The sequence below is a fragment of the Thalassospira sp. MCCC 1A03138 genome, assembly GCF_002115785.1.
GTDB lineage: Bacteria > Pseudomonadota > Alphaproteobacteria > Rhodospirillales > Thalassospiraceae > Thalassospira.
This window is the reverse complement of sequence record NZ_JFJY01000012.1, coordinates 1-57,006: the sequence shown is the minus strand read 5'-3', so window position 1 is coordinate 57,006 and position 57,006 is coordinate 1. Positions and strand designations below refer to the sequence as shown.

At 53.3% G+C, this 57,006-nt stretch carries 59 protein-coding genes (1 of these 59 only partly in view); 12 read left to right on the top strand and 47 right to left on the bottom strand.

Annotated elements, in window-relative coordinates:
* The 12 genes from TH468_RS21785 to TH468_RS19435 form a co-directional block, all read right to left on the bottom strand.
* A protein-coding gene (locus tag TH468_RS21785) for a zincin-like metallopeptidase domain-containing protein (RefSeq protein ID WP_065702093.1) crosses the window boundary here: on the bottom strand, positions 1–684 show its 5' end (the start). 2,412 nt of this gene lie to the left of the window's left edge; 684 of the gene's 3,096 nt are visible here — the first part of the coding sequence; it begins with the start codon at positions 682–684; the stop codon falls past the left edge of the window.
* Positions 677–916: a hypothetical protein gene (locus tag TH468_RS19480; RefSeq protein WP_065702092.1), complete on the bottom strand. Its 240-nt coding sequence runs from the start codon at positions 914–916 to the stop codon at positions 677–679. Before TH468_RS19480 ends, TH468_RS21785 begins: the two co-directional genes overlap by 8 nt.
* Complete coding sequence (locus TH468_RS19475; RefSeq protein WP_065702091.1) at positions 903–2,762, bottom strand: type IV secretory system conjugative DNA transfer family protein; 1,860 nt, start codon at positions 2,760–2,762, stop codon at positions 903–905. Before TH468_RS19475 ends, TH468_RS19480 begins: the two co-directional genes overlap by 14 nt.
* Entirely contained in the window at positions 2,759–3,775 is a 1,017-nt protein-coding gene (locus TH468_RS19470) for an ATPase, T2SS/T4P/T4SS family (RefSeq protein WP_082822691.1), read from the bottom strand. Before TH468_RS19470 ends, TH468_RS19475 begins: the two co-directional genes overlap by 4 nt.
* Complete coding sequence (locus tag TH468_RS19465; protein WP_063096150.1) at positions 3,772–6,039, bottom strand: hypothetical protein; 2,268 nt, start codon at positions 6,037–6,039, stop codon at positions 3,772–3,774. The genes TH468_RS19470 and TH468_RS19465 overlap by 4 nt, the downstream gene beginning before the upstream one ends.
* Positions 6,040–6,043: 4 nt before the next feature.
* Positions 6,044–7,147 carry a TrbI/VirB10 family protein gene (locus TH468_RS19460; RefSeq protein ID WP_063096152.1) on the bottom strand — a complete coding sequence of 368 codons (1,104 nt, stop codon included), beginning with the start codon at positions 7,145–7,147 and terminating at the stop codon, positions 6,044–6,046.
* Between the two features lie 4 nt (positions 7,148–7,151).
* Positions 7,152–8,270 carry a TrbG/VirB9 family P-type conjugative transfer protein gene (locus tag TH468_RS19455; RefSeq protein ID WP_063096154.1) on the bottom strand — a complete coding sequence of 373 codons (1,119 nt, stop codon included), beginning with the start codon at positions 8,268–8,270 and terminating at the stop codon, positions 7,152–7,154.
* Between the two features lie 65 nt (positions 8,271–8,335).
* The gene (locus TH468_RS19450) at positions 8,336–9,121 is read right to left on the bottom strand and encodes a type IV secretion system protein (protein WP_063096157.1); all 786 of its coding nucleotides are present in this window, start codon (positions 9,119–9,121) and stop codon (positions 8,336–8,338) included.
* Positions 9,109–9,282, bottom strand: coding sequence for a lipoprotein (locus tag TH468_RS21780; protein ID WP_156488006.1), 174 nt, complete (start codon positions 9,280–9,282; stop codon positions 9,109–9,111). Before TH468_RS21780 ends, TH468_RS19450 begins: the two co-directional genes overlap by 13 nt.
* Positions 9,279–9,668 (bottom strand): hypothetical protein, encoded by a 390-nt coding sequence (locus tag TH468_RS19445; protein ID WP_063096159.1) that lies wholly within the window; start codon positions 9,666–9,668, stop codon positions 9,279–9,281. Before TH468_RS19445 ends, TH468_RS21780 begins: the two co-directional genes overlap by 4 nt.
* Positions 9,668–9,985 carry a hypothetical protein gene (locus TH468_RS19440; protein ID WP_063096161.1) on the bottom strand — a complete coding sequence of 106 codons (318 nt, stop codon included), beginning with the start codon at positions 9,983–9,985 and terminating at the stop codon, positions 9,668–9,670. The genes TH468_RS19445 and TH468_RS19440 overlap by 1 nt, the downstream gene beginning before the upstream one ends.
* Positions 9,978–11,222 (bottom strand): hypothetical protein, encoded by a 1,245-nt coding sequence (locus TH468_RS19435; RefSeq protein WP_065702089.1) that lies wholly within the window; start codon positions 11,220–11,222, stop codon positions 9,978–9,980. The genes TH468_RS19440 and TH468_RS19435 overlap by 8 nt, the downstream gene beginning before the upstream one ends.
* Position 11,223: 1 nt before the next feature.
* On the opposite strand from TH468_RS19435, the gene TH468_RS19430 reads away from it, so the two are divergent.
* Positions 11,224–11,997 (top strand): hypothetical protein, encoded by a 774-nt coding sequence (locus tag TH468_RS19430; RefSeq protein ID WP_065702088.1) that lies wholly within the window; start codon positions 11,224–11,226, stop codon positions 11,995–11,997.
* Positions 11,998–12,029: 32 nt separating this feature from the next.
* On the opposite strand, the gene TH468_RS19425 is transcribed toward TH468_RS19430, so the two are convergent.
* The 17 genes from TH468_RS19425 to TH468_RS19340 all read right to left on the bottom strand — a co-directional run bounded on the left by TH468_RS19425 (position 12,030) and on the right by TH468_RS19340 (position 28,519).
* Complete coding sequence (locus tag TH468_RS19425; RefSeq protein WP_071239501.1) at positions 12,030–12,959, bottom strand: hypothetical protein; 930 nt, start codon at positions 12,957–12,959, stop codon at positions 12,030–12,032.
* A complete protein-coding gene (locus TH468_RS19420; protein ID WP_223305181.1) occupies positions 12,941–15,292 on the bottom strand; it encodes a VirB4 family type IV secretion system protein in 2,352 nt (783 codons plus the stop codon). Before TH468_RS19420 ends, TH468_RS19425 begins: the two co-directional genes overlap by 19 nt.
* Before the next feature lie 357 nt (positions 15,293–15,649).
* Positions 15,650–15,994, bottom strand: coding sequence for a hypothetical protein (locus tag TH468_RS19410; RefSeq protein WP_063114504.1), 345 nt, complete (start codon positions 15,992–15,994; stop codon positions 15,650–15,652).
* Positions 15,995–16,024: 30 nt separating this feature from the next.
* On the bottom strand, positions 16,025–16,462 hold the full coding sequence (locus TH468_RS19405) for a hypothetical protein (RefSeq protein ID WP_063114503.1): 438 nt from the start codon (positions 16,460–16,462) through the stop codon (positions 16,025–16,027).
* Positions 16,462–17,208, bottom strand: a complete 747-nt coding sequence (locus TH468_RS19400) for a conjugal transfer protein TraL (protein WP_065702082.1) — start codon at positions 17,206–17,208, stop codon at positions 16,462–16,464. The genes TH468_RS19405 and TH468_RS19400 overlap by 1 nt, the downstream gene beginning before the upstream one ends.
* Positions 17,195–17,428, bottom strand: coding sequence for a helix-turn-helix transcriptional regulator (locus TH468_RS19395; protein WP_065702081.1), 234 nt, complete (start codon positions 17,426–17,428; stop codon positions 17,195–17,197). Before TH468_RS19395 ends, TH468_RS19400 begins: the two co-directional genes overlap by 14 nt.
* Positions 17,425–18,114: a hypothetical protein gene (locus TH468_RS19390; protein WP_065702080.1), complete on the bottom strand. Its 690-nt coding sequence runs from the start codon at positions 18,112–18,114 to the stop codon at positions 17,425–17,427. The genes TH468_RS19395 and TH468_RS19390 overlap by 4 nt, the downstream gene beginning before the upstream one ends.
* Positions 18,114–18,443: a hypothetical protein gene (locus TH468_RS19385; RefSeq protein ID WP_065702079.1), complete on the bottom strand. Its 330-nt coding sequence runs from the start codon at positions 18,441–18,443 to the stop codon at positions 18,114–18,116. Before TH468_RS19385 ends, TH468_RS19390 begins: the two co-directional genes overlap by 1 nt.
* Positions 18,444–18,613: 170 nt before the next feature.
* Positions 18,614–18,988 carry a hypothetical protein gene (locus TH468_RS19380; RefSeq protein WP_065702078.1) on the bottom strand — a complete coding sequence of 125 codons (375 nt, stop codon included), beginning with the start codon at positions 18,986–18,988 and terminating at the stop codon, positions 18,614–18,616.
* A 433-nt stretch (positions 18,989–19,421) separates the two neighbouring features.
* Entirely contained in the window at positions 19,422–20,477 is a 1,056-nt protein-coding gene (locus TH468_RS19375; protein WP_085646172.1) for an AbrB family transcriptional regulator, read from the bottom strand.
* Positions 20,474–21,496 carry an ABC transporter ATP-binding protein gene (locus tag TH468_RS19370; protein ID WP_085646171.1) on the bottom strand — a complete coding sequence of 341 codons (1,023 nt, stop codon included), beginning with the start codon at positions 21,494–21,496 and terminating at the stop codon, positions 20,474–20,476. Before TH468_RS19370 ends, TH468_RS19375 begins: the two co-directional genes overlap by 4 nt.
* Positions 21,493–22,467 carry an ABC transporter ATP-binding protein gene (locus TH468_RS19365; protein WP_085646170.1) on the bottom strand — a complete coding sequence of 325 codons (975 nt, stop codon included), beginning with the start codon at positions 22,465–22,467 and terminating at the stop codon, positions 21,493–21,495. The genes TH468_RS19370 and TH468_RS19365 overlap by 4 nt, the downstream gene beginning before the upstream one ends.
* Positions 22,464–23,399, bottom strand: a complete 936-nt coding sequence (locus TH468_RS19360) for an ABC transporter permease (protein ID WP_085646169.1) — start codon at positions 23,397–23,399, stop codon at positions 22,464–22,466. Before TH468_RS19360 ends, TH468_RS19365 begins: the two co-directional genes overlap by 4 nt.
* A gap of 6 nt (positions 23,400–23,405) precedes the next feature.
* Positions 23,406–24,380: an ABC transporter permease gene (locus tag TH468_RS19355; RefSeq protein ID WP_085646168.1), complete on the bottom strand. Its 975-nt coding sequence runs from the start codon at positions 24,378–24,380 to the stop codon at positions 23,406–23,408.
* Positions 24,381–24,383: 3 nt separating this feature from the next.
* Positions 24,384–26,012, bottom strand: coding sequence for a gamma-glutamyltransferase (ggt, locus tag TH468_RS19350; protein ID WP_085646167.1), 1,629 nt, complete (start codon positions 26,010–26,012; stop codon positions 24,384–24,386).
* A complete protein-coding gene (locus TH468_RS19345; protein ID WP_085646166.1) occupies positions 26,009–26,860 on the bottom strand; it encodes a hydrolase in 852 nt (283 codons plus the stop codon). The genes ggt and TH468_RS19345 overlap by 4 nt, the downstream gene beginning before the upstream one ends.
* A gap of 66 nt (positions 26,861–26,926) precedes the next feature.
* Complete coding sequence (locus tag TH468_RS19340; protein WP_210402272.1) at positions 26,927–28,519, bottom strand: ABC transporter substrate-binding protein; 1,593 nt, start codon at positions 28,517–28,519, stop codon at positions 26,927–26,929.
* Between the two features lie 181 nt (positions 28,520–28,700).
* Here TH468_RS19340 and TH468_RS19335 point away from each other — a divergent pair, with 181 nt between their 5' ends.
* On the top strand, positions 28,701–29,468 hold the full coding sequence (locus TH468_RS19335) for an IclR family transcriptional regulator (protein WP_085646182.1): 768 nt from the start codon (positions 28,701–28,703) through the stop codon (positions 29,466–29,468).
* Positions 29,469–29,575: 107 nt separating this feature from the next.
* Here TH468_RS19335 and xylB read toward each other — a convergent pair whose 3' ends face one another.
* From xylB to TH468_RS19295, 8 genes are all read right to left on the bottom strand, one after another.
* Positions 29,576–31,036 (bottom strand): xylulokinase, encoded by a 1,461-nt coding sequence (gene xylB / locus TH468_RS19330; protein ID WP_085646164.1) that lies wholly within the window; start codon positions 31,034–31,036, stop codon positions 29,576–29,578.
* Positions 31,037–31,100: 64 nt separating this feature from the next.
* On the bottom strand, positions 31,101–31,790 hold the full coding sequence (locus TH468_RS19325; RefSeq protein ID WP_085646163.1) for an HAD family phosphatase: 690 nt from the start codon (positions 31,788–31,790) through the stop codon (positions 31,101–31,103).
* A gap of 9 nt (positions 31,791–31,799) precedes the next feature.
* Positions 31,800–32,861 (bottom strand): ABC transporter ATP-binding protein, encoded by a 1,062-nt coding sequence (locus TH468_RS19320; protein WP_085646162.1) that lies wholly within the window; start codon positions 32,859–32,861, stop codon positions 31,800–31,802.
* 11 nt (positions 32,862–32,872) lie between these two features.
* Positions 32,873–33,925, bottom strand: coding sequence for an NAD(P)-dependent alcohol dehydrogenase (locus tag TH468_RS19315; protein ID WP_085646161.1), 1,053 nt, complete (start codon positions 33,923–33,925; stop codon positions 32,873–32,875).
* Positions 33,926–33,929: 4 nt separating this feature from the next.
* Positions 33,930–34,187, bottom strand: coding sequence for a DUF2160 family membrane protein (locus tag TH468_RS19310; RefSeq protein WP_085646160.1), 258 nt, complete (start codon positions 34,185–34,187; stop codon positions 33,930–33,932).
* A gap of 4 nt (positions 34,188–34,191) precedes the next feature.
* A complete protein-coding gene (locus TH468_RS19305) occupies positions 34,192–35,028 on the bottom strand; it encodes a carbohydrate ABC transporter permease (protein ID WP_085646159.1) in 837 nt (278 codons plus the stop codon).
* Between the two features lie 9 nt (positions 35,029–35,037).
* Complete coding sequence (locus TH468_RS19300; RefSeq protein WP_037991661.1) at positions 35,038–35,916, bottom strand: carbohydrate ABC transporter permease; 879 nt, start codon at positions 35,914–35,916, stop codon at positions 35,038–35,040.
* A gap of 118 nt (positions 35,917–36,034) precedes the next feature.
* Positions 36,035–37,468, bottom strand: a complete 1,434-nt coding sequence (locus tag TH468_RS19295; protein WP_085646181.1) for an extracellular solute-binding protein — start codon at positions 37,466–37,468, stop codon at positions 36,035–36,037.
* A gap of 210 nt (positions 37,469–37,678) precedes the next feature.
* Here TH468_RS19295 and TH468_RS19290 point away from each other — a divergent pair, with 210 nt between their 5' ends.
* The 3 genes from TH468_RS19290 (at position 37,679) to TH468_RS19280 (ending at position 40,223) form a co-directional block, all read left to right on the top strand.
* Entirely contained in the window at positions 37,679–38,635 is a 957-nt protein-coding gene (locus tag TH468_RS19290; protein WP_085646158.1) for a sugar-binding transcriptional regulator, read from the top strand.
* A 98-nt stretch (positions 38,636–38,733) separates the two neighbouring features.
* The gene (locus TH468_RS19285; RefSeq protein ID WP_085646157.1) at positions 38,734–39,465 is read left to right on the top strand and encodes an SDR family oxidoreductase; all 732 of its coding nucleotides are present in this window, start codon (positions 38,734–38,736) and stop codon (positions 39,463–39,465) included.
* 29 nt (positions 39,466–39,494) lie between these two features.
* Complete coding sequence (locus tag TH468_RS19280; protein ID WP_085646156.1) at positions 39,495–40,223, top strand: SDR family oxidoreductase; 729 nt, start codon at positions 39,495–39,497, stop codon at positions 40,221–40,223.
* A 120-nt stretch (positions 40,224–40,343) separates the two neighbouring features.
* Here TH468_RS19280 and TH468_RS19275 read toward each other — a convergent pair whose 3' ends face one another.
* The 9 genes from TH468_RS19275 to TH468_RS19235 all read right to left on the bottom strand — a co-directional run bounded on the left by TH468_RS19275 (position 40,344) and on the right by TH468_RS19235 (position 48,590).
* Positions 40,344–40,688 carry a RidA family protein gene (locus tag TH468_RS19275; protein WP_085646155.1) on the bottom strand — a complete coding sequence of 115 codons (345 nt, stop codon included), beginning with the start codon at positions 40,686–40,688 and terminating at the stop codon, positions 40,344–40,346.
* 19 nt (positions 40,689–40,707) lie between these two features.
* The gene (locus TH468_RS19270; RefSeq protein WP_085646154.1) at positions 40,708–41,832 is read right to left on the bottom strand and encodes an FAD-binding oxidoreductase; all 1,125 of its coding nucleotides are present in this window, start codon (positions 41,830–41,832) and stop codon (positions 40,708–40,710) included.
* A gap of 12 nt (positions 41,833–41,844) precedes the next feature.
* A complete protein-coding gene (locus tag TH468_RS19265; RefSeq protein WP_085646153.1) occupies positions 41,845–43,233 on the bottom strand; it encodes an NAD(P)/FAD-dependent oxidoreductase in 1,389 nt (462 codons plus the stop codon).
* Positions 43,230–43,529 carry a (2Fe-2S)-binding protein gene (locus TH468_RS19260; protein WP_085646152.1) on the bottom strand — a complete coding sequence of 100 codons (300 nt, stop codon included), beginning with the start codon at positions 43,527–43,529 and terminating at the stop codon, positions 43,230–43,232. Before TH468_RS19260 ends, TH468_RS19265 begins: the two co-directional genes overlap by 4 nt.
* Positions 43,522–44,628, bottom strand: coding sequence for an FAD-binding oxidoreductase (locus TH468_RS19255; RefSeq protein ID WP_085646151.1), 1,107 nt, complete (start codon positions 44,626–44,628; stop codon positions 43,522–43,524). The genes TH468_RS19260 and TH468_RS19255 overlap by 8 nt, the downstream gene beginning before the upstream one ends.
* Positions 44,625–45,422: an ABC transporter permease gene (locus TH468_RS19250; protein ID WP_085646150.1), complete on the bottom strand. Its 798-nt coding sequence runs from the start codon at positions 45,420–45,422 to the stop codon at positions 44,625–44,627. The genes TH468_RS19255 and TH468_RS19250 overlap by 4 nt, the downstream gene beginning before the upstream one ends.
* A complete protein-coding gene (locus TH468_RS19245) occupies positions 45,419–46,279 on the bottom strand; it encodes an ABC transporter permease (protein ID WP_085646149.1) in 861 nt (286 codons plus the stop codon). Before TH468_RS19245 ends, TH468_RS19250 begins: the two co-directional genes overlap by 4 nt.
* The gene (locus TH468_RS19240) at positions 46,279–47,343 is read right to left on the bottom strand and encodes an ABC transporter ATP-binding protein (protein ID WP_085646148.1); all 1,065 of its coding nucleotides are present in this window, start codon (positions 47,341–47,343) and stop codon (positions 46,279–46,281) included. Before TH468_RS19240 ends, TH468_RS19245 begins: the two co-directional genes overlap by 1 nt.
* Positions 47,344–47,420: 77 nt before the next feature.
* Positions 47,421–48,590, bottom strand: coding sequence for an ABC transporter substrate-binding protein (locus TH468_RS19235; RefSeq protein WP_246832389.1), 1,170 nt, complete (start codon positions 48,588–48,590; stop codon positions 47,421–47,423).
* On the opposite strand from TH468_RS19235, the gene TH468_RS19230 reads away from it, so the two are divergent.
* Positions 48,574–49,497: a LysR substrate-binding domain-containing protein gene (locus TH468_RS19230; protein WP_085646147.1), complete on the top strand. Its 924-nt coding sequence runs from the start codon at positions 48,574–48,576 to the stop codon at positions 49,495–49,497. The genes TH468_RS19235 and TH468_RS19230 overlap by 17 nt on opposite strands.
* A gap of 89 nt (positions 49,498–49,586) precedes the next feature.
* On the opposite strand, the gene TH468_RS19225 is transcribed toward TH468_RS19230, so the two are convergent.
* Positions 49,587–50,345: a GntR family transcriptional regulator gene (locus TH468_RS19225; protein ID WP_210402271.1), complete on the bottom strand. Its 759-nt coding sequence runs from the start codon at positions 50,343–50,345 to the stop codon at positions 49,587–49,589.
* A gap of 315 nt (positions 50,346–50,660) precedes the next feature.
* Here TH468_RS19225 and TH468_RS19220 point away from each other — a divergent pair, with 315 nt between their 5' ends.
* The 6 genes from TH468_RS19220 (at position 50,661) to araD1 (ending at position 56,946) form a co-directional block, all read left to right on the top strand.
* Positions 50,661–51,659: a TRAP transporter substrate-binding protein gene (locus TH468_RS19220; protein WP_085646146.1), complete on the top strand. Its 999-nt coding sequence runs from the start codon at positions 50,661–50,663 to the stop codon at positions 51,657–51,659.
* Positions 51,660–51,730: 71 nt separating this feature from the next.
* Entirely contained in the window at positions 51,731–52,285 is a 555-nt protein-coding gene (locus tag TH468_RS19215; protein WP_085646145.1) for a TRAP transporter small permease, read from the top strand.
* Positions 52,282–53,568, top strand: coding sequence for a TRAP transporter large permease (locus tag TH468_RS19210; protein WP_246832388.1), 1,287 nt, complete (start codon positions 52,282–52,284; stop codon positions 53,566–53,568). The genes TH468_RS19215 and TH468_RS19210 overlap by 4 nt, the downstream gene beginning before the upstream one ends.
* Complete coding sequence (locus TH468_RS19205) at positions 53,565–54,587, top strand: 4-hydroxythreonine-4-phosphate dehydrogenase PdxA (RefSeq protein ID WP_210402270.1); 1,023 nt, start codon at positions 53,565–53,567, stop codon at positions 54,585–54,587. Before TH468_RS19210 ends, TH468_RS19205 begins: the two co-directional genes overlap by 4 nt.
* A gap of 188 nt (positions 54,588–54,775) precedes the next feature.
* Positions 54,776–55,948 carry an L-rhamnonate dehydratase gene (locus TH468_RS19200; protein ID WP_085646176.1) on the top strand — a complete coding sequence of 391 codons (1,173 nt, stop codon included), beginning with the start codon at positions 54,776–54,778 and terminating at the stop codon, positions 55,946–55,948.
* A gap of 11 nt (positions 55,949–55,959) precedes the next feature.
* A complete protein-coding gene (gene araD1 / locus TH468_RS19195) occupies positions 55,960–56,946 on the top strand; it encodes an AraD1 family protein (RefSeq protein WP_085646175.1) in 987 nt (328 codons plus the stop codon).
* Positions 56,947–57,006 lie beyond the last annotated feature (60 nt).

Here is a 57,006-nt window from a genome sequence, read left to right as displayed (position 1 = left end):
GGCATAGGTTTCAGACCCGAACGGCCCGAACTCCCGGGCCATGCGAGATTGATGGCCCGTCGAATGTCCGCCTTCATGTAACGCTGTGGCGTAATATTCGTACTGCCCCTTGAACCAGCCTTTAGGCGGCATGTGGATTTCATCGCTACCTGGTTGATAAAAGGCGCGATCTCGCTGATCATGGTGGATCGGCACTCCCAACTGAGAAAGTGCCTGTTCGGCCCGTTCCACCGGGTTGAAATCGGGTTCCATGCCGACATAGGGAGCCAAACCATCAATCTGCGTGCCATTGAAAACGACAGCGTGAAAGACCTTCGGTCGATCCAACTTGAATTCGCGATACCGTTGTTTGCCCTCAGGATCGAGAACAGGATTGCCAGCATCATCTTTAATCGGCTGGCGCTCAGACCACTGCCAGTATTCGATCTGAGTACCTTTCTCCCCTTTACGCACCTGATAGCCATTGGCTTGTGCCTGGCGATATGTCACCCAACGCGGATCTGCATAACCACGAGATTCAAGCCAGATCTGATTGATGCCGCGATAGGCTTTGCCGGTGGAGGGATTAAAGGAAGGCTCGCGGACTTTCCCGGGTTCCCATGGCTTTTGCCAGGGGGCTGTACCGCGTTCCATTTGTTCAATAAGGGATTCAACGACCTGATCGCGAAAGTTCGGTTTAGCCATGACCCTTTACCTCCTCGATCGCAGTTGGATCTTCGCCGTCGAAATGGCTGTCGAGGGCATCGTCAAGGGACAGCGCCTGTTCATTGATCGCACCCATCGCTTCGGCGACATCCGGATCGACAGAAACCGGGCCTAGACCGCTTGCGGCCGAAACCGCGAGGGATGCGAGCTTGAGAAATTCGTTGTCGGTCACACGGGCATTTGCGCCCGTATTTTGTTCAGGCTGCTTCATGGGATTTCTCCATCATTGGCGAACTGTTCTGATTGACGGGATGTGGATGCATTTCAGGGGGCGGCATCTGCGAACGCCGGTTCAGCTCTTTATCAAGGAAATAAAGGCTCTGTGTTCCGTGGATTGGCGGCGAGCCGGCCACGAAAATAAGCGCATCACCTGGACGAGGCTTTTTGCCCTCCGTATCGATTACCGGCAGGCGCATGCATTCATCAGGTGTCAGGAGCGGACGGGACGTTTCCTGGATGTTGTCGGAGTTCGACCCGACAAACTGTCCGGACTTTCCGGATTGCGAACGACGTTTCTGAACGATTGTCGCCCGGCCGGTCATTTCCGAGATCAGCTTCGCTGTTTCCAGCTTGTTCGGGGTGAAGGCAATCCGCACCTTGGAGTTTGCCATCAGGGATTCATCCTTGCCGTAGCATTTATGAAGCTGCTCGACATTCTGGAAGATCATGTATGCCCGGATGCCGTAGCCAGCCATGAAGGCCAAGGACTCTTCGAGGATTTCCATCTTTCCCCATGCGGCCAGCTCGTCGAGCATGAGAAGCAATGGATGCTTGAAGCTGGCCGCAAGACTTTCTGTTTGGCGACGCAGGAAGAGGTTCAACATGATCCGGATCAATGGGCGCAAACGGTCTTTGTCGGACGGACTGACAACCAGAAAGAGTGCCATCGGCCGGTCGCCATTCATCAGATCGGAAAGCCGGAAATCGCTTACGGCGGTGTTTCTCGCAACGATCGGATCGGCAAAAACCGTCAACTGCGTTTTAGCGTTGGAATGAACGCCTGAACGTTCTTGCGGAGCCTTGATCGCCATGCTGTTTGCGCCACGACGGACTTCCTTGTTCACGTGCGCGAGGCCGTGGTCGTAATCGGCCATCGCTTCGAGGATCTTCACAAAGTTGTCCTGGGCCGACATCTGATCGTCGGGAGCTTCTTCAGAAGCCCCTTCGCGGGCGGCTTCAATCGCATCGACCGGTGGTTTCACTGTCGAAATACCGGAAAGAAACGTGTTCACATCGTCAAAACAGGCGATGCGTTTTTCTTCCTTTTTGATCTTATAGAGAACATGCAGAAGGACGACCGAGAGCCAGCCAAAGCCCTCTTCGCGCCAGTAGTTACCGGCCATGCCTTTGCCGTCCGGATCAATGATCATCGCTGCGATATTCTGGCAATCCGCAATATCGCGTTCCGTCTCAATGCGGACTTCTGCCAGAGGATTGAATCTTGACGATCCGCTGATTGCGGCCGGTTCGAACTTCTCCACACGGATGCCGAAGAACTTCAGCCATCCGGAGGTTTTCATGAAGTTCTCGCCTTTGATGTCCAGGGTAAGGCTGGAATGCACCCAGGTGAGCAGGGTGGCGATAATCAGCGAGACGCCTTTACCGGTACGGGTCGCTGCCCAAACCAGAACATGTTCGGGGCCCTTATGTCGGAGGACGCGGATCTTGCCGCGCCAGTTGCGAACCGCCCCGACAATGACGGAATCACCGTCTTTGCGAAACAGGCGGGCTTTGCGGATGTCCTTCATGGTCGCCCATCTGGCCGAGCCATGCAGTTCGTTTCCTCTACGCGAGCCGGCAACGGTATCGTTTCTGGCCTTGGACATGAGAACGCCAACTACGATCATCAGCAGCACGCCGCCGACGGCCGTATAAAATGCCGGATAGAGCATTTCTTTAGGCAAACCGGCCGGGTGAATAGCTGCAGCTCCGAGCCATTTCCACCATGCCGGGTTTCTTGGGTCGAAACCGACCTCGAAATGCCAGAGGCCGATAACGCCGGCAATCATGCCAAGAAGGATGACGACAAGGATAAAGTGACCGAGGCGCTGGCTCATGCCGCCCTCCCGTCTTTGAGGATGAAATTGTCGTTTCGCGGCTGCCAGATATCGGTAATGCGCCGGAAGCCGTCCTTATCGCGTTTGATCTGGACAACCAGATCAACCATTTCCGTCAGGAATTCGGGGATACGATCCATCTTCATACCGGCCCAGGCGATGTTCTGATCGAACTTCCGGTGGATCGCGTGTTTGGGATTGGTCGAATGGATCGTGAAGCTGACACCGGTTGCGCCGGCATTGAGTGTTCCGAGAACGGCAAAGGCATTTTTGGTGCTGATTTCCCCGAACGGGACACGATCCGGGGTAATGCGGTTGACGTGATCGAACAGAACACGCCAGTCAACCATGCCACTATTGCTATCGCTTTCACGCGCTGCGAGCAGGCCGTTGCCGTCCCAGAAACGATCGAGGAACAGTTCCATCGTGTCCTCAAGCGCAATAACGCGGACATAATCCTCTACTGACGACAGCAAAAGATTGAGCAGGGTGGTTTTGCCGGTATTGGTGCCTCCAGAAATGGCGATGTTCCATCCCTTAATCATCGCTTCGATCAGCAGATCCTTGATCTCGCTTTCGCACTTGATATTTAAGCGCTCCATGGCGTCATCAAGGAAATCGCGATTTCCTTTCCGGGTTGCCGCGATCAACTGTTCCCATGTCGGTGTGAAGGGGTGTTTACAGCGAATTGCGAGGCTCAGGCCTGATCGGACGGAGGGTCCGACCAGGCATTCAAAGCGATGCCCTTCATCGAGTGCGGTTGAAAGGATCGGGTTGGTATCGGCATTGAAATTAAGTCCGCGCCCATTCGAGAGACTTTTGCACAGCTTCTCGATGGCGGACTGCGTCAGTTCCGGATCATCGATCAGCTGCTTACCTTCACCGCGCCGGTCGACGACAATCTTGCCCGGCCCATTGAGCCGGACTTCGATCGTTCTAGGGTCGTCATAGTATTTCGCGAGCGGTGCGACGATGCGCTTGTAGATCGGATTGATTGGAAAGATGGCGTTCACCGGACCCACCCCCATCCATTTCGGCAGGCCATTTTTAGAGTGTTGTTGTGAGGCGGGTAAGACCAGTTATGGCTGCCAAGGGAGAGGTAGCGCCAATAGCCCCTTTGTCCGGAAGGAGGGCCTGCAATCGCTGCGTAAGAGTTTGGACTTGCTTGACAGGTGGCTGTCGCAGTGTCGCCAATCTGCGTGCCATCTTCACGCACCAGCTTCTTTGTGCCAACAGCACTTGACCAAGTGCAGTGATTCGACGCCGCCTGAGTCCATGGACTATCATCACTTCCCTGAGTGCCGCCTGCAATACTTATCCCGCAGTAGTTTGTGTTCGTGTATACGCCGGGATTTTGCCAGTACCATTGAGTTACATCACTCCAGGTGACCTCAAGATTACACTTGTCTCCAAGATTTAAAGGCGTTGCGTCACCTACAATGACTTTATGGGTTGTATCGTCCGGACGTTTATAGGTCTCGACTTCGTCACGCTCGTCGAAGCGGGTACATTCTTCGTAGAATGTTTCACCATTTACTGCGGGACCTTTGCCTACATAGGAGTAGGGGATCTGGGGATCACCGGGCAAGACCTGCGAGGTCAGCACGTTGTATCGACCAGTCAGGGTCTCTACGCCCTCAATATAAACCGTGACGAGGCGATATGCGAAAAGCTTGTCGTCATGTCGCTGATAGCCCGTGATTTCCTGCTGATGCAAATAGATAACACCGTTATCCTGGCACTCCGTCACCGGTTCCTGTTTGCCATCAAGCAGATAATAGAAACGTTCTTGGCCGATGCTCTGGCTGGCGCTGATATTGTGCGTCCATTTGGACGGATCCTCGCAGCCTGCCGTGGTTGACTGGATATCCTTGGCAGAAGTGTCCGGCGTGCAAGGCGTGCGATACAGTTCGAAGCCGTTGACATTGATCATCACCCGGCTTTGCAGCGTTACCTTACCGGTGTCTCGATTGATGATCGGTTCGCAGACCTGATCGCCATTGGCAGTCTTGTAAATCGTGCTGTGCGGATATTCTTCGTCGTTATCTTGGCAGGAGGTGTCCCAATCCTGACCATCCAGCGTGTAGATATATTTCGAACGGCCATAGGACTTGTTTGCTAAGAAGTCATCGCGAATGTCGCAGCCTTCGGTGGTTTCGACCAACGGCACAGGCTCTACTTCAATTGAAGCTGCACAATCGGCAACCGGAACGACTTTGCCGTTATGGTTGGTGTAAACCAGCTTGCCTTGCGGCACAGCCTGAAGGTTGACGTAATCGAGATAGACATTGCAGGCATTGCGATCTTCAACAATGTCATAGATTTTTTCAGCGTCCGGCTGGCAGTCCCCGATTTCCTTACGATTGCCGCCGCCGTCCGTGTAATAATACATGAACTGCGCGGTCGCTTTCATCGTCTCGGTATTTTCGTCGTAAGGGCAAACGGCGTAAGATTGGTTGATCTTGAACCGCTCTGAACCATCGGCGCACTCACCGTATTCTGGTGTGCCGTCAGTCGTCGTTACGACGCGGGTTTGCTGGATCGCCTGAAGCTGGTCGAGATCTGTGCGGATCTTGCATCCATCCGTCGTGATGTTCGAGCTGATGACGGGTTCCTTGCCGACATCCAACGCGCTAGGAGTGCTGTATCCAGAAGCATCCGGATTGGAACCGGCATTGCTGCCGACACTGCCTGAAGACGCGCCAACACCGGAATCAGCAATCTCTTCCTCTTTTTCCTCCTTTTCTTCCTCTTCCTGCAGGGATGCGAGGCGTTCGAGAGCTGCTTTGAGTTCCGCCTGATTACCCTCAACCGAAATTGGCAAGGAGGGATCAAGCGAGGGCTGTTCAATATCGAACTGCGCAACAAAGTTGTCGGAGTTGAGTGCCTCGACACGACTGTTCTTCTCGACACTCGAAAGCACCAGCTGACCGATCTTCATATCGTCAACTGAAACAAACCGTGCATAGGCGTTCGCAGTTACGCCTTCAGTAAGGTTTTTGGAAACACCTGGAACATCGACAAGCCCGAGATCAAGCGCGACCGGTTCATTTTCCGGAAGTTCCGTGACCTGTTTGGTTCTGGTGATGATTTTCACCTTTTGAACCAGGGCATCCATGTCGCTGCCGGCTTCATTGGTCCCGGGCTGATCGACAGGGGTGGCGACTGCAACTGCAGTTTCCGAATTGTTGTCATCAATCGACTGCGCCACCTGTGCGGATGCCGGCAGAACCAGACATGACGACAACAAAAGCAAAGCTAACAATTTGCTTTTCATGACGTTACTCCACTTCTTGGATGTACCAGTCCGTTGCCGGACGGATTTGAAGGCGTGTGCCTTGGGGAATGGTGATGATCGGTTTGAGATCGAGGCTTTTCTCAAGCATGTCGGCAGTGATCTCACCGAACTTGTTGGAGAGTTCTTCGGATGCTTTTTCGGCGGCCGCGGTCGCGACTTCTCCATCGGCATCTTCTGTTTTTGTGCTTGCGGCGGCATATCGGACAGCCGTGGAAATACCGGTCAAAAGGAAGGCATTTCCGTAACGCTGCCAAAACCTGTTATCGACTTCGCCAGCGACACCAAGCCAGCCCTGCTGGTTTGTCACGTTTGAGCCGATATTGAGGATTTCCGCCCGATGACCTGCCATCAGGATACGTTCGCAGTTAATGCCGATCTGGCTGCTGCCCATATCTTCCGGTGCCATGAAGGTGCAGACCAGCCGTGAGCCTTTGGGAACAAGGTTCATGCGGCCGTGATAGCCGAAGACATCGCGTGTGGTTTGCAGAATGACCGATCCCGGTTCACCGGCACCAACCTGTGTATTGATACCGGTTTCCAACTGAACGGGAATGTATCGATCCTGAGTAATTTTCCGGGTGTTATCCACGGGCAGGGTCGAGGTTTTGCGGGCTCCGCCATAATCTTCAGGGGGCGTATCGAGCTTTTTGAGATCGAGCGGATCAGGCGCAGGAGCGGGTATTTCAGGCATTTTGCCAACGAGCGGACTGCTTGATGATCCTGTATCTGTCCAGGCCGCAAATGTTGGGACATTGCCGGCATAAACTGGCCGTGCCCATGCTGCCTCCAACGCCAGCCGATAGGGATCGGGTGCGGGTGGAGCAGGAGCGGCAACCGGTTCAGGTTCGGGCTCCGGTTCCGGAGCAGGCGGCGGGGCCGGTGGAGCAGGCGGTGCTTCCTGCCGTATGATAACAGGAGGAAAGCGCGGCGCTGCCGGTTCCGGGGCTGGTGGCGGCGGTGCAGGCAATGCCCACGCGCTTTCGTCATCTGGTGGTAATGTTGGTGCCGGCACAGTATCTACCGGTTCGGCACAGGCTCCGCCAAAGGTCAGTCCGACAATGAGGGCGATATCGCAAAAGGCGCTCATGCCTTTATGCCCCCATATATTCAATGCACATGAATTTGAACCCGCTCTTGAGCGTGATCAGTTTCTGTGTGCTTTCAACGATGAAGGTCTGGCCCTGGACACGTGTGTTGACCAGTTCGTCAAATTCATCGACCACCACATAGGCCGTCGGTAGTTCCAGATCCTTCCACTTGTCGCCGAACTTGATGTAAGTGAATTCATCGTCTCTGAAGACCGTAACCGGTTCCAGTTCCTCATCGCCCCAGAGATTGTATTGCCCCCATCCGCGAAGATTGTCTGGATTGAACTTGGCTTCGGCAACAAAGTCGCCTTCAGGCGTTCCCGGGTTGGTGTTGACGAGCCCATCAATGGCATCTTCGACCTGAGACGAAGCGGGCAGATCCATCTTCGGAACTGAAGCAGTATTTTTACCATACTTATTTGGTACTTTTTCGGTATCTGTGTCGTTTCCCATCGGCACTTCGAGCGGTGTGTCGATTTGCACCGATCCGGCGATCCTGACGACAAGATCGGGAATGTTGTGGGAGTTCACGCCTTCGGCACGGAGATAGAACGGATAAACCCGGCCGGATTGTCCATAGACGACAAGCGACGTGTCATATCCATAGCTTGCGGGTCTGACGGCAAGCCTTCTGTCACCCCGGCGCTCGATGGACCAGCTCACTTTATCGCCGATATCGGTGCGGTCGATTTTCTCGCCACGCGGCAATTCAAGGATAGTGACGACATATTCGCGGGTGCGAACCTTATAGGTGCAGTCCTCGCACAGATCCGTCACATAGACGGCATCGCCATCTTCGGCATAATCCCATGCTTCCTGAACTTGCCCTGATGTGCGCGGCCGGATCAAAGGACCGAAATTGCCTTCAGCCTGATCCCGAGCCTGATCCACGATTGATTGCGGGACCGGCATCGCACGCTGGCCTGTTTGAGAAACGTTATTGCTGCCTGCTGTCGTCGTGCCGACGTTACTCTCAGAGAAAGGTGCCTGATTTGGCATTGGCGGCCGACCGGATGGCGTTTGCGCACTGGCCGAATGAATGACAAACAGAACGACATACCCGAGAAAGAGCAGGGTACCGATGACATGAATGGTGATACGGAGGGCTTTCGGGAGCCTCATGGAACATCCCCTTAATGCTTCTGAGTTGCCTGAAAAATCGGGTTTGCGACGGGTGGATACGTTCATCATGAACTCCCCCTGGTTCGCAAAATCATGTCCGTGACAGTGACCCCGAAAGGATTGATGTACTTGTTTTCGAGCGTGACGGTTTTGGGGCTTGTGACCATCGAGAGGTATGCCCGCAAATGAACTGGCTCGCCGATCTGGCGGCCGTCTCGTCGGTCAATGCGCGTGAAGTCGATCGCAAACTTGTAATCGCCTGTCAGGCTTGCGACCTTGTTTGAGCTTTCGATGATGATTTCCCGATCAAGCCCGTCTTTGATGGCATCGGCGATTTTCCCGCTTTTGATCCATTCATCATGGAAATTTTGCCATTCGGAACGCTCTGTCATGCGGGAGATTTCCTGCATGCGCTCTTTCTGTGTAACCGGATCGATCTCAAGGCGGGCTTTGACATACCGCCGTGCCTTGCCTTCCAGCTCCACGTCAAAGGCATTGACGTCTTCGACAACCGGCTTGATCTGGAAGCGAACAACGTCTTCGTTCGCCGGAATGATCCAGAACGGTACCTTTTCCTTAAGAGGGACCATTTCGGCGATAACGCTCACCAGAACGACGATCGATGCCAGCTGCGCGATATTCATGCCGGCCGACATCCGAAGCATCCAGGCAAGCCGCCTGTGCGCTGCCTGAAATGAAAACGGATCGGAAGCGACGGCCATTCCGTGCCGGCCATTGGTGGCAGGAATGATCTGGCCCGCTTTCTTGTCGGCTACCTGGTTGTTTTTCTGTTCGAGATATGCGGCCCTTCTGTCGCGTATATTCTCAAGCAGCTTGCCTAACCAACCCATTCAAAGCCTCCGCTGTTGAAAGGGATCGGTTCGCAAACGCAGGGGCTTTTTTTCATTTCATCGGTGCCGGTGCCCTCTTTGGGCATCTCGACTTCTTTGCCGGTGACAGCACAGCCGGTGAGGAGAACGACAGCGGAAAAAACAATGATCAGACGTTTCATTTGCTTTCTCCTTCGATAGAGGGGAAAGCAGATCGAGCTACAGCTATTTTTTCGGGGTGCTTCGAGGCTTTAGCTGAAAAAGGAAATCTGCCAAAGATGGCGGCAAATGTGCCAGTATACATGACCCATAAACCGGTCAGAATGGGCGCAAACTTGAGAGCTCCACTCTGTAAGGCCTCTGGCGTGGCTGCTGCCAAAATCTCGAAGGCGGAGATAGCTTCATTCGGTGTGAAACAGATCAAAAACAGAAAACCGCCACCGATGAAGAAACAGATAAATACCAGATAGGAGGTACCCATCCTCAAAATAAAACCCAGACAATGCGCGATTTCGGGGAGGATGGAATGACGCACATTTTTGAGCAGAGCTTTCTTATCCAAATTCATCATTTGGCACCTATGTCGTTGGTTTTGTCAGGGGATGAGGCGACGCCGGATTTCCCGGGCAGGATCGCAAGAAGAAATCGAATGCCGGTCCAGATGCAGGCCGCAAAGAACAGGAGAAGAAGCGCCTGCCTCGTGAGTTGCGCCTGATCGCGAATTTCAAGTTTGAAGAAGGCTTTGAAGAAATTCAGTGTCGCTTCCGGCTCCGCCAAGAGGCTCAAAAGCGCCAGATAAATCAGGATCAAGCCCAAACGCTTCAAACTGGAATGAAGGGATTTCGCCAGCTGCGATGCCAAGGCGAAAAGGTCGGTCTTATCCACGGTCTACCCCTCCTCTGCGAAGGGCATCCATGTATTTCCCCATGTCGCCCATCGACGAAACATTGCGCAAATCACCGAAGAAAGATGATTTGGCGTCGCCCATCATGTTCGGATTGTTCCGGCTGGCCTGCATCGCGTCGGACCAGTTGCTTGCGCCACCCTCAAGCTTGTCTGTGAATTTCATTGCGGCCTGAGCTGCAGGCGGCAGAAACGGTTTGACCTTTTTGGCAAGGCCGAATGCAGCGCCCATTGTTCCGCCGACAATCGCGGCGGCTGCAGTGTTGGTGAATTGCGATTGTGCGATTGAGTTGGCGATCGCCGTGGCTTCGGTGACGAAAATGATCCCCATGTATCCGACCAGCACAGCGGTAAAGCCCGCGCTAGTGAAAAAGGTTCCCATTGTGATGCCATCGACTTTGGACATGTCGATCACTGAAACCGAGAACAGGCAAAAACCGATCGCGATCGTAGCGCCATAGAGCACCATGCCGGCCGCCATCAGAGCTTTGAGACTTGCCCAGACCATGCCCCGCGCCCAGCCAAAACCAACGGCAAGCAATAGGAACGGGGACATTCCGGACAAAACCATCACCCGGAAAAGTGTGACCAGAACCTGACTGAGATAGACAAGGATCAGAATGAGCCAGACCAGCATGATCAAGAGCCCCGCGAGCGGTCCTGTCAGATTGCCCAGCGAGAAGGACATATAGATTTCCTTGCCCATATCCATGACAGCAAGGAAACCGTTTTCGGTCGCATACAGGAGGCGAACAATCCCGAGATATTCGTCGCCAACTTCCTTATCGTTTTCAGTTTTATATGTCTGGATAACCTTGCTGGCTGCATTTGGTGAAGTCAGCTTAAAGAGGGAGGTATTGTTACCTTCGCCCTTTAAGGGGATCGAACTATCGCCACCCGTATTCCGAGCTGCATCCATGACCAGAGACGATGCACCACTGATGGTATTGATACCGGTTTTATAAACCTGCGTTACCACTCCAGACTGGCCTGCAAGTAAACCGCCTGCTAGAATCACAAAGAACAACTCATGACCGAAATTGATCAGATCGAGCTTGCCCATGACGATTTTCAGACCGGATATCGAAACCCATAAACCGGTGACAGCCGCAAAGATCACAAGCATTGAGGGGTTCAGTGCTTCGGCCAAGCCGATCACGAACATTTCGGAGTTCTGGGCGAAAGTCAGGGCGATTGTGCAGGTCGGACAACTATCCATTTTGGCCCTCCTGATTTTGGGAGGAGGAGCAGCAAATGCGGGTCCCCTGCCGCTTGACGAGAGATCGAGACCGAATGGTCCTGACCGGTTTTTTGACTATGATCGGGCTGTTGGGTTCTGGACCGAAGTTGAGACTCTGCCTGCCTTGGAAAAGGCTTGGGAACGTTGCGAAAACAATGAAGCTTTCGCGTACTGGAATAATGTCTGGTTGATTGAGCGTGGGAGACACCAGTCCTGGGTGCTGAAAAAGCGTGCCAATGGACAAGAAGCTGTTTGGACGGCTTGGGAGAAGCGCCATGCCAACTTTGTGTATGACTACGTTCTCGAACACTACGATCCAGAAGGTATGGCGCTGGTCAAAGGTGATCTTGAGACCGTAAAATATTGTCACGATCTTCTTCGCACCTATGAAACTTGGCATTACACATACAAAGCAGCAAAGAGAAACCCTGCTCACGGAGCCGGAGTTTATGAATACGAATACAGCAACATTTCCGAACCGTTTAACGATTGGGATCGTCACTGCTTTCACATGAGAGGGCCTAAAGGCATTAACAAAGACGAATGTAACGATCTGCCCGACTGGCGCACACCGGAAGAGGTTGCAAAATATGATGCAGGGTTGGTGAACAACCAGATCGCCAGAGCGAAAACGGCACGGCAAACCGAGGAACAGCGTGCGACAAGCCGCAAAGTGGTCGAGGATTATCTCGCAAGCCACGGTGACAGCCTGTCGGAAGCTGACCGTGACGCACTCAAGGCCGCCATCGAATAAATGCAGTGAACCCGTTTTGATCGGAAGGGGCATCATTCTTCTGACCCTTCCGGTTCGTTGCCTGCTGCATTCTCGCCACCGGACATCGCTTCGTCCCATGTCGCATGCTGTGGCATGAATTTCATCAGCATGGCCGCCTGAATGCGCAGAAGCTGTGCGTTTTGCTGCTGGATGGCGGTCTGCTGGCGACTTTGATGCAGCAAGATCTTGTTCATCGTCGCAATGCGCTCGTTTACGTCTTCTGCAGCTTCGGCCTGAGCTTCCAGTTCGTCGGCGGTTTTCTGGTTATCCTCTACCTGGGCAATGACCTGATCGGATTGAGCCAATCCGGTATTGATGGCTTCAAAGACAACCGCGTTCTGGCGCTGGATAACCTGTTCGCGCGCAGTATCGCGGGCACGGATATAGGCCCTGTTTGCTTCAGGTGAAGCATCGGGATTTTTCCAGTCTGCCGGACCACTGCCGCCCCAACTTCCGCCATCGGGTACAGACCAGTCTTCAGGGCCGTTCCCTTCATCGAAAGTCCAGCTATCCGGGTCGTTGGGATCGAACCAAAGGGCTTCGCGATAAAAGGCACGACGGGCGCAAATGCTCTCCCAATCAAGCTCGTCGAGGCTCAAGCCGGGCATCAGGCCACTCAGATCCGGAAGGAGGCACCTGGCATCTTTGGAAATCTGTTGGGCAAGTCGGGCAAGGTTGACAATCGGCATGGTGACACGCCCCATCTTGCCGATCGCATTTACCTGGTCCTGAGCCGTTCGCGACAGCTTGCCCAGGATCTCCGTTTGCTCCATTAACTGATCAAGCTGCTTCTGCAGGCTGTTGAACTGTTCGGTGAGCTTGGCAAAGGACGTCGCGTCGAAAACCGGATATGTCGCAAGTGCCACGGATGGCACAAATATCAAGGTTACAGCAACGACCAGAGACTGAAGGTGGGAGCGGGTTAAAGGTGGCTTGGCCATGCATCCCCCCATTTCTGTTTGAGAGCCGCAAGCTCGGCATTGGCCTGTGGGCCGCTCTTGTAAAATCGGCGGGACTTGCCGAGTGGCGTCAGATCCACATCTGCGATGACGCTTTCCTCGTATCCCGTGGTCTCGTCGCGTTTGATAATCAGGACACGCCTGTCATTTTTCCTGCGGCTACGTGTGCGACCCTGAACAAAGAGCATTTGCTCGGCGTTCAAGTTGAAGGGACGCAAGCTTTCTTCCGTGACCTTCGAATTCGGGAAGAAGATGAAAACGGCCGTGTTTTCAATAATTGCTTCGTAACCCTCGGACTTTGTGAGGGCTGCCGGGTCCTGGAAGATCATGCCGCAAATACCGCCAAGCTTACGGTATTCACGCCACATCACCTCACTTAGGTTTCTGAAGCCGAGGTTTTGGCGCAGTCTGGCCGCTTCCTCGATGGTCATCACAAACCCGTCATCCCGGCCGGCAACCGACTTTGCAATCGCTTGGGAAATGTGCGCCACAACCGGCCCGCCAAGGGACGGATCGGCCAAAGCCTCGTTCATGTTGAGGCCGACCATGTGGGACTGGTTCAGAACACCACCGAGGCTGTCCCGAGGAGCGTTGAAAATATGACTGCGAAGGCCCTTGTTGCCCTTGTCGTCAACAACCCATTGGGCAAAAGCTTCGCGTAGGGCCGAACGACGGGCGAATGCGTAAGGGTAGATGGCATTGATCGTTCGTTCAGGCGGCTCAAGCTCAAAGGTCAATTCAACGGCATGATCAAGATCTCGGATGTCTTCCTTGTCGAGATCGATACCTGCAATCGACTTGAGAATAAGCCTTATACGTTCCCTGTTTCCGGGGGTGTCTTCGCCGACATCCAGCGGGTTCAGAGCAAGGCCGTCATAGGCCTGATAAAGCCCACCCATTGCCTCAATCATATATCTAGAACCTTCCTGTGAATCGAACAGGTAGGAACGGACATTCGGGAACTTTGCCAGCCCGCCAAGCAGATGCATCATCAGAGTGGATTTGCCACTGCCGGCCGGAGCAAAAACCAGAAAGTTGCCGAGCGTGAGCGGCTTGTTCACGACATGGAACTGGAATGCATAGGTTTGGCCGCTAGGGGTGGCAAACCAGCGAACGGGGGCAGGGCCAAGCGGGCTTTCCAGCATACCGGTTGCGGAATGCGGGAAGGCCCATATCGCTGCAATATTCTGATCGCGAAGATCAAGACTTGCCATCATCCGCCCGCCCGGGGGCAGCAAGCCACCCTTACCCGGTTTGGGCAGGCGGAAGAACCAGCAGGCAGGCGCACCGGCTGTCTGGATGGAATAACCGATACGCTGATCACCGAGAATGACGGCAATTTGTTGGATCAGAAGATCGAGCGCTTCTGCCGTTTCGGCGCGTGCAATAATACAGAATTGCGAGGCAAACAGTCCGACATTGCCCGACGCGAGATACTTGAGAAGGGCGTCTGTTTCCTTCGCTGCCGCCGGGTTACCGAACCACGTGCTTTCTTCAGATTTTTGCCGACGCTTGAAAAACATTGTGGCCTGATCGCGTCCCCAGGGCTCGCAGACCTGACTGATTTCAATGTCACCCTCCAAGGTCAGGATTTCTCCCATGAACCGGGCAGAGATCTGTTCGGGCCAATGGGTGACCGTGATGATCTTCTGGAATTTTTGCTGCGGAACATTCGTCGTTATTGTGCCGCTAATTTTGTCAAACGAGATATCGGAGGCGGGTAAACCTCCCGATATATTGCGGCTGGCAGACGGCAGGTCGTGCCGGTATTCCCCGCAGACCAGACCGTTCAGGAAACCGGTCAGCGGGCAGGCTTCGTCATTAGTTTCGGCTTTGCGCAGAACCGAAGGACGATAGGGGGCGAGCAATGCATCTATCTTTTCTTCGGCTTCACTAAGCGGGCGCATTTCCGAAGCAGAGAGCATCAGGTACCAGTCGATAAAATAACTGGCCTTGAACCGTTCGGCCTCAGCTGTTCCGATCTCGTCTAAAACAGCGTTGGGCCATGTTGCCTGATTGCTAATTTGGCGCTGGCGTTTGACGCCAATGAAGCGGATAGCAACACCGGTTTTGCCGAGCTCCATAATCAGATCAGAACGACCATGCATCATCGTGTTCTGCTCGACATCAATCCGAGCGTCGTAGCTGGTGCCTTCGATGTGCCATACCCGCGAAACGGAACCGTCCTTGTTCCGGATGGTCACATCGTCAATCTGATCGATGCAATCGAGTTCAAGCTCATCCTGTAACCAGTCTTGCTGCAGGTCGCCGAGCATCAGTTTGCGGGCAGCCGGTACGGCAAGACCAGCACCCATCAAAGATATCATTCCGGTGGAGATTACCTCGGGTCAAATCATTCTGACTGACCTCCGGCAGACAGGATAGAGAGTTTCCCTTTGCGTTTGACCCAGTATCGCGGGGCAAGAAGAAGCTGCTTGTCAAAGAATGGATCGTTACGATAACGACGAACGAGAATAAGCCAGCTGCCAACGATCCCGATTGCTCCACATGGGATTGCAAGCACCAGAGATCGGGCGATCAAGGGTATTACAAGTGCTGAAACTCCAAACGTGGCCGAGACGAAGAGCAACCTTAAAGGAAGGCCTGCGATGGTCATTTCGTGCTGAATGTGGGTCTGGACGAGGCTTGCGGCTTTCATTGCTACCTCGCGACTATTCGATGAATGATAGAAGACCGTCGGCCATCAAAGGGCCGGCGACTGCGATAATTCCGCCAATCACGCGGATAAATGCTTGTTTGGGGTCCATTTGACCTGTGAGTGCCCCCCAGCCGCCCCAAAACATTAGGCCCAAGCCGAGCATTACAGCGACAATCGCCCCGACACCTTCTGAAATCAGGTTCAGCCCGTCGACGATCCAGCTGTACCACTTCTTGTCGGAGCCACCTGCGCCACCCTCACCACCAAGATCGACGCCTTGGGCGAGAGCCTGTTCTGCAAGCATGATGGAGAGCAGAACATTGCTGGTGACAGCTCCGATGAATGATTTGATTTTCATTAGATCCTCGTCTGTATTTGAATTCGTCAATTAGCGAGCGGCCGCAAAAAGCAGACCGACGTTGAAAACGACGGCAATCAGGTTCACGGCAGTGATTATCGATAGGTACAGAAGGTTTTTCCTGAACTTGCCCGTAGCGCGATCCGCCTGACGGGCGGCCTCGTTCATGGCTTCAACACGCTCGCGAACGACATCGCCAATTGCCTCATTTTTGAAGGTCTTGATCGAAATATCGACATCGCGCGTGAAGGTGTCGGCAGCGGCTTGTACTGCTTCGGCCAGAGCTCGACGTTCCCGTTCGTTATACCGCTCTTGCTGATCAAGCCCGACACGCAGCATTGTGAAAACCAGCAGGATCGGATCGTCTTCTCCGACCGTGACCCCATGCTGCTTCCACAGAAATGTGCGAAGTTCATCGATTGTCTCGATGCTATTTGGAAGCGGCGGCATATCGTCGAGAGCAGACATCAGAGCATCGCCTCTTCCATGATGTTGAAGAGGGTGCCCCACGTTGTTCTGAGGCGCTGCTTTTGCATGATCTTGAAGTCAGGAGACGCAATAGCTTCCTCGAAAGACAACCGCGCCTGTGTCATCTGTTTGATGTCAAAGCCGTAGGTGGATTGGCGGAGTTCGGGAAGCCGGACTAGACTGTGGTAACGGTCCTTGTTTTTCTTAAAGAGGGCCGTTTGTTCGAAGCCTTCGGGCTCCATACCCGGGCGGTTTCTTTCCACCCGGCCGTAGACGAATTCATTGATCCAGACGACTACGGCAACGTCAGGAAGGTGAACCAGCACCTCCGCCAGTCCCCGTAACGTGTCATCCAGTGCTTGCCCGCCCACCAGCACACAATGCAGCCGGACTTCGTGACCGGCTTCACGCAACATTGAAAGAACCTGTGATTCCAGAAGGTAGGATAGAAGCGGCAGGAATGTGCTGGCACCATTATCGATATTGGCGGCAGCGTTTTCGGGAAGTGCTACGATGTCTTCGATCAAATAATCGAAATAGCGCGGGTTGATTTCGTCGTCCCGATCGCCAAGCTTTACAGCTTTCACCGGAAAGGCTTTATAACCGGCAAGCGTCTGATTGACCGGGTCAGTATCGAAACCCTGAGCCTCAATCTGGCGCTTGGCGTAATACTGCATCAACAGGCTGTTGATGAAGGACTTGCCGACGCCACCCTTGCCCTGAAGAGTGATGTTAATCAACGCCATCAGCGATAACTCCGTCTGAAATGATGATTTTGATACCGAGCGAACTGGCGAGTTTGAAAAGCTTCGCACCTTCAAGTTCCCCGGTACCGTTTTCGAAATTGCGATAGGTTCTTTCAGACACACCAATCAGGCTGGCGGTCTTGATCTGAGACATGCCAAGCGCTTTGCGCTGTTCATGGATACGACGATGGAAAGCGAGATAATCGGCTTGCCAGTTCATTCGACCTCCATCGGCCGAACCGGCTCTACCAGTCTTTCGAACTGATCAATTGGTAACGGGAGATCGGGGAGATCGAACTCTTCAATCTCTCCGTATGCCGGAAACGATATCTGGGGAGGCGTTTCAACAAGCACACTTTCGACCAACCACTGGGCGAGAAGCACACCAATAAAACTTCCAAGAACACAGCCGATAAAACGTGTAAGGAAGGGCGGCCAGCCAGTTTCGCCAGCAGGCAATCTCGGGGCGCTTATTTCTGCACCGGAGTGTTCGGGGTTCTCATGCGGCCAAGGTTGTTCAATCTTGCCTGACGCGAAAGCTGCCAAATGAACATTCGCTTGTGCAAGTTCCTCAAGAAGCTGAAGCAGCAGCCCAAGAGCCCACCCATCACGAATTCGGTCGTCTGCTATCTTCTCCCATTCATCCGGGCAGAATGGGTAATTCAGCGATACATGAAGGTAAGCCAGTGAACGTGCCAGAGCGTCACGCTGTTCTTCATTAAGATCAAGCGTTTCGCCACCGATAACGAATTGCAGACCGATATCTCTTGCGCTCTCGGCAAGGCGGTGAAGCGTTCGTTTGGTGATGTTGAACTGGTGAAATTGAGAAATCGCCGATATCAGGGCAGGATCGACAATGTCGACAGCTATCCGGTGTTCGGCATTCGCACTGCTTTGAGAGGTCATCAATTTGCACCCGCCCCTGACTCTTGGTCATCTTCAAAGGCTGGTGAAGATTGAACTTTCTTTCCCGTCGTTTCCGCATAGTCGCAGACTAGGCTGTCAGTGCGAGGATCCAACGTGAGTTCGTCAGATTGCAGGACAAGCGGCTTCTTTCGCTGAACCGTGATGACGCGGCACGTGATCAGACCGGCAGGCAATTGCGGATTGGGCTCAAACATCAATCCGTTGCGACCAGACGGCCATTTTTCAACATCATATACCAGCCACCCTGCAAACGCAGATGGGCTCCCCAATATGACTGCGAACAATCCTGCTACGACTAGGCGTTTCATTGACTTCCCCTAAATTTCTGTCCTTGACGCCTTAGGCCCGACCCGGTCTTCAAACCGGGTAACGGGCGGAGGCGTTGGGGCGTTTATGGCTCACCAGACCGCACCCGAAGCACGGAGGTGATTGACTTGACGGGAAGGCGGATCGTTGCCGCAGGAGGTAACCATTCTGGTCATTGCTCGGCCTCATTCGGTTGTGGATCGTCGTCCCAAATTTGCATGCGCCCTGTCTCAACCCGGCCTTCAATGGCGGATGTATCGGAGGCCTTGCCCGAGACAGGGGGAGCACTTTGCAAAACAGCCACAGCCGTATGAGCAGGCAATTGCCTGACTGCGTTGCTGGCATTGATGAGGGGAGGTTCGGGAGACGTGCTGGACGAAAGGGTGTCGAACCAGGAATAGAAGGATCGCTGGGACATGGTGATGCGACCTGCTGAACGCAGATCGAGGTAAATCCGGTTTCTGGATTTACCTTTCAGATGCTCATCGAAAATCTCATCGCATAGGGCGATGAACTCGATTTTTGCCTGTCCCCAAGTGGCGACCATCTACTACCCCATCAGGTCATTAACGACTTGACAAGGAAGAGAAAGATATGATCCCAATCTATCACGGGTTAGCGATCTAATCGCTCTATTGAGCTAAAATCTGCAAATCCCGTGGAAGTGAATCGAACATCGGCGATTGCCCCCGCAACCAACATTAAAAAAGCCTGCCCTCGTGGCGGGCTTTTTTAATGTCTGGTAGGTGGGAGCGGTCATTTTGAGCCTCTTGTTCAAACCAAGCAAAGCATCGCTTTGCGCAGGTTCAGCGTAGCGCAATGCGCGTAGCTAAATCCTCTCCTCGCAACCACTTCTGTAATAAATCGCTTCTTTGCGAGATATAACAGAGCTCTAGATAAAACACCCCGTCCAGCTTTCGCTGAGCGGGTGTTTGAGTTTAAAGACAATTTTTGTCAGACAGTTTTGATCCGTCTGATTGTCAGTCGCGTGACGTATGAAAACGTGCGACGAACGATGCCCCCAAAACAACCATTGCGATGCGGCTGATGTGACACAGTGTGACAAATGAAACTTCCAGATTGAGCGCCAAAGCAACCAGGCTCATTTCGGCCAAGCCGCCGGGGGAGAAGGCAAGGAAGATTCCTTCTATTGGTATGTCCAGGACATATTGCAGGGCAAAAGCCATGCAAAGCGCAACCACCAGCAAAATAAGTGTCGAGCCGGCCGAGGTCAGCAATATGCGTAGAATATAGCGTGGTGCGGTCCCGACAAAGCGGCAGCCAACAGTTGTTCCAAGCACGATCTGGGCGATAGCAATCACCGCCGAGGGAACGATGAATGCCGTTATATTCATCCAATGGAGGATGGCGCTCGCAAGCATCGGGCCGATCAGATAAGGGGCGGGCAGACGCATCAGTCGGCCGAGAAGTACTCCTGCAGCTATTGCAAAAACAAACCATGCCGCATCTATTGCGACAAGACCATCAAGCGGACGATATGCTGCAGCGCGTGTACCGGCATCAATGCCGGTTACAAGTGAGAGAAGAGGCGGCAGGCTGAAAACGACCAGAAAAATCCGGGAGGAATGCATCAATGCAATGGTGCGTTCATTCCCGCCGCGTTCGGCACCAAGCAAGACCATATCAATCAATCCGCCGGGCATGGCGGAAAAGTACCCTGTTACCGGATCAAGTTTTACGATCCGCACAAGGTAAAAATAACAAAGTGTCGCCGCGATCAGTAGATAGATGGCAAGTCCGATCAATGCTGGCCACCAATGCACAATTCCCGCCACGGCATCCGGTCCAAACTGGGTGCCCAGCATGGCGCCAATGATTGCAGACATCGGCGGCCTTGCACGTCGGGATCCCGCGATCGGTAATCGCAATATTGCCGCAAGTCCACACGCTGTCATGGAGCCAAGCATCCATGACAGCGGTAGTCCAAGCCAGGTGAAAAGACCGCCTCCTATGGTTCCGATTGCCAGCGCAAATGCAAAAGCGCTGTTGCTTTGCCATAGGGTTTTCGGGCTCATGCTGCCACGTCGTTCAAATGACAGGCCGAATAGTGATGCGGTGCAATTTCCTTTCGTTTTGGGATCTCGGTGCGGCAACGTTCCGTTGCAAAGGGACAGCGTGGATGAAAATGACATCCCGGTGGAGGATTGATCGGACTTGGCAATTCGCCCTTGATTGCTTCGAATTTCCGTTTTCCGGGTCTGATGCGTGGGACTTCAGCCAGAAGTGCCTGTGTATAAGGATGATTTGGTTTTGCGAAGACCTCTTCAACCGGGGCTTCTTCAACCACACGCCCGAGATACATGATGGCGACCCGATCTGAAATATGCTCGACAACACCAAGGTCATGGCTGACAAACAGATAGGTCAAATCAAGCTGTTCCCGAAGATCCATAAACAGGTTTAGAATTTGCGCCTGAATGGATACGTCGAGTGCCGCCACGCTTTCGTCGCATACAAGAAAGTCGGGGCGTACGGCAAGTGCGCGGGCAATGTTGACCCTGGCGCGCTGTCCGCCGGAAAACTGGTGAGGCAGGCGTCGTTTCATGTCCGGATCGAAGCCTGCTTTTTGCAGGTATTCGTCAACATAGGCGGCCCGGCTGCCTTTGATCATGCCATGAATGGCTGGCGCTTCTGATACCAGCGTTTCGATATTCATGCGCGGGTTAAGTGCGGCCATCGGGTTTTGGAAAATCATTTGTGCCGCCAGATCCGCGTCACGCAATGCACGACCATTTAACTTTGATCGGTCAGTCCCTTTCCAAAGTACGGATCCTGATGACGGTTGAAGAATGTTGGCAGCAATCCGTCCGAGCGTGGATTTTCCGCAGCCGCTTTCACCAACCAGACCCAGAACCTCGCCACGGCGAATGACCAAATCGACTTCGTCAAGAGCGTGAACTACGGGTGGCGGTTTTGCCGCCCCCAGAGCAATCGATATTCTTGTGGCGATATCCGGTTTTGAACCGAAATGGCGTGAAACCTTGCGGATTTCGAGAAGGGGGGACTCGTTTTGAGGGGTATTAGGGAGGCTCATGCGAGTTTCTCCTCGAACGGATGGAAGCAGCGATGATAGTCCAGCTCATTACCAAATTGTCCCGGACGGACCCGGCAGGCGTCGGTTGCACGTTCGCAACGGGTGCGGAATGTGCATCCTTCGGGCATGCGTGAGAGGCTTGGCGTGACGCCGGGAATCTGCGCAAGGCGAGTGCCTCGGCTGTTTTCGGATGGTACTGAACGTATCAAGCCGCGGGTATATGGGTGATGCGGTGCTTCAAGGACTGTGGTGATGTCACCGGATTCGACAATCCGACCGCCATACATGACGGCAATCCGGTCAGCCAGACCCGATACGATAGCCAGGTCATGGGTGATCCAGATGACTGCAGTTCCCTGTTCTTCCGTCAATTTCTGAAACTCGGAAATGATCTGGGCCTGAATCGTTACGTCAAGTGCGGTTGTCGGTTCGTCGGCAATGATCAGATCCGGGCGATGCAAAAGGGCAATCGCAATGGCGACACGTTGTCGCATCCCGCCGGAAAATTCGTGCGGGTAGGCATCGAGACGTTCTTCGGGGCTAGGAATGCCCACCATCCCCAACGCATCGCGGGCGCGTATCCGGGCCTGCGATGGAGAGACTTTCTCGTGCGCATGGATCGCTTCGGTCATTTGTGTGCCAATCCGCAACACCGGATTTAGCGTCATCATCGGATCCTGAAACACCATGGCAATTCTGCGTCCCCGCAGGCTGCGCATCTGTTCATAGGATTGTGTGGCCAAGTCTTCGCCGTCAAAAAGAATCTGACCTGAGCTTACCTTGCCGGGCTTGTCTACCAGCCCCATGATCGAGAAGCCTGTAACGCTTTTCCCGGAGCCGCTTTCGCCCACCAATCCAAGGACTTCTCCGCGGTTTAGCTTAAAAGAGACTTCGTCAACTGCGCGCAGGCCCTGTTTTCCGCCAATGGGAAATTCGGTGACCAGATCGCGAACATCAAGTAATGGTTTCATCGGGCATTCCTCGGATTGAGAACATCGCGCAGACGGTCACCAACAAGGTTGATGGAAACGATTGTGATCAGCAGCGCAATACCTGGGAAAAAGCTGATCCAGTACAGACCGGAAAGAAGATACTGATAGCCGTTCGAGATCAGCATTCCGAGCGAGGGTTGGGTGACGGATGCCCCAAGTCCAAGGAACGAAAGGGTTGCTTCCAGACCAATGGCGCGTGCAACCTGCATCGTTGCAATCACAATGATCGGTGCGAGACAATTTGGCAGAAGGTGACGCAGCAAAATGCGGTAGCCCGGAATCCTCAGGCAGCGCGCGGCTTCGATGAATTCCTTTTCACGCTCCACCAAGGCGGTGCCACGTGCCGTGCGTGCGTACGTTGCCCATTCGGCAATGATTATCGCAATGACGACGTTGGTTACCCCGTTCCCAAGGATGGCAAGGATCATCAGGGCCATCAGGATAGTTGGAAATGATAGCTGCAAATCCACCAGACGCATCGTCAGCGTTTCTATGCGTCCACCAGAATAGGCGGCGAGCAAACCAGCGGTCGTGCCGATAACTGCAGCGACCAGTGCGGACGCAATTCCGACAATAAGTGAGGTGCGCAAGCCATACATGATACCCGATAGGATGTCGCGGCCCTGGCCGTCTGTGCCCAGATAATATGGTACACCTGCAAAACTTTCCGAACCTGGCGCCAGACGACTGTCAAGAATGTCGAGCTGCATAAGGTCGTAGGGATTCTGCGGAGACAAAAGAGGTGCAAAAATTGCCACGAAAATAACAGCACTCAGACCGATCGTTCCGATCAACGCAGTGGGAGACGAAAGGAAGCGGATGATGGCAGGGCCTATCTTTCTGGGAGGTGGTGCATCGGCGAGCGATGCCGGGTTGTCAACGCCTGTGGTGTCGGCAAGTTTGGCATCCATCACGGATTATCCTTTTCCTTCGAGCCGGACGCGAGGGTCCAGCAGCGTATAGCAGATGTCGATAATGAAGTTCAGCGTCACAAACAGGATCACCATCATCATCAGGTAAGCGACGATCACGGGGCGATCGAGAAGATTGATGCTGTCTATGATGAGCTTGCCCATTCCCGGCCAGCCATAAATGCTTTCTGTCACGACAGAGAATGCAATTAGTGACCCGAATTCCAGACCAATGATTGTCACGACCGGGATCATCAGATTCTTGAGGATATGCACAAGAATGATCCGGGATTGACTCAGGCCCTTGGCGCGCGCGAATTTGACAAAATCCTGCATGATGACTTCCTGCACGCCGGCGCGTGTCAGGCGAAGGATGAGGGAGGTCTTGAATAGCGCCAGATTCAATGCCGGAAGAAGCAGGTGCGAAATACCGTCGGAAGTCAGGAATGACCATGGCGTACCAAACAGCATTGCGGTTTCCCCGCGTCCATTTGAAGGCAGCCATCCGAGTTGAACTGCAAATAGCAATATAAACATCAGGCCGACCCAGAATGTCGGGAGCGAAAAGCCCAGAATTGAACCCGTCATGATCAGGCGCGACGAAATTCGTTCCGGATAGAGCCCTGCATAAAGTCCGAGAGGTAGACCAACAACAATGGCAATAACCATTGCGCAAAGTGCGAGTTCAAGCGTTGCGGGCAGTCGTTCAAGAATGACCTCCAGCGCGGGACGCTTGTAGACAAAGCTGTCGCCAAAATCTCCCTGCATCAGCCCCTTTATGAAGCTCAGATACTGGCTCCATAAAGGCTGGTCGAGACCCAGATGCTTGATGACCAGTGCTCTTTCTGCCTGATTGAGATCCGGGTTGATAAGGATATCGACCGGATTGCCGATTACGTTGATACCAATAAAAACAATCAGCGTCATCGCGAAGATGACAAAGGCTGCCTGTATCATGCGCCGGATTAAGGAGGTGACCATATCCTAGCTCCTTTTTGGGGCTTTAATGCTGATCGCCATTCCATCACGCTGCGGATCTGCTGCACCAGCCGATTGCCCATCCTTCACCTGAATGCCGTGTAATGCTGCAAAAGCATAAGCCTGTGGAGAACGTACAACGGTATAGCCGTCATTGCGCAGGTCGCTTGCGACCGAATGTCGAGTTCTGTTGGATATGTCTATCGAATTGGAGACACCGACGATACGGGGAGCCGAGACGGCTTCATGAATATCCATTTTGAAATCGATCATGTTCATGATGCCTTGGGCTACGCTTGGGGCGATGTAACTGCCGCCAGGGGCGCCAATTACAATCGACGGGCTTTCGCCATCAAAGACAATTGTTGGTGCCGCGGAACTTGCGCGACGTTTGCGCGGTGCAATCGAAGCTGCCCGGCCCGGGCGTGGGTCAAAGCGCCCCATCAATCCATTATACATGAAACCCAGCCCATCCGTGATTGCACCGGAAGGACTGCCAAGGGAATGGGTCATGGCAACAGCGTTGCCTTCCGCGTCGATGACGGAGATGTGGGTTGTGTCACGCTGCGACAGGTCCAGGCGCTCGACATTGGCCCGTTCGCCGCGGCGAATGGATTCCGCCAGTTTTGCCGCATGCTCCTTTGACAGAAGCTGTTTGACGGGAACATGAACATATTCGGGATCGCCCATATGCATGTCCTTGTCGATTGTCATTCGCTTCATCGCCTCGAAGAGCGTGCGGATATGTTCTGCCGAACCGTGCGTCATGGCGCCAACGTCGAAGTTTTCCATAATATGGAGCAACTCGATCATCGGAAAACCGGAACCGGGAGGAGGGCTTGATGCAATCCTGTGGCCGCGATAGCTGCCCCATACGGGGGCTGCTTTTGAGACGGAATATTGTGCGAGATCATCCAGACCTATCAGTCCGCCATTTTGGGCGAAATCCGTTGCAATCTGTTCTGCGATTTCACCGTGATAGAAAATGTCCGAGTTGCCGCTTTCGGCAATTCTGCGCAATGTCTGCCCAAGATCCGGGTTGCGCAGAATGTCTCCTACACCGCGTACACTACCATCATTGTGGAAATAGATGCGCCTGCCTGTTTCGGAAAAGCGAAGCTTGTCGAGTGTGTTGACCTGCCCGTCACTGGTTTGATCCTTGGTCCAGTACCAGTGCATGTGAGGGCGGATCATAAAGCCTTCTTCTGCATGGCGGATCGCAGGCTTGATAAGATCGCCCCACTCCCATGTGCCGTAATCACGCAATGCTGTTTCATAGCCTTTGAGAGATCCGGGAGTACAACAGGCAAGGTATCCAATTTCAGAAATATTGTCCTCGAGTATGAACCCGAACCCGTCGCGGCTTTGGCCCAGCAGCTTGTTCAGCCACATATCCGGTGTGGATGCTGCGGGGGCAAGGGCATAGAATTCCAGCATTTCGTGAATGCCACGTTTGGGCATGTAAACCTGCATGGAACCAAAGCCACCAATCCCTGACATCTGTGGGTCGACGACGCCCTGAACGAAAGCACAGGCAAGGGCAGCATCAATCGCGTTCCCGCCGCGTTCGAGAACTTCTGCTCCGGCTTCTACGGCTTCGGGTTGTGGCGCGACAATTGTGGCATTGCGGCTCATGCACGTTTCTCCTTGAGGCGTTCGGCAAGAAAGGCCTTCACATGACCCAGTACTTTTAATCGGTCATGGGCAACGCCGGGAACTTCATCAAACGTTACATTAACCCCGGCGCTTTCAAACGAAGCCTTCAGGCTCCGAAGGCGTTCCGGACGGGTGTTTCCGGCATCGTTTGCGCCTTCCATCCAGTATTTCGATCCTGGTTCGTGCATGATTTCCCAGTTTTCAAGATCGACACTACCGACAACCATTTGCACCGGTACGCGTGCAAGGGCTTCGGCGTCGAACGGTCGACCGAATTTTTCCTGAAGGTCTCGCACGCCAACCCACCAGTCGCGATCGGGATCTAGCAGCGTGACGGAACCGGGGGCACCGATACAGGCAGCCCAAAGGTTTTCGGGACGCAGGATGGCGAAGCGATGGGTGAAATGTCCGCCGCCAGAGAAGCCGAACATGGCGAAACGGGACCAGTCCTGCTGATACTTTTCAGCCATTTCCGCGACCATCGAGAGAACGATTTCGTCATAACGGATATCGCCTTCGATCATGTATTTGTAACCAGATCGTGCGCCATCGCCACGGACATTCATTGGAAAGATCGGACACAGAATAGCGCAATCATGATACAGGCCGAACTCGGCAAATCCGTCCCGGAATTCAATGGCTGATGTGCGACCGGTACCGTGAACTGCCACCAGAAGGTCAACTTTACGGCCCGTGGCAGCAGCAGGCGGAACATATAGCAGCATATGAAAACGGGGATCGGCTTTGGACGCAAAAATAGCCGTTTCACCATAGTCATACACGGCGCGCGCGCGTGCAGCAGCACCGCTCGTTCCAAGTTCTTGCATTTTTATCTCCGTGGGAAATCGTCTTGGGGACTTCCGGGGGTGTGAATTCACCCCCGGGGTCTCGCTTTATTCCGACTTTGCGGAATTATGCACTTCATAGGCCAGCGTGTATTTATCGCCACGCGGCTTGTAGATGATATTGGATTTTGCGCCCATGACCACGTTCTCGTAGTGCATCGGGAGCAACCAGTTATTGTTGAAGACCAGTTTTGAAACTTCCTTCAAAAGCGGCTCGCGTGCTGCTTCTTCCAAAGTTGATGTGGCTTCATCAAGCAAAGCATTAACTTCCGGGATATTGATACCGCTGCCGTTATAACGCCCGGTACCTTTTTCGGCATCGCGACCGGCAACGATGGCGAGAGCTGGATTGGATACTTCGCCCGTATTTACGCCCCATGATCCCAGGAACAGCGAATATTCACCGTCCGAGTATTTGTTGGAATAAACCGACCACGGCAGGACTTCGACCTTGGTGTCAATGCCGATGCGCGAGAACATCTGGCCGGCTGCCTGCAGGACTTCGCTGTCATTGACATAGCGGCCAGACGGGCCGTGAATGGTCATGGCAAAGCCGTCCGGATAGCCCGCATCGGCCAGCAACTTGCGTGCGCCTTCCGGGTCATAGGCGACTTTTTCAACTTCTTCAGAATGACCGAAAAAGCCTTTGGCAACAAACTGATCTGCAACCGTTCCGTTTTTGCGCATTACGCGATCAACAATCGCATCACGATTGATCGCCATAAGAAGCGCTTTGCGAACGCGCTCGTCCTTGAACGGATTGGTGCCCAGTGCCGAGCCATCTTTCGCTGTTACGAACGGTGTCTGATCGCGAGCGACGTCCATGCCAAGATATACAAGACGGGTTGATTGTCCGCGAATGATGTGCATGCCATCACTGCTTTCTACACGATCTACGCCTTCCGCGGGCAAAGCTTCAATCAGGTCCAGGTCACCGGCAAGCAAAGATGCCAGACGACCGCCATTGTCGGGAACCATCCGGATGGTGACATGCGACCATTCTGAAGGGCCCGCAAAATAGTCGTCATTGCGGTCCAGCTCGATCCGATCCCCAGGGGTATAAGAAACAAACTTGAAGGGACCGGTGCCTGTTGCCGCTTTTCCGTTTTCGAAATCGGCGACAGTGGCATCTGCATAGTCAGAGCTGATGATGCGGATACGGCTTAGCGAGTTCAGGATCATCGGATCTGCAACAGTGGTCTCGACGATGACAGCATTTGGGCCATCTGCTGTCACTTCTGCAATATTGCGGGTGTAAGAGGCAAAGGCCTTGCTTTCCTTGTCTCGGGCACGGAGCAATGAAGCCACAACGTCTTCGGAGTCAAATGTTGAACCGTCATGGAATTTGACGCCTTCACGAAGCTTGAAACGCCAGTGGGTGCTGTCAAGCACCTCCCATGAGGTCGCAAGCTGCGGTTTGTTTTCGGCCGACCCGCCGCGATTGATAAGGCTGTCAAAGATATTGCGGCTTGTGGCGTTGTTGGGGGAGTTTGAATCTTCGTGTGGATCAAGCGAGGTGATGACGGCGGCCATCCCGATAGACAGGGTGGTATCTTCTTGTGCAATGGCTGGAACAGCCGAGGTTGCAAAAAGTAAAATTGCCGAGCCCGTTAAGGCACGTCGTGTCAGTGAATAAAGCACTAGGTGGCTCCCTGATTGGCTGGAGTTCGATGGGTATTTTATTTTTATTTGCGATACGTTCGAGAGAGGATCTCGTGGGGGCATGATGAAAAACGAATTTGTGGTGTGTCAAATTTATTTTATTTGAGTTTCGCTCTGCGATACATAAAGTATGGCTTCGGTTTGTCAGGGAGGTGGATTGATGGGAAATGAAAATTATAAAGTAGAATCAGTTAGTAAGGCGTTCGATCTTTTAATGGCTGTTGCTCGTGATCCGCATTCTGGAGTGACCGATTTAGCGAAAAAAACCGGCTTAACAAAATCCAGAGCATTCCGTTTGTTGCATACAATGGAACAGCGTCAGGTGGTAATTCGGGATCAGGATAACGGTTATCAGCTTGGAAATTCGATGTTGGTACTCGGAATCACGGCAAGTTCGCAAATCGATCTGGTTAAACTGGCGAACCCCATTCTTGAGGAGTTATGCCAGCGGGTGAACGAGACCGTGCAGCTAAGAATACTTGATGGCAACGAAGCTCTTTGCATCGCGAAATGCGAGCCGTCCCGTGATCTGCGTGTTCATGCGGTGGTGGGGCGCCGCCGTCCGCTTTATGCCGGGTCGCCAAAGGCGCTTTTGGCCTTTCAACCCCGAGAAACGATTGAAAGATGTGTGCCGGCAAAGCCAGAGAAATTTACGACCAACTCTTTGGGGACACGTGGCGCTATCCTTGCTGAACTATCGAAAATTCAACAGCAGCGTTATTGTCTCAGCAGGGGCGAGGTAAGCGATCAATTGGTCTCGATTGCAGCACCTGTATTCGCTATGGACGGATCGGCAATTGCAGCCCTGAACGTTGCGGCACCTGCGTTCCGAACGCATGATTCCGAACTTGAACATATAATCCGTCTGGTAACGTCTTCAGCAGAGCGACTGTCAGCAGGATTGGGGTGGCAGAAGGGGCGGATTTAAGGTGAGGTTCTTGGCGGGGTGTTAAAGGGCAGATGATAACTTTACGAAAGTAATATTCCCAAAATGAACCCCGTTTTCGAAAAATCCTCTGTCGCGTTCAAACCGCGTTATGATTGTTGCTGGCAGGCTTTTATGAGCGGATAGGCCTTTCGGAAGTTTTGATAGGCAGCGTCGAATGCAGATCGCAAACTTTCATTCGGATCAATGGTTTCATGCACTTCCGGGATGGACATGATCCTGTCAGCAGTGGCACCGGTTGCGGCAGCGATGCCAAGCCTTGCTGCACCCAGAGCCGCACCAAATTCGCCACTTTTGGGAAGAGCCAGGGGAACGCCGAGGACGGTGGCTATCAGCTCTATCCAGTAGCGAGATGCGGAGCCTCCTCCTATGGCAATGAGTTGCTTGAGTCTGGCGTTGGTTGCAGTCAGTGCCTCAAAACTGTCGCGTAAGCCAAAAGCAACTCCTTCAAGCACGGCACGCGTAAGATCTTCGCGGCTCGTTTCGGTTGCTAGACCAGTGAAGCTGCCACGGATCTCTGCATCATTATGTGGCGTTCTTTCCCCTGCCAGATAAGGGAGATAGTGGACAGTCCCGGGTTTTCTGAGATTGCCATCGAGTTTTGCAGTTAGCTCTGTTGGCTTTTGACCGGTAATCCGTGCAAGCCAGTTCAGACTATCTGTTGCCGAGAGCATAACGCCCATCTGGTACCATCGTCCAGGGATGGCATGACAGAATGTATGCAACGCAGTTTCTGGTGCCGGATGATAGCCGTCGCGTGCTGATAGCAACACACCAGATGTGCCAAGCGAGACAAATCCCTCTCCTTCATTCTGCGCGCCAATGCCACAGGCTGCTGCTGCATTATCACCCGCACCACCGGCAACCGAAACCGGCCCACCAATACCCCATTTGTCCAAAAGAGCCGGCCGCAGGCGACCGGCTTCGTCCGTGCCTTCGACAAGGCGGGGCATCTGATCTTGGCGCATGTTTCCGGCAGAAAGCAACGTGTTCGACCATGTCCGATTACCCACATCAAGCCATGAGGTGCCCGCGCTATCCGACATGTCCGCAACATATTCCCCGGTCAGGTAATAGTTAAGATAAGCAGCAGGCAGAAGAACCTTTGCGGTTTTTGCACAAATATCGGGTTCGTTTTCCCGCACCCATTCAAGTTTGGGCGCGGTAAACCCCGGAAAGACGATATTGCCTGAAATGGCACGAAACGGTTCTTTGGCATCAAGGCGCGCGGCCTGGGTATGAGAGCGCGTGTCATTCCACAGAATACAGGGGCGCAAGACCCGTCCGCTGTTATCCAGAAGTGTCGCTCCATGCATATGGCCAGCTACGCCAATGCCCCGCAGTGCGGCAAACTGCGGAAAATTATCACGCAGTTCGGCAATGGAATCTTCCAGTGCTGCAATCCAGTCGGAAGGATTTTGTTCAGACCAACCCGGGTGCGGATGGCTGGCGTGATAGTTGCGTTCCGCCGAGCCTATCGGCACACCACCGTCGTCAATCAACAGTAGACGGATACCGGAGGTCCCGAGGTCAATTCCAAGAAAAGTCATCCCAAAGCCTTCTGTGAAAATTGAAGCGGTTATTCTTTACCGATAGCACGCAACCATGTTGATGTTACGCAGGCCTGTCCAAAATTGCATCTCCAACCTCCTGAAGGCTTTCAAAGATTTTTGATGCACCGGCGGATTTAAGCAGTTGGGTTTGATGTGGGCGAATGTCGTGCAAATGCGTTCCACCTACAAAACCTATCGCTCTCATTCCGGCTGAGATAGCTCCTTTTACGCCATGCGGAGAGTCTTCAATAACAACACAATCTTTGGGATCGGTTGCAATGCCCTCTGCGGCAAGCAGGAATAAGTCAGGCGCGGGTTTGCCATTGGCGACCTGCTCGGCACTGTATGCGGTGCCAAGGAAATGCGAGGCAAGACCCGATATTTCAAGAGTTGCCGCCATTCGTCGCAAGGAGCTGCCGGTTGCCAGTGCCGTTTTCATCCCCGCATTTGAAAGCCGATTCAACAACCTTTCCGCATTCTCAATCTGTTGGAGGCGCGTTTGATACTCTGTTAGCAGGCGCGTTTCGACCCGGTCGATAAAATCGTCCGGGCAGGCCTGGCCGAGACGTTCGGAGACATGCCTGCAAATGTCTTGGATGGAAACCCCCAGAAACCGGTCACGGATATCATTAACCGTAATGCCATCAATTCCGAGGCGGCGCATTTCGGTTGCGATGACCTCAAGCGACAGGGGTTCGCTATCGACCAGACAACCGTCAAGGTCGAAAATTACTGCGGCAGGTGAATTCATCGGGCTCCCCTATATCCGCAGTTCAGTATCGCGGTCGAACAGATGCACGTTGACCGGATCAATCACATAATGAAGTTCGGAGCCGGGGCGGGCAGAAATACGCTGTTTGACGAGGGCGTCAATGAGGTCACCGTTTGATTTCGCAACGATCTGGGTTTCAGAACCTGTTGGTTCAACGACCACGACATTCATTGCAATGCCCTTGTCGCCAATATCGATATGTTCAGGACGAATGCCGTAGGTCACTGATTTGCCCGTTGGTGCGGTGGTAGGTGGTATTGGCAGGATCAGACCGTTATCGGATTCAAAGCGTTTTGTGCCGTTGTGTTCCGTTATCTTGCCATGAACGAAATTCATCGAGGGTGAGCCGATGAAGCCGGCAACAAAAACGTTAATCGGATTGTCATACAGATCCAACGGAGAACCAATCTGCTCGACCCGGCCATCACGCATGACGACGATTTTGTCAGCCATGGTCATTGCTTCGATCTGATCATGGGTGACATAGACAATCGTTGTGCCAAGACGCTGATGCAGTTCCTTGATCTCAACGCGCATGGTCACGCGCAGTTTGGCATCCAGGTTTGAAAGCGGCTCGTCAAACAAGAAGACTTGCGGATCTCGTACGATGGCGCGGCCCATGGCGACACGTTGGCGCTGGCCGCCGGAAAGCTGCTTGGGATAGCGGTCAAGAAGATGGGCAAGGTCGAGAATTTCGGCGGCGTTGGTGACCTTTTGCTTTATCTCGCTTTCCGGTCGTTTCGCCATCTTGAGCGGGAAGCCGATATTTTCATACACCGTTTTGTGGGGATAAAGTGCATAGCTTTGGAACACCATTGCAATATCGCGTTCTTTCGGCAGAACATCATTCACGATCCGTCCGCCAATCGAAATGGTGCCTTCGCTGATTTCCTCTAGCCCGGCAAGCATGCGCAACAGTGTTGATTTGCCACAACCAGACGGCCCCACCAGGACGACAAACTCGCCATCCTTGATGTCGACATTCACCCCGTGCATGACCTGAACATTGGCGTAGCGTTTGATTACGTTTTCTATTTTTACGTCGGCCATAAGGCTTCTCCCTATTGCGGCAATTCGATCTGTAATTTGACATCCGCCGGTGGGGCGGATGCTGCGATCTCGAATGCGCGCACGCTGTCTTCGAATGCGAATGTTCTGGTGATTAGGGGTTTTACGTCGATTGCGCCGGAACTCAGCATGGCAACACAACGCGGAAAGACATGGGCATAACGGAAAATATTCTCGATCCGGGCTTCCCGGATCATCGCTGCCCCTGCATCATAGCTGATCGGATCAGGCTGACCGCCAATCATGACGACACACCCACCCGGGCAAAGGGGTTCAAAAACTCCGGCGGCAGCTTTGGGCGAGCCGGTGGCTTCAAACACGATATCGGCCCCCCAGCCATCGGTGTCGCGTTTGATCACCTCGGGGATGTTTTGGGATTTGACATCAATTGGGATGATCGCCGCACTTAGGGATGCTGCTATTTCAAGCTTTTTTTCGGCAAGGTCGGCGACATACACCCGGGCACAGCCACCGGCCAATGCCGACAATGCCGTGACCAGTCCGATGGGGCCAGCCCCGATGACCACCGCGATATCGCCCGGTTTGATCCGGGCTTTGGTGGCGGCGTGGACACCCACTGCAAGCGGTTCGACCATGGCGGCCTCGGCAAAGGATACATTGTCGGGAAGCTTGAAGGTAAAGGCTTCGGGGTGCACACAGGTCGGGCGCAAAATCCCGTGTACCGGCGGGGTTGCCCAAAAGCGTACAGCCGGATCAACATTATACATGCCAAGGCGGGTTGCCTTGCTGTTGGGGTCGGGGACACCCGGCTCCATACAGACCCGGTCGCCAACGGACAGCGTTGTGACATCGCTTCCGGTTTCGATCACGGTGCCGGATGCTTCGTGCCCCAGGATCATTGGCGCATTGACCACAAATGGACCAATCCGGCCATGGGTGTAGTAATGTACATCCGATCCGCAAATGCCGACTGTATGCATCTTGATGCGCACGTCGCGTGGGCCAAGGACCTCTTCCGCACGGTCAATGGCAGGAAAATCGCGCAGGGTGATGTCGTCTTTTTTTTCCAGAACCAACGATTTCATGGCGTTATCCTTTCCTGACGATAAAGACAGCAAGAGCAAGGGCAATGGCATTCGAAATCCAGATGGACAGACCCATTGGCTCCAGGAAGCGGAACCAGAACAGGGACATTGCCACCCAGATCACGACCGAGATAAAGCATCGGTCAAAGGCATTGGTTTCGATTGGCAGAAAGCCCTGCCGTTCTTCCGGGGTCTTGGTTTTTTCGGTGTCGTCTTCAGTCAGCGAGGCTGTATCAAGCTGTGTCGCGTGTTGTTTGGTCATGGTGTTATCCTTTCACCGCGCCAAAGGTCAGACCGGCGACAATGTGTTTTTGAACCAGACCGAACACGATCAGGGCCGGGATCAGGGTGAAGACTGAAATCGTGGCCATGATTCCCCATTCGGTCCCGGTGGTCGTGACATATTCCGAGAGGCCGGTGGTCAGGGTACGGGCATCGAAATTGGTAAGTGTCGCGGCCAGCAGATACTCGTTCCAGGCAAACACCCAGGTCAGGATCAGGGTCACGGCAAGCCCGGGCCGACAAAGCGGAAAAACGATTTCGGTAATAACTTTCCATGGGCTTGCACCATCGACATAGGCGGCTTCATCCAGTTCACGCGGGATGGCGTCAATCGTCGGGCGCAGGGTCCAGATCGCAAATGGCAGGTTAAAGGTGCAATAGACCAGAATCATGCCTATCCGGGTATCAAGTAACGTGAAATCGCCAATCCGGTAAACCTGTGTCATCAACAGGAAAAGCGGCAACAGGAACACTGCGGGAGGTGCCATACGGTTGGTGATCGTCCAGAAAAAGATGGATTCCTTAGCGCGGAGATTGAAACGCGATAGCGCATAGCAGGTAAAGAAACCAAGCACTGTGCACAGCACGGCATTCCCGGTCGAAATCACCAGTGAATTGACCATGTAGCTTCGGATCAACCGATTGCCGAGAACCTCGACATAGTTCCCCCAATAGGGATTGCTGACAAGGATGTCCGGTGTGCTGAAAAGCTGAACCGCGGGTTTGACCGAAATGACAAACAGCCAATAGATCGGAAACAGGGTCAGAAGGCTGATCAATATCCAGAAAAGCGTTGTCAGTAGTGGGTTGCGCTTTTTCATCGTCTTGTCCTATCCCTTCCGGTTCTTGCGTGGGGCGAGCATGCTGACATAGAGCAGCCAGCAAACCACGATGGTCAGATACAGCACGATCACCGAAATGGTAGAGCCATAGCCGTAATTGGTCTTGGGGAAGACTTCCTTGAAGATATGCACGCCAAGGAAACGGGTGGACGATCCCGGACCACCCCCGGTTAGCATCCAGACTTCATCGACCGTGCGCAGGGCATCCATCAGGCGAATGAAAACGGTTGCGACCAGAGCCGGTGTGATCATCGGAAGGGTAATGTGCCAGAATGTCTGAGCTTTGTTTGCCCCGTCGATCTGGGCCTGTTCAAACGGATCACGCGGCAGCGACACCAGTGCCGCGATCAGGGTCAGGGTGACAAGTGGCGTCCAGTGCCAGATATCCATGATGACGATGGTCAGGAAGGCCGCGGGGGCGGATGTCCCGATATTCATCGTGATCCCGAACCATTCATCCAGATAATGGGGGATGATCCCGATGGATGGTGTGGTCATCAGTTTCCAGACCGACCCGACAATGATCGGTGCCATGATGAGTGGCAGTGTATGGATTGTGCGAAAAATCGACTTTCCGGGGAATTCCCGCATAAAGGCCTGGGCCAGCAGGTAACCGATCACCAGTTCAGAGAGAACGGCAAAGATGACAAAGGCAACTGTCACACCCAGCGAATTCAGAAATGCGCTGTCAAAGACGATACGCCGGAAATTCTCCGCGCCGTTGAAAATCATTTCGGGGGACGCCGCAAATGGATTCCATTGATGGAACGAGACGAAAACGACATACAGGAACGGCAAAACGCCGAAGAAAAACAGGATCACCAGCGTAGGGGCCAGGAGGATCCAACCAAGCTTGTTGGATTGCATCGTCAACTCCCTGGAAAAAGATGCAGTGTGGCGGTCATGATCTGAGAAGATGGATCATGCCTTGGTATGGTCGCTGCCCGGATGGACAGCGACCAAGAAAGGTTTTGGGTGACGGACTTTACTTGCGATAGCCAAGATCGGTCAGTTCGGCTTCGGCCTTTGCTGCCATCTGATCAAGTCCCTCGTCCGGGCCAAGGTCGCCCGTCAGGATTTGATACAGGATCGGTGCAGTAGCTTCGCGAACCTGTGCATGGAACGGATATGCCGGGGCGCCGGCAAACAGATATCCCTTGTCACGCAAGAGGTCATAATATCCGCCAAGTTCTTTGTTCATGGCCTGGACTTTGGGATCGTCATAGGTCGATTTGTTGGTCACACGTGGTGCGGCAACCGCCCAGTCCGGCTGAACTTCGTCCTGACCGATATATTGCAGGAACAGCATCGCGGCTTTCTGGTTTTTTGACGTTGCTGGAATGCCAAAGGCCCCCCCATCGTAATAACCGATATATCCTTTGCCGCCTTCGACTTCCTCAAGAATTCCGTCTTCCATCGGGGGCAGGGCGACACCCACTTTTCCAACCACAAGCGATTTGGATTCATCGGCTGCGATCCAGCCGGCGTTTTCACCATAGACCAGACCTTGGGCAACACGACCCGCACCGAATGTGGTGCCGACTTCCGTCCAGGTCGAAGCATTGCTTTCAGGCGGGGCTATGTCGCGCATGCTCAGCCACCACTTCATGGCTTCCTTGGCTTCGGGGCTGTTCATTGAGCCGCCATTGGCAACCGATGCGGCATAGTTGTTTTTCGCGTCAATACCCCAGTTGTACACGCCATAGGTTGGGGCAATGGTTTCAAAGAACTCGTACCAGGATGCCGGATGACCGGTATGGGCCTGTGCGGTGGTGCCCCACAGATCCAGGTCGTGATCTTCGCCCCACTTGGTGAAGAAGCGGGCGATCTCGCCATATTCTTCATGCGTGGTGGCCGGTTTTAGCTCATGCCTGGTTTCTGCCTTGAAGGCTTCCTTGATTTCCGGATCGTTGAACAGGTCGGTACGATAGAGATAGATCTTGATGAAGGCTTCCATAGGGACGCCATACAGGTGACCGTTTTCACCACGGAAGTAATCGGCAAAGGTGGTGAAGTTGTTCTCGCTGTAAGTCGGTGCCTTAAGGGACGGATTGTCGGCCAGAAGTTTGGTCGTGTCTGTCAGGAAGTCGCGCGCCAGATAGGAATAGACAATGTCCTGTTCGATAAAGACCATGTCATAGATGCCGGTTCCAGCTTCCATGTCCTTGATGGCCTTGTCATACATCTGATCCCAGGACGTGGTCTCGATATCAACGCGGATACCGGTCAGTTCCTCGAATTGTGGGGCGAGGACTTCGCGAATGTAATTGGATGGCGGTGTGGATTCCGTCACGCCATGCAGTGTGACATCCTGATAGGGGGCGGCTGCTTCTTTCCAGAATGCATCATCAGCATAAGCAGTGCTTGAGGCGACAGCCATGGCTATAGCTGAGACGCCCACTTTGAGTGCAAAATTCATTGAATATTCCTCCCGTTGATTGATGGGGGATCGCATTTGGCAGTCTTGCGCTGCGTTGGATTTGCGATTCCGGTCGCCGGAAGAATGCATATGTAATATATTTGATGCAAGTGAAAATTTTCATTTGTAATTTTTGAATTACATTTGTTAGTTTGCGTGACGTGATGATTGCACAGGGCCAATGTGCGGGGCGACAAGAGGAAATAATTCATGCCAAGAGAACCACTTGAGGATAGCGAAGGTTTCGTGACCGAGGTCTGTTGGCGCTATTACGTGAACGGCCAGACACAGGCGGAAGTCGCGCGTGATATGGGGGTAACCCGCCTGCGTGTTAATCAGGCCATTCAGAAAGCAAAGTCGCTGGGGTTGGTGAAAATCCAGATCGAGTCGCCTTTTGTAACCCGGCTTGAAGCACAAAAACGTTTGGAGCAGGTAGGTGTTGGCAAAGCGCTGGTCGTTCCGGTAGACCATAACAATTATGACTATCACGCCCCTGTTGGCGCGGCACTTGCCCACTATCTGACAACCACGCTCAAGACTGAGCCGTGGAAAAGGATCGGGGTTTCTTGGGGGGTAACATTGCAGCGCGCGATGGAGCGTTTGCCGCGTCATTCCCTGCCGGATCTGGAAATTCTTGCCCTGATGGGTGGGACAGCGGCCGGATCATCCTTTAATGCCTTTAGCATTGCTTCGGGCTTTGCCGAGCGGTTTGACGCCAACTATTCACATCTGGTTGCACCGATTTATCTGCCCGATGATGTGGATAAAGATATTTTCCTCAGCCAGGAAATCTATGCATCCCATATCGAGCGGTGCCTTTCTGCTGATGCAGCCCTTCTGGTCGTGGGGGATGTGTCCGATCTGTCATTTATGGTGAAATATGGTTTGCCAAGGGATCTGACCATGCAGGAATTGCGTGACGCGGGTGCGGTCGGGGATGTTCTGGGCCGTTTTCTTGATGCTGATGGGAACGAGATTGACCATCCGCTAAACGAGCGAACGGTCGGGGTCGACCTAAACGCGCTAGCAGATATTCCCAACAAGATCCTGACGGCGGCGGGCAAGCACAAGGTTCCAATCATTCATGCAGCAATCAAGCGTGGGCTGGTGGATACACTCGTCACAGATGATCTGACCGCAGATATTCTGTTGGAACGCATGACTTAATCAGTGACGCAGTGCATCGCAAAACGAGAAAAACAGCGGTAAACAATAAGCTGGCCATGGTGCAAATTGCGTAATCATTATCAGGGAAACGTCGCTTCATGACCGATACATTCAACGGAAAAACAGTCGTGATCACAGGGGGTGGCAAAGGCATCGGTCGTGCCTGCGCCCATCTTTTGGCTGAACGCGGTGCCTCCGTCATCGCCATGGCCAGAACACAAGGGGATCTTGATGCGCTGAATGCCCAGATCGGGGCGCGCGCGATTCAGGTGGATTTGTCGGACAGCAGGGCGGCGCGCAATGCCATGCAGACAGCGGGGACGGCAGATTTTCTGATCAATTGTGCCGGGACCAATGTCCTTGAAAGTGTGCTTGAGATGACCGATGCGGGGTATGAAACCGTGATGGGCATCAATCTGAGGGCGGCTTTGATTTGTGCGCAGGAATTTGCGCGTGCTCGGGTGAGAGCCGGTGGTGGTGGGGCGATTGTTAATGTGACATCCATTGCCGGGCATCGCGGGTTTGAGGAACATATGTGCTACGCCGCCTCCAAGGCCGGACTGGAAGGCGCGACCCGCGTAATGGCGAAGGAGCTTGGACCGTACGGTATTCGGGTCAATGCCATTGCCCCCACTATTACCATGACCGAACTTGCCGCGACGGCCTGGTCGGATCCGGCCAAAGCCGATCCGATGATGGTTCGTCACCCCCAAGGGCGTTTTGCCGAGGTAGATGACGTTGCCCGTTCGATCATCATGTTGTTGAGCGACGATGCGTCCTTCGTCAGTGGGGCCGTATTGCCCGTCGATGGCGGTTTTCTGGCTGTCTGATCTCACTCATTTCTTATCGGAGACGAATTATGGCTCAATCTCTTCAGGGCAAAGTTGCTGTTGTCACTGGCGCTGCCTCGGGCATCGGTCTTGCTACTACGCGCGCGCTTCTTGAAGCTGGCGCAAAGGTTATTATGGTTGACTACAATAAGGATGCCCTTTCTCAGTTGACGACTGAATTGGGTGCGAATGCTATTGCGCAGCATACCAATCTGCTTGATGCAGAGAGCTGTGCTGCGATGGTTCCCGAAATCCTGCAAAAGGTCGACCATATCGACATTCTGCATTGCAATGCAGGTTCCTATATCGGTGGTGACTTGACCGAAACAGACACCGCAACGATTGACCGGATGCTGAACCTGAACGTCAATGCCGTGATGAAGAATGTTCGTGATGTGATCCCGCACATGCAGGAACGCAAAACCGGTGACATCATTGTGACGGCTTCCGTTGCAGGTCATATGCCGATCCAGTGGGAGCCGGTTTACTCCGGGTCAAAATGGGCAATCACTTGTTTTGTGCAAACCATGCGTCGCCAGCTAAACAAGCACGGCATTCGTGTTGCACAAGTCTCGCCGGGGCCGGTCGTTTCGGCCCTTTTGGCAGACTGGCCCGAAGAAAATCTGCGTAAGGCCAAGGAAAATGGCGCACTGCTTGATCCCGAGGAAGTATCCGATGCGGTGATTTACATGCTGTCGCGCCCGCGTACGGTGACCATTCGCGACATGATCGTATTGCCGACCAACTTTGATATCTAACTTTACGGTTTTGGCACAGGCATCTTGAAATTTCTCGATGTGCCTGTGCCAAAGATTAACATTTGCGTTGCGGCTAACTTGTTAAACTCACCGCGAATTGAAAGATGCTATAGCAGATTGCTATTTGGCTGCAGATACCACGACTTCGATCAGGGTGTTTGCGCCAAGTTCATTGACGCCGATTGTTGCACGAGTTGGCAGAATTTCGCCGGGGAGCCATTCAAGCCACGCTTCGTTCATGCCATCTTTGGCATCGAAATCGGAAATATAAATCATTGCGGTCAGCAGCTTGTCTTTTGAAGATCCGACTTCTGCAAGAAGGGCGTCGATTTTGTTGCAGATTTCTGCGGTCTGGCCTTTCATGTCCTTGGATTTATCGTCGGCAACAAGGCCGCCAAAGTATAAAACGCCATTATATTCGACAACGCGGTGATTGATTTTGGTCTGGATGTGGCGCTTGATCATTGAAATCTCCTTGGTTTGATCAGTGTTTTGTGGTGAAACGTGAAATGTTGAAGGGCTCGATCGGGGCGTTTGTCTCGCCGGTTGCGATCAGTTCCGCCATCAATTCTCCTACCCCCGGCCCCATCTGAAAGCCGTGGGCGGAAAACCCGAAAGCGTGGAACACGTTTTCTTCGGTGGAGGAACGTCCAATGACAGGCATGTCATCGGGCATGCGTCCTTCTATCCCGGACCAAGACCGAACAATTGTTGCCGTTTTCATGACCGGGAAGATGGAAATGGCGGTATCTGCTGTTTGCTTTAGTTTGCCAAACAGCATCTGTGAGCCATTTGTCTCGGGGCTGGCGATGCCACGCAGACCCCCACCGATCACGACTGTGCCATTTTCCATCTGCTTGAATGACAGCGGACGTCCGGTTGCACCGACGACAGCATTGCAGAAACGTGGCATGCGCGCAGTTACGATCATCATGGGGGCGATGGCTTCTACGGGGGCATATTCCCCGAGCTGTTGCGCAAAATTCCCGGCCCATGCGCCAGCACAATTCAGCAGGTATGTACCGGAAAATGTGCCGCGGTCGGTAACCACCCGCCAGTTCTTCCCATCGCGTTGAACTTTCTGTGCACGGGTGTTTTCGTAAAAACGGACACCGAGTTTGACAGCTTTGCGTTGGAAGGCAAAAGTCGTCTGATAGGGCAAGGCAAAACCATCCTCAAGACTGGCCAGACCACCAATACAATGATCGGAAACAGCGGGCAGGTAGTCACGAAGTTCGGCCTGCGACAGGATGGTTTCGTGATGAAAGCCCATGTCATTGAGGACACGAACACGTTCGCGATGTGCTTCCATCTCGTCTTCGGTCTCGGCTACCTTGATCTGGGGGGCTTTTTGAAAGCCGCAATCGTCATCCACAAGGTTGCTGATCTTGTTCCAGATATTCATTGACCGGTCTGAGATCGGTACTTCCGGCAAAAGGCGTCCCAGTCGGCGGACGCCACCAGCATTCACGCCGGATGCGTGGCGACCAGCCGTATCCTTTTCGATCACGATAACCGAAAGACCGCGCAGGGCGGCATGCAGGGCTGCTGAGCAGCCATGGATGCCGCTGCCGATGACGACCAGATCGGCAGTTGATGGGGTGCTCATCGTTGATGCCCCTTACAGTGGAGTGTGGCGGGTAGGTTCTGATTCGATGGATGCCAGTTCCGACAACGCCAAAGGTTTTAGAGGCGGCCGAATACGGTAATAGTCGATTTCTTTGATATCTTTCTGGCGATGTTCTGCGATGATTGTTGCCACAGTCGTTCCACACATCCGGCCCTGACAAGGCCCCATACCGCATCGTAAATAGGATTTGACCTGATTGGGACCAGGTGCCCCAAGATCGACAGCATGGCGGATTTGTCCGGCAGAGATTTCTTCGCACCGGCACACCATGACATCATCTGCAGGGACTATGTTTTCAGGTGAGGGAGCGTACAAAGTCTCCAGAAACGGGCGAACTGCTGCGTCCTGTGCCAGTTGCACCTGTATTGCACGCTGTTCGAGCCGGGTATCCCGGCCATTCTTTTCAGCTATGCGCATGGCCACTAGTCGTCCGCGCAGTACGGCAGACACAGCGCCACCGATCCCGGCACCATCACCCGCAACAAAGACACCTTCGACTGAGGTTTCAAATCGGTCGTCAAGGGCCGGGACAAAACATTGCTGGCTTTCGTGCCAATGATGTTCACATCCCAGTAGACGGGTGATCTGCTGATTTGGGATGACGCCCTGATGCAACCCTACACCGGTTGTCTCAATGCGGTGCTGCTTGCCTTTCGATAGGAAACGGACAGCTTCAACCTTATTGGTGCCTTCGACCACAATGCTGCTTGCATCGCCATAAACCGGGACGCCTGCCTTGCTCAGGCGTCGCATCATGGAGAGTCCTTTTCGTAAATAGGAAAAGGCTTTCAATGCTTTGGGAAGGTGACGTGCTGCCTTCAGAAGTTGGCCAGACGGTACCGTTTCAACGATGGCTCTTGGCGCGTTTCCGGCTTTTAGCATTTGGTCAGCGACAAGATACAAAAGCGGTCCACTGCCTACGAGGACGACATCGTCATTGATCGCGCCCTGTGCCTTAAGGAGAACCTGCAAGGCGCCAGCAGTTGTTACCCCGGGCAGCGTCCAGCCCGGCATCGGTGTTGGGCGTTCAATGGCGCCGGTGGCAATGATGAGAGAGCCAGCGGTAACTTGTGCAGACCCTTTGCCTGCAATTGAGTAGTGGATTTGCAGTCCGGCATCGATATTCCAGACTGTTGCCGCCGCGACATATTCCGCGCTGCAGGCCCGAAAATCTGCTGCCAGGCTGCGACCAGAGACATATTCCGGGCCGAGGAGAGCGGCACGTTGATCAGGTACGGTTTCAATCGATCGATAAATTTGCCCGCCTGGTGCTGGATTTTCATCCAGAATAATTGTGCTTAGGCCGTTTCGGGTTGCCTCGATGGCTGCCGCCATTCCTGCCGGGCCGGCACCGATAATTGCAACATCATGGGTTTTCATCGGGTTGCCTCCTCAAATGCGGCTTTCTGCACGCGGATTTTCATGCCGTCTTCAGCCAGTGTCATGCAGGCTTGGCGGTTGGGAGTGCCGTCGATCTCGACAAGGCATTCAAAACACACGCCCATCAGACAGAATGGTCCTCGATCTTCCCGGGTGACGCTTGATTCCCGGAATTTCCCATGACCGGCAAGCATCAGGGCTGCGGCGACGGTTTCGCCTTTCTCGACGGTGATGGTCTGACCTTCGAATTCGATATGGATCGGATTTCTGATTTCGGTCATTACGCGCTTAAACATTGAATCTCTCCGCAGAGAACACTGACATGTAGTCTTCCAGGTGGCCCGCAGCTATCATCGGGGCCAGGTTCATGGCGTGTGCACCTGCCAGGGTTACGCCGGAATGGCAGTTGACGGTAAAGGCTCCCGGATGGGTTTCAGACTGTTCGTAGATCGGACAGCCATCCGGTGTCATGACCCGCAGGGCAGCCCATGAGCGCACCACACGCAGATCTTTTAAAAATGGGAATGTACGGATCGCCCTATCGGCGATATCCGCCATAATGGCCGACTTGGAACTGGTGTCGAACCCGACATCCTCGTGGCTATCACCGAGCAGAAACGATCCTTCGGCGGCCTGTCTGACAAAAGTGGTCGGGATGGATAGGGTCGCGGTCGGTGCTGCTCGTTCAGTGACGAGGATTTGACCCTTAAGCGGATTGACCGGCACATTCAGGCCGACCATCTTGCCAAGGGGACGGTTGCCCAATCCGGCGGCAAGAACGACCTTGTTCGCCCGGTGTGTGGAAACGGGCGTCCTGACAACAAAATCATTGCCGTCGCGTTCGATGAACTCGGCACGTGCGCCGGAATGATATACACCGCCGAGTTGCTGAAATCTGCTGTGCAGGGCACGCAATAAATATAGCGGGCTGGCATGTCCGTCATGCGGAGACCAACTGCCCCCGACGACATCGTTGCCAAGGCCGGGCAGAATGTCATCAAGTTGCTTGCGATCCAGTATCCTGGCCCCGTATTCGGGGCCATGGATATTGTGCATGCGCCTGATCAGGTCGGAATGGGTTTCAAGCGCTTCATCGGACAGGCAAAGATGGACGCCGCCTTTCTTGAAGTAATTTACATCCACTCCGGTTTCAGCGCGCAGATCTTCGGCAAGATCAGGCCAGACTTCGGTGGAACCACGGGTCCAGCGTGAATATTCGGGCATGTCGCTGCCCTTGCCCTGAAACCAGACAAGGCCAAAATTTCCGCGAGATGCTCGAAACGCGATGTCTCCTTCGTCGATGATCTCGACCGTTTGACCAAGGCGCACGAGACCATAGGCGACAGCAGCACCAACAAGGCCGCCGCCCACAACAATAGTATCGACAGACTTCATTTGGTCTCTCCCATCAGAAGACGATCAAGCCCATAGAAGCGATTGATCAATAGCATCAGGGCAACGGTGAACAGAATGACGACAGTCGATACCGATGCGATAAGCGGGTCTGTGGTCTGTGTGATATGTGAGAACAGGCGTACCGGGAGAGTGGTGGTCGAGGGATTGACGATAAAGACCGTTACCGTCAGTTCGTCGAAGCTGGTGATAAAGGCCAGTACCCAGCCGCCGACAATGCCGGGCATGATCAGAGGCATCGTTATTCGGCGGAAAACGGTCCAGTTCGATGCGCCAAGTGATATCGCAGCTTTTTCAATGGAGCGGTCCATCCCGACTACGGAAGACAATACAAGTCGAAGAACGAACGGCGTGATGATGATCGCGTGACACAGCACGAGGCCAACAAAGGTTCCGTTGAGTTCGAGAACACTAAGCAGACGGAGAAATGCGATGCCCAGAACGACAGTCGGAACAGTAAGCGGAGACAGGAACAGGGCCTGAAGTGCTTCGCGACCCGAGAATTTTTCGCGACCAATTGCCAGTGCAGCGGGAACCGCGACGATGGTGGAGACAGTTGCGGAGGCAATACCGAGTTTCAGGCTGACCCATGCGGCATCAATAAAATCGGGATTATCAAGAATGGCTGCAAACCAGCGCAGAGACAGGCCGCTTGGCGGAAATTCAAGGTAGCCAGTCGGTGTGAAGGAAACACCAATCACAACGACCAGAGGGCCGACCATAAAGAGCGTGAACAGGGCATTGAACAGGAGCGAATATCTTCCGTTGCTGATCATTCGAAAACTCCCGTGTAACGCTTCTCGATCAGTCGGTTCCAGCTCAACATGATCACAAGGACCGACGCCAGTAGCAGTACGGCAATTGCCGCACCGAGAGGCCAGTTCAGCGTATTTAGAAATTCGTCATATACAGTTGTTGAAACGACCTTTACGCGACGCCCGCCCAAGATTGCTGGTGTTGCAAAAGCGCTGGCCGATAGGGAAAAGACAATCAGCGATCCAGAGAGAATGCCGGGCATGGCTTGTGGCAGGACGATACGGGTAAAGACTTTGACGGGGGATGCGCCAAGGGACTCTGCGGCCTGCTCAGCAGACGGATCTCTTCGTTGAAGTGCAGCCCAAACCGCGATGATCATGAACGGGATCATTACATGGACCAGTGCTGCGACAATTCCGCCGGATGTGTAAAGCATTTTGACCGGAGACGTGATCAGGCCAAGACTTTGAAGCAGTTCATTAATAACGCCATTGTTGCCAAGCAGAATAGCCCAGCCCAAAGTCCGGACAACGACCGAGATCAGCAGTGGCCCAAGCACGACCAGCAACATGATTGACCTTGCAAGAGGTCGCATTCGAAGAAGGATGTAGGCTTCGGGAACTCCAAGGAGCACGCAGAAAACGGTTGTGATCAAGGCGATCAAAAACGTTCGAAGAAATATCTCGTAGAAATAACTGTCTCCGAGAACTTCGATGTAATTACCAAAGGTGTATACGTCCTCAATCCCGCCATAAAACGAGAAGCTGTTGAAGCTGAGCATGAAGGTCATGACGAGTGGGATCAGAAGCAGGACCAGAAAGAGAACAAATGCCGGACCACTTAAAAGCCAGGGCTTCATGTTTTGGGGGCTTTTCATTAGGCACTCTCCCGGCTTGCGGGCAGAATCTGTAGGTGTTCGGGCTGCCAGACAATGAAGACATTTTCGCCGGGTTCTGCTTCGCGTCGACCGCGATTACGCCGGACGACAAGGAGTTCTCCAAGTTTTGTCTCCAAACGGAACAACCATTGGTCGCCAAGGAATATGCGTTCAAGAACCTTGGCTTCTGTGTGGCCATCACTGCTCTCGACAATATCAATGCGCTCCGGGCGCAGGGATGCCATCACATCACCGGGTAAAAGATTTACCGATGGGCCGCTGACTTCAATGCCGTTTATCACAAGGGTGCTGGCAGTGCCTGTTGTGGAAACCAGGCGGGCATTCAAACAATTCGTTTTGCCAAGGAAGTTTGAAATGAATGTGGATTTGGGGGTCTCATAGGTGTCGAATGGCGTACCAAGTTGCATCAGGCGACCACTCTGCATCACGGCAATACGGTCACTTAATGCCATTGCCTCGGATTGATCGTGTGTCACCAGCAATGTCGTAACGCCAGCCTCTTGCTGGATACGGCGTAATTCAAGCTGCATTTCTTCGCGGAGCTTTGCATCCAGGTTAGAAAGCGGTTCATCAAGGAGCAGCAATTCCGGCTCAATAACCAAGGCACGCGCAAGGGCAACACGTTGTCGCTGACCACCAGACATTGCTTTTGGTAAGCGTTTTGCCAGATGGGAGAGTTTGACCAGATCAAGGGCTGCTGCCACTTTCTGGCGTCGGTCTGGCTCGGGTATGCCTCGCATTTCCAACCCGAAAGCAACGTTCTGTTCAACCGTCATATGAGGAAACAGGGCATATGTCTGAAAAACGATACCTAATCCGCGTTTTCGGGCCGGTATTTTCGCCAGATTCCGACCATGGAGAATGATGCTTCCGGATGTTGGTTGCTCAAAACCGGCAATCATCTGCAAAGTGGTTGTCTTGCCGCAACCGGATGGGCCTAGCAGCGATACAAATTCGCCGCGCTCAACTGTCAGGGAAAAATCCTCGACGGCTGTTGTCTCTGAAAAACGTTTGGTCAACGCCTTGATCTCAAGAAAAGACATTTCTTTCTCATATCGCGTGAGGAGGGCCGGGATCGGGAGGAGGGGCTGAGGGCGGGATGCACACAGCCCCAGGGATGTTAGCGTTCGACTTCACGTGCCCAGCGCTTTGTCCATTCTTCACGCGCGGGATTGATCACATCCCAGTCAACGGCGATCAGTTTGCCAATTTGTTCCGGTCCGTATGGCAGCACAGATGCCAGTTCATCAGGAAGAACTGTCTGATTATTGACGGGACCTGAACCCATTGCATCGGCGAGACGAACCTGAATTTCGGGTTCAAGGAGATAATCAATAAAGGCAGCAGCCTCTTCTGGAGCATTGCTATCAACCACCGGGCATGCCGCAAGCATCAGGGCAACAGCGCCTTCCTTTGGATAGGCGAATTTGGCAGGGAAGCCGGTGTCAGCCAAGGATTTGGTACGACCAGAGCCCCAGATTGAAAGAACGACTTCCTTGGACTGGAAAAGTTCAGATGCTTTGCCGGAAGAAGGTTCGAAGACCAGAACATTCGGAGCGACTTCGTCGGCCATGACTTCGAAGCCCGGGTCAATGTCGTTTTCGCCACCACCATTCAGGCGCGCCATCATGACCAGTGTATGCAGTCCATAAGTGTTCGATATGGGGGGAATAGTAAGGATCTGGCTGTATTTTTCGTCCTTGAGATCTTCCCAGCTTGAGGGAGGATTCCAGCCTTTTTCTGCAAAATATTCGGTGTTGTAGGTGAAGCCGGTTGCGACAAAGCCAATGCCAATAGAATTGGGACCGAGTTTGGCAATGTCATAGACGTTGTCCAGTACCGGGCTCTGTTTCATCGGAGCACAGAATCCCAGCGCGTCGGCTTGATACATGGGTCCATCGTCAAGAATGACGACATCAAGTTCCTGATTATCTTTCTGAGCCTGCAGTCTGGCCAGATTCTCGGTTGAGTTTCCCGGAACAAAGCGAATTTCAACGTCATGTTTTGCTTCGAATTCAGGAATAATCAGTTCCTTCATCAAAGTTTCGAATGATCCGCCATAACCACCGACGGTTAGAATTTTGCTTTCCGCCTGTGCAGATCCCATCGCCAAAAGCGATGCGCCTGCCGCAAGTGCTGCCACTAGATGTTTCATTGTGTGAATTCCCTGATGGATGAGACTATTTTTTTTATCCATCATTAGTGGAAGGCGGTTGCGCATAATATACAAATGATATTTATTGGGTTCAGTATTCCAAAAGGTTATATGAAAGATGGCTAAGGCCAACATTCGACAGATCGAAGCATTCAATGCAGTGATGAAAGTAGGTTCTGTAACCAAAGCGGCAGAAACGCTTTTCGTCAGCCAGCCAGCGGTTACCAAGCTTTTGAAATCGTTCGAGGAAAGTTGTGGTTTCGATCTGTTCTCACGAAGCACCGGGCGTCTCGTTCCGACACCGGAGGCCAAACAGCTTTACACCGAAACGCACAAACTTTTGGCAGGTGTGATTCGTGTTGAAAAAACAGCCAGATCAATTCGGAATCTGGAACGTGGAGAGGTGGCTTTGGTCGCTTTTCCCGCAATAAGTATGCAACTGATTCCCCGTGAAGTGGCGAAGTTGATCAAGACTCGGGAGGGTGTCAATTTCACTCTTTTGACCCGTACTTCGCGTAGTATCGAGGATGCCTTGATCACACGTTCCGCCGATTTCGGTCTTTCTCTGGTGCCATCGGATAACCCGGCTCTCAAATGTGAAAAGTTTGCAGAGCTTTCCATGGTTTGCGGCCTGCCCAGTGACCATCCTTTGGCTGGTAATAATGTCGTGTCTCTAAAGGATTTACAGGAGGCCCCGTTGGTGGCTTTGGGGCGAGACGATTTGTCGTTTTCGATCATAAGTTCCGCATTTTCACGGCTTGGAATTTCCATGCGCCCGGTTGCAGAGGTTCAAATGTCTGAGGCGGCGTGTGCTATGGTGAGTGCGGGCTACGGCGTTACGATTGTCTCGTCTCTTGCGTCTTTCGGGCCTTGGGATAAGGGGATTGCATTTCGACCCCTGTTGGAGCCAATCAAGTCGACAATTTGGCTGGTAACGCCAAAATTTGCGGAATTATCCAAGATAGCAAGTGAGCTGATGGAGACGATCCGTATTGCAATTCTTCAACATGAAGAGAGAGCCACATCGATACATAAAATTTAGAATCTGCATTTTATTGATTGCAGCCAAAAAAGAAGGCCCCCGCTTTCGCGGGAGCCAGTTCCAGCAGTGCCGGTTCGTGTGTTTCTGGATTAATCGTTATCGTGATGATCTGCGGTGCCGACTTGACCGTCTTCGCTGACTTTGATCCAGGTGCTGCCGAGGTGGTTGCGCATCAGGTCATTCAGTTTGACGGCATCACGACTTTCAATAGCTTTTAAAATTTCCTCATGCTCGCTAATCGCGGTTGGCCATTTTGTATTGCGCATGTTGGATCGATAACGGATGCGATAAAGTCGCGCATTCATGCGTTCATGGGTTTCAATCAGCAATGGATTTCCCGATGCCATTACAAGGGCGCGGTGAATCCGCTGGTTGAGTTTGAAATAGGCGAGGCGGTCCTTGCGGGCAAAGGCGGCAAGCATTTCGTAATGCAGGGCACGGATTTCGTCGATTTCTTCATCGGTCGCGCGTTTGCAGGCCAGTTCCCCGGCAAGACCTTCGATCCCGCCGAGAAATTCAAGCATGTGCTTGACGTCTTCGGGGCTTGGATTTGCCGCAATCGCACCGCGTGAAGGCAGAAGTTCGACAAGGCCGTCAACGGCCAGAATCCGCAAGGCTTCGCGCAGAGGGGTGCGCGATATATTAAGCTGTTGAGCCAATGTGCGTTCGCGGATCGGTTTGCCCGGCGGAATGATGTCTTGCACGATCATGTCGCGCAGGACATTTGCTGCCTGTTGGGCTAGCGGCAGGTCGCTGTTCTCCGAGATGTTTGCGAGTGGTGCATCGACAATCGGCTCGTAGGTGTCGAGGTCGGATTCTGATCCGGCGTTTAGCGTGATGTTACTCAAACCATTCTTCCCTGCGTATCGTCATTGCGCAAACTATAGGATGCGTAATGAATGAGAGCAAGGTGAAAATGGTATACCAAAAAATATGGTATACCATTTGGAGGTGGAAGAGAGTGGGCCTCATTGGTGGTGATTTCTCATAAGTAATTGTTTTATATTAAATTTTATGATTTTTTGTCAATGGGTCCGGGTCTGCGGTGATTTTTTGTTGACTCTCGGTATCTTCAATATGGTATACCAAAATTAAGCACGGCAAAGATCGTGCGTTCCCAGCTACCGGTGAACAGCGAAATAGATATAAATCGGGAGGAATACATGACCCACACAGGTCGTATCCGTAAATTTGTCGCTGCCGTAACATTTGGCAGCATCACGTCCATGTCCGCACTCGCAACTGCAAATGCTGCAGACGAGATCGTATTTGCCATCAGTGCCGAGCATGGTTCGCTTCAGGCGAATACTGCGGCTGAGTTTACCCGTCTTGCCAATGAGCGACTTGGTGACAAGGCAACGGTGAAGCTTTTTGACTCTGCCCAGCTGGGCAAGGACAAAGAGCTGATGCAGCGCCTGAAGCTTGGCACGGTGCAGATTACTTTGCCGTCGTCGACCATGCCGACCATTGCAGACAAATTTGCCCTTTTTGATTTGCCGTTCCTTGTGAAGGATCGTGACCAATTGGCAAAAATCGAAGAGTCTGTTTTCTGGCCGACCGTCGCCCCGCAGGCAGAAGAGGCCGGTTACAAAATCCTTGCTCTTTGGGAGAACGGTTTCCGTCAGATCACCAACAATGCGCGTCCGATCAATGTTCCGGCCGATCTTGATGGTATCAAGTTACGCACGCCGCAGTCCGAATGGCGTGTTGCCATGTTCTCGAGCTATGGTGCGAACCCGACACCGATGGCCTTTTCCGAAGTTTTTGTCGGGCTTCAGACCGGTGTCATTGATGGTCAGGAAAATCCGCTGACCAACATCGAGGCTGCCAAGCTTAACGAAGTGCAGAAATACCTGACGCTTTCGGGGCATATCTATTCGCCGTCTTATCCGACCATGTCGGTTACGGTCTATAACGACCTTGATCCGGAAGTTCGCGACATTCTGGTCAATACCGCGCGCGAAGTGGCCCTTTGGTCGCGTGATGCCGGTGCGAAGGCTGACAAAGCGCTGCTTGATGAGCTGACAGCAGGCGGTATGGAAGTCAATACGGCGGATCGTGCCGCCTTTGTTGAAGCTTCCAAGCCGATCTATGACAAGTTCGCATCCGAAATTGATGGCGGCAAGGCACTGGTTGATGCCGCCCTTGCGACTGCAGACTAAATCGGGCGGGGGCAACCATCCGTCTGGTTGCCCCGCATTTTCTTCCTTCGTTTTCCTTAGGAGAGAACGCGATGCAGTTCGCAGCAGTTCTGTTCCGGCGTACACTGGAAGTCTTTACCATGACATTGATCACGTTTCTGGCGTTGATCGTGATCCTGGCAGTGATCTTCCGCTATAGCGGTTATTCCCTGGTCTGGTATGACGAAGTGGCTTCGGTGATGCTGGCCTGGATTACCTATTACGGTGCCGCTCTTGCCGCTGTGCGCCGATCCCACCTTAGTTTCTCTGGCGTGCTTCTTGCCCTGCCTCTGACCCTGCGCAAGATCGTCTTTCTGATGGGCGAAGCCATCGTCATTGCGATGTTTGCTACAATGGCGTGGGCCGGCTGGTTTGTTCTTCAGATCATGGGGGGCGAAACCCTGATTTCGTTGCCCTGGGTTGGCTTGCAATTCACTCAATCGGTCATTCCGGTCGGCTGTGCGCTGTTCGTGATTGGTCAATTGCTGAGTTTGCCGGAAGCATGGCAGCGCATGGTGACGGCACTTGATGTCGAAACCGAAGAAATGAACCACGAAATTGCCAAGGCGCAGAAAAGCGATGCGCCGTTCAATGAAAGGGCAGCATGATGGCCGTTTCAGTCATTCTTCCTTTGATGTTTTTCCTGGTCTTTATGGGGGTTCCGATTGCGGTATCCATCGGTGCGGCTGCACTGGTGGGGGTCTATTCCCTGCATGGAGTTCCGGGTTTCTACAATGCCGCACTTGCCCTGTTTGATGGTGCGACCAGCTTTCCCCTGATTGCGATCCCGCTCTTCATTCTGGCGGGCGCATTGATGAACACCTCGTCGATTTCGCGTCGGCTGATCGACTTCGTTTCGGCCCTGATCGGGTTCATGCGTGGCGGTCTGGCGATGGTCAATATCGGTGTGTCGTTATTCTTTGCCGAAATTTCGGGTTCTGCGGTGGCGGATGTTGCCGCGACCGGTTCGGTCCTGATCCCTGGCATGAAGCGCAAGGGATATAAAGGCACCTTTGCGGCTGCGGTAACGTCGTCTTCGGCATCCCTTGCGATCATTATCCCGCCTTCAATTCCCATGATCCTTTATGGGGCGCTTTCGGATACCTCGATTGTGCAACTGTTTGTTGCCGGTGTCGTGCCGGGCCTTCTGGGGGCATTCGGGTTGATGTGTGTCAGCTATTACTTTGCGGTAAAATATGACATTCCGCGTGATGAACGTTTTGATCTGGCGCGCGTTCGCAAAACCTTCCGTGAGGCGGCCTGGGCGCTGACCCTGCCATTCATCATTCTGGGCGGTATTTTCGGCGGGTTGGTAACAGCGACCGAAGGAGCTGGCCTGGCGGTGGTTGCCGCGGTTGTGATCGGGGCTTTCATCTATCGGGAACTTGATTTTGCGATGTTCCTTGATGCCCTGCGCGAAGGGATCAACCAGACAGCAACCGTGATGCTGCTGGTCGCGACCTCGGCTGTGCTGGGTCTTTATCTGACCGAGGAAGGTCTGCCGCAGATGCTGGCTGCGGCGATCACCGGATTTACCAATGATCCGTTCGTTGTGCTGATGCTGCTTAATGTGCTTTTGCTTGTTCTTGGCTGCATATTGCACGGTGCTGCTGCGATCATTCTGGTGGTGCCGATTGTCTTGCCGCTGATCCAGCAGGTCGGGATTGATCCCGTGCATTTTGGCATCATTCTTACCCTTAATCTTGCCATTGGTCAGCAGACCCCGCCCGTCGCCAGTGTGCTGGTGACATCCTGTTCGATTGCCAAAACCGATATCTGGGAAACGACCAAGGTTAATGTGCCTTTCATCGGCGTGCTGTTCGCTGTGCTGATGGCGGTCACGTACCTGCCCTTCATTCCCATGACGCTTGTGGAGTTCTTTTATAGATGACTGTTAATGTGAAACCGCGTCTGGCGGTAATCCCCGGCGACGCCAACGGTATTGGTCCGGAATTGCTTCTGCGTCTTCTGTCGCGCAGTGATATTCGCGAAAGGGCGGATGTGGTGGTGATTGGCGACAAATGCCTGATTGAACGCGGCCGCAAGGATTCCGGTCTTGATATCACTCTGGCAGCAGTCAAGGATCTCCCGGCAAGCTGGCCGAAAGATGCCTATCCCTATATCGAAACATCATTTTTCGATCCGGATCAGATCAAACCCGGTGTGGTCGATGCCAAATCCGGTGCGGCAAGTCTACGCACGCTTGACGTCGCCCTTGACCTTGCACGTGACGAAAAAGTTGATGGCATTTTGTTCATGCCGTTCAACAAGGAAGCCATGATCCGTGGTGGCATGGGTCATGAGGACGAACTGCATTATATGGCCGAGCATATTGGTCATGATGGTCCGGTCTGTGAGTTCAACACCATGGAAGGCATGTGGACCAGCCGCGTGACCAGCCATATTGCACTGGCACGTGTCGTGGAAAACATTTCGGTCGACCGGATTGTTGATGCGGTTCGACTGATTACCGATGCTCTTGTCGCCAACGGGATCGATCAGCCACGGGTTGGTGTTGCTGCTCTTAACCCGCATGCGGGCGATGGCGGGAATTTTGGTCGCGAGGAAATCGACATTATCGCGCCAGCGGTAGAGAAGGCCAAAAGCCTTGGACTTCCGGCGGATGGGCCATGGCCGGCCGACACCATCTTCCTAAAGGCGCAAGCCGGGGAACTTGATGCGATTGTCACCATGTATCACGACCAGGGGCAGATCGCGATAAAGCTTCTGGGCTTTGATCGTGGTGTGACCGTGCAGGGGGGGCTTCCGATCCCGGTTGCAACGCCTGCGCATGGTACGGCTTACGACATCTCCGGCCTTGGCAAAGCCAATGTCGGGGCGACCTTGGCGGCATTTGAAATTGTCGCAAGAATGGCGGGAAGCCGACGTCAGGCCCGATTGGCCGCCTGACGATCAGTACCTGATTGTTTTTGCCGTCGGACGGGTTGCGTTCTCCCTGCGCACCCGGCCCGCGGCAAGGTTCTTATCAAAAATTCTGGTTCGATCCGGAGACCGCCCAGGACATGTGTCTTGTGTGAACGTCACCGCTTTGTTCGAAAGCCCGATTTGCGGGCACTCCATCTGAAAGGATGATTGCGATGAAAATCAAAAGTATCCGCACACGTGTGTTGCGCTGGAACGGTAAAACCGTCGCCCCGCAGGCCAATTTCTGTACCAATGCATCCGATGCACTTTTTGAGCGCGGCGACAGCATGGGATCCTTCCGGTTCCATGAATGGCTGATCTGTGAAGTTGAAACTGATAACGGTCTTGTCGGTATTGGTAATGCGGCACTCGCACCGACGATCACCAAGCAAATCATTGATACCTATCTTGCGCCGCTGGTGATTGGCGAAGACCCGTTCGATAATGAATATCTGTGGCAGAAAATGTATCGCCGTACCCATGCGTGGGGCCGTAAAGGCGTTGGTATGGTGGCGATTTCGGCGATTGATATCGCGATCTGGGACATCATGGGCAAGGCAACCGGCAAACCGGTATTCAAGTTGCTTGGTGGTAGAACCAAGGAGCAGATTCCTGTCTATGCGTCCAAGCTTTATGGTCAGTCGATTGATGCACTTGCCAAAGAGGCCCAGAGTTATGTCGATCAGGGTTTTGATATGGTCAAGATGCGCTTTGGCTGGGGGCCGAAAGATGGTCCCGCAGGCATGCGCAAGAACCTTGATCTGGTCAAAACCGTACGCGAAGTCATCGGTCCGGATCGTGATCTGATGCTGGAGTGTTACATGGGCTGGAACCTTGAGTATACCAAGCGCATGTTGCCCAAACTGGCAGAATTCGAGCCCCGTTGGCTTGAAGAGCCGGTGATTGCCGATGATCTTGCGGGCTATGCCGAACTGAACAACATGAACATCGTGCCGATTTCCGGCGGTGAGCATGAATTCACGAATTTCGGATTCAAGACGCTGTTGGATATGAATGCACTTAGCGTCATTCAATATGACACCAACCGTGTTGGCGGTATTACCGCCGCCCAAAAAATCAATGCACTGGCAGAAGCCTATCAGGTGCCGGTCATTCCGCATGCCGGTCAGATGCATAACTATCACCTGACGATGGCGAACCTGAACTGCCCGATATCGGAATTCTTCCCGGTCTTTGATGTCGAGGTCGGAAACGAACTGTTCTACTACGTCTTCAAAGGCGACCCGGTGCCAAAGAACGGCTTCATTGATCTTGATGATGATCTGCCCGGTCTGGGGCTTGAAATCGCCGAGGATGCGCTTGGTGAATTCGAGATCATCGAATAGGGGCCATGATCATGCGTTTGGTTCAATTCATTGCCGAAAACGGCAAGCGACGGGTTGGCGTTGTTGATGGTGACAAAGTCGCCCCGCTGGCCGGGGTGGATACGGTTCGCGATCTGGCAGCAATTGCCATCGACCGGGGCATGACCATGATCGAAGCGGCGGAATGCCGCTTCGATGAGGCCCGCGAAAGCTATGATGTGATTGCATCTGCAGGGCGGTTGCTGTCGCCGATTGATCATCCCGATCCTGCCCATCTTCTGGTGACGGGAACCGGTTTGACCCATTTGGGATCGGCATCGGCACGGGCAAATATGCATCAGGCCGCCAGTAAGGCCGCAGATGAAACAGACTCAATGAAGATGTTCCGAATGGGGCTTGAGGGCGGAAAGCCGCCTTCGGGTGAAAAGGGCATTCAGCCCGAATGGTTTTACAAAGGCGATGGTTCGATCATTGCGGCACCTGGCGATGATATCCCAAGTCCGTCTTTTGCCCTTGATGGCAGCGAGGAGCCGGAAATTGCCGGGGTCTATATCAATGATCCTGATGGCTTTCCGGTGCGCATCGGTTTTGTGATCGGGAATGAATTTTCCGATCATGTGATGGAGCGGCAGAACTATCTGTATCTTGCTCATTCCAAGCTTCGCGCCTGTGCCATTGGGCCTGAATTATTGCTTGGTGACCTGCCGGGGCATGTCGAAGGGGTTTCACGGGTATATCGTGACGGTGGCATTCTGTGGGAGAAGCCGTTTGTCAGCGGGGAAGAGAACATGTCTCATTCCATCGACAATCTGGAATATCACCATTTCAAATATGATCTTTTCCGGCGCCCGGGGTACATCCATCTGCATTTCTTTGGAACGGCGACGCTCAGTTTTGCCGATGGCATTCAAACCCGCGACGGGGATGAATTCGAAATCGAGGCAAAGCCTTTCGGGCGCGCGTTGCGCAACCGTCTTGCGGTGAAGCCAGAAGAGCCGGTTAAAGTCCGCGTGATCTGATCAAGCAAACGGAGAATTTGATGTCCTATAACCTGACAGGAAAACATCTGATTGCCGGCG

Coding starts and splice junctions, on each gene's coding strand:
- TH468_RS19480 (WP_065702092.1), bottom strand. CDS start 916: ATGAAGCAGCCTGAACAAAATACGGGCGCAAATGCCCGTGTGACCGAC.
- TH468_RS19475 (WP_065702091.1), bottom strand. CDS start 2,762: ATGAGCCAGCGCCTCGGTCACTTTATCCTTGTCGTCATCCTTCTTGGC.
- TH468_RS19465 (WP_063096150.1), bottom strand. CDS start 6,039: ATGAAAAGCAAATTGTTAGCTTTGCTTTTGTTGTCGTCATGTCTGGTT.
- TH468_RS19460 (WP_063096152.1), bottom strand. CDS start 7,147: ATGAGCGCCTTTTGCGATATCGCCCTCATTGTCGGACTGACCTTTGGC.
- TH468_RS19455 (WP_063096154.1), bottom strand. CDS start 8,270: ATGAGGCTCCCGAAAGCCCTCCGTATCACCATTCATGTCATCGGTACC.
- TH468_RS19450 (WP_063096157.1), bottom strand. CDS start 9,121: ATGGGTTGGTTAGGCAAGCTGCTTGAGAATATACGCGACAGAAGGGCC.
- TH468_RS21780 (WP_156488006.1), bottom strand. CDS start 9,282: ATGAAACGTCTGATCATTGTTTTTTCCGCTGTCGTTCTCCTCACCGGC.
- TH468_RS19445 (WP_063096159.1), bottom strand. CDS start 9,668: ATGAATTTGGATAAGAAAGCTCTGCTCAAAAATGTGCGTCATTCCATC.
- TH468_RS19435 (WP_065702089.1), bottom strand. CDS start 11,222: ATGGATAGTTGTCCGACCTGCACAATCGCCCTGACTTTCGCCCAGAAC.
- TH468_RS19425 (WP_071239501.1), bottom strand. CDS start 12,959: ATGGCCAAGCCACCTTTAACCCGCTCCCACCTTCAGTCTCTGGTCGTT.
- TH468_RS19420 (WP_223305181.1), bottom strand. CDS start 15,292: ATGGGTGCTGGTCTTGCCGTACCGGCTGCCCGCAAACTGATGCTCGGC.
- TH468_RS19410 (WP_063114504.1), bottom strand. CDS start 15,994: ATGAAAATCAAATCATTCATCGGAGCTGTCACCAGCAATGTTCTGCTC.
- TH468_RS19405 (WP_063114503.1), bottom strand. CDS start 16,462: ATGTCTGCTCTCGACGATATGCCGCCGCTTCCAAATAGCATCGAGACA.
- TH468_RS19400 (WP_065702082.1), bottom strand. CDS start 17,208: ATGGCGTTGATTAACATCACTCTTCAGGGCAAGGGTGGCGTCGGCAAG.
- TH468_RS19395 (WP_065702081.1), bottom strand. CDS start 17,428: ATGAACTGGCAAGCCGATTATCTCGCTTTCCATCGTCGTATCCATGAA.
- TH468_RS19390 (WP_065702080.1), bottom strand. CDS start 18,114: ATGACCTCTCAAAGCAGTGCGAATGCCGAACACCGGATAGCTGTCGAC.
- TH468_RS19385 (WP_065702079.1), bottom strand. CDS start 18,443: ATGAAACGCCTAGTCGTAGCAGGATTGTTCGCAGTCATATTGGGGAGC.
- TH468_RS19380 (WP_065702078.1), bottom strand. CDS start 18,988: ATGGTCGCCACTTGGGGACAGGCAAAAATCGAGTTCATCGCCCTATGC.
- TH468_RS19375 (WP_085646172.1), bottom strand. CDS start 20,477: ATGAGCCCGAAAACCCTATGGCAAAGCAACAGCGCTTTTGCATTTGCG.
- TH468_RS19370 (WP_085646171.1), bottom strand. CDS start 21,496: ATGAGCCTCCCTAATACCCCTCAAAACGAGTCCCCCCTTCTCGAAATC.
- TH468_RS19365 (WP_085646170.1), bottom strand. CDS start 22,467: ATGAAACCATTACTTGATGTTCGCGATCTGGTCACCGAATTTCCCATT.
- TH468_RS19360 (WP_085646169.1), bottom strand. CDS start 23,399: ATGGATGCCAAACTTGCCGACACCACAGGCGTTGACAACCCGGCATCG.
- TH468_RS19355 (WP_085646168.1), bottom strand. CDS start 24,380: ATGGTCACCTCCTTAATCCGGCGCATGATACAGGCAGCCTTTGTCATC.
- ggt (WP_085646167.1), bottom strand. CDS start 26,012: ATGAGCCGCAATGCCACAATTGTCGCGCCACAACCCGAAGCCGTAGAA.
- TH468_RS19345 (WP_085646166.1), bottom strand. CDS start 26,860: ATGCAAGAACTTGGAACGAGCGGTGCTGCTGCACGCGCGCGCGCCGTG.
- TH468_RS19335 (WP_085646182.1), top strand. CDS start 28,701: ATGGGAAATGAAAATTATAAAGTAGAATCAGTTAGTAAGGCGTTCGAT.
- xylB (WP_085646164.1), bottom strand. CDS start 31,036: ATGACTTTTCTTGGAATTGACCTCGGGACCTCCGGTATCCGTCTACTG.
- TH468_RS19325 (WP_085646163.1), bottom strand. CDS start 31,790: ATGAATTCACCTGCCGCAGTAATTTTCGACCTTGACGGTTGTCTGGTC.
- TH468_RS19320 (WP_085646162.1), bottom strand. CDS start 32,861: ATGGCCGACGTAAAAATAGAAAACGTAATCAAACGCTACGCCAATGTT.
- TH468_RS19315 (WP_085646161.1), bottom strand. CDS start 33,925: ATGAAATCGTTGGTTCTGGAAAAAAAAGACGACATCACCCTGCGCGAT.
- TH468_RS19310 (WP_085646160.1), bottom strand. CDS start 34,187: ATGACCAAACAACACGCGACACAGCTTGATACAGCCTCGCTGACTGAA.
- TH468_RS19305 (WP_085646159.1), bottom strand. CDS start 35,028: ATGAAAAAGCGCAACCCACTACTGACAACGCTTTTCTGGATATTGATC.
- TH468_RS19300 (WP_037991661.1), bottom strand. CDS start 35,916: ATGCAATCCAACAAGCTTGGTTGGATCCTCCTGGCCCCTACGCTGGTG.
- TH468_RS19295 (WP_085646181.1), bottom strand. CDS start 37,468: ATGAATTTTGCACTCAAAGTGGGCGTCTCAGCTATAGCCATGGCTGTC.
- TH468_RS19290 (WP_085646158.1), top strand. CDS start 37,679: ATGCCAAGAGAACCACTTGAGGATAGCGAAGGTTTCGTGACCGAGGTC.
- TH468_RS19285 (WP_085646157.1), top strand. CDS start 38,734: ATGACCGATACATTCAACGGAAAAACAGTCGTGATCACAGGGGGTGGC.
- TH468_RS19280 (WP_085646156.1), top strand. CDS start 39,495: ATGGCTCAATCTCTTCAGGGCAAAGTTGCTGTTGTCACTGGCGCTGCC.
- TH468_RS19275 (WP_085646155.1), bottom strand. CDS start 40,688: ATGATCAAGCGCCACATCCAGACCAAAATCAATCACCGCGTTGTCGAA.
- TH468_RS19270 (WP_085646154.1), bottom strand. CDS start 41,832: ATGAGCACCCCATCAACTGCCGATCTGGTCGTCATCGGCAGCGGCATC.
- TH468_RS19265 (WP_085646153.1), bottom strand. CDS start 43,233: ATGAAAACCCATGATGTTGCAATTATCGGTGCCGGCCCGGCAGGAATG.
- TH468_RS19260 (WP_085646152.1), bottom strand. CDS start 43,529: ATGTTTAAGCGCGTAATGACCGAAATCAGAAATCCGATCCATATCGAA.
- TH468_RS19255 (WP_085646151.1), bottom strand. CDS start 44,628: ATGAAGTCTGTCGATACTATTGTTGTGGGCGGCGGCCTTGTTGGTGCT.
- TH468_RS19250 (WP_085646150.1), bottom strand. CDS start 45,422: ATGATCAGCAACGGAAGATATTCGCTCCTGTTCAATGCCCTGTTCACG.
- TH468_RS19245 (WP_085646149.1), bottom strand. CDS start 46,279: ATGAAAAGCCCCCAAAACATGAAGCCCTGGCTTTTAAGTGGTCCGGCA.
- TH468_RS19240 (WP_085646148.1), bottom strand. CDS start 47,343: ATGTCTTTTCTTGAGATCAAGGCGTTGACCAAACGTTTTTCAGAGACA.
- TH468_RS19230 (WP_085646147.1), top strand. CDS start 48,574: ATGGCTAAGGCCAACATTCGACAGATCGAAGCATTCAATGCAGTGATG.
- TH468_RS19235 (WP_246832389.1), bottom strand. CDS start 48,590: ATGTTGGCCTTAGCCATCTTTCATATAACCTTTTGGAATACTGAACCC.
- TH468_RS19220 (WP_085646146.1), top strand. CDS start 50,661: ATGACCCACACAGGTCGTATCCGTAAATTTGTCGCTGCCGTAACATTT.
- TH468_RS19215 (WP_085646145.1), top strand. CDS start 51,731: ATGCAGTTCGCAGCAGTTCTGTTCCGGCGTACACTGGAAGTCTTTACC.
- TH468_RS19210 (WP_246832388.1), top strand. CDS start 52,282: ATGATGGCCGTTTCAGTCATTCTTCCTTTGATGTTTTTCCTGGTCTTT.
- TH468_RS19205 (WP_210402270.1), top strand. CDS start 53,565: ATGACTGTTAATGTGAAACCGCGTCTGGCGGTAATCCCCGGCGACGCC.
- TH468_RS19200 (WP_085646176.1), top strand. CDS start 54,776: ATGAAAATCAAAAGTATCCGCACACGTGTGTTGCGCTGGAACGGTAAA.
- araD1 (WP_085646175.1), top strand. CDS start 55,960: ATGCGTTTGGTTCAATTCATTGCCGAAAACGGCAAGCGACGGGTTGGC.